The organism is Rhodococcus sp. P4_F3_2 (genome assembly GCF_056401335.1).
This window is the reverse complement of sequence record NZ_JBFUJN010000019.1, coordinates 170,925-228,463: the sequence shown is the minus strand read 5'-3', so window position 1 is coordinate 228,463 and position 57,539 is coordinate 170,925. Positions and strand designations below refer to the sequence as shown.

Annotated in this window: 60 protein-coding genes, 2 tRNA genes and 1 pseudogene (2 of these 63 cut by a window edge); 45 read left to right on the top strand and 18 right to left on the bottom strand. The window is 61.6% G+C overall.

All coding sequences use genetic code 11. The annotated features are described in order from the left end of the window. From AC1DWA_RS21050 to AC1DWA_RS20945, 22 genes are all read left to right on the top strand, one after another. On the top strand, window positions 1-189 hold the 3' portion of the coding sequence (locus AC1DWA_RS21050) for a major capsid protein (RefSeq protein WP_477846964.1). 768 nt of this gene lie to the left of the window's left edge; the window shows 189 of its 957 coding nt (coding positions 769-957); its start codon lies off the left edge, out of view; its stop codon occupies window positions 187-189. Between the two features lie 47 nt (window positions 190-236). Next, entirely contained in the window at window positions 237-527 is a 291-nt protein-coding gene (locus AC1DWA_RS21045) for a hypothetical protein (protein ID WP_477846963.1), read from the top strand. After that, entirely contained in the window at window positions 520-921 is a 402-nt protein-coding gene (locus tag AC1DWA_RS21040; protein ID WP_477846962.1) for a hypothetical protein, read from the top strand. Before AC1DWA_RS21045 ends, AC1DWA_RS21040 begins: the two co-directional genes overlap by 8 nt. Beyond that, window positions 918-1,301: a hypothetical protein gene (locus AC1DWA_RS21035; RefSeq protein WP_477846961.1), complete on the top strand. Its 384-nt coding sequence runs from the start codon at window positions 918-920 to the stop codon at window positions 1,299-1,301. The genes AC1DWA_RS21040 and AC1DWA_RS21035 overlap by 4 nt, the downstream gene beginning before the upstream one ends. After that, the gene (locus tag AC1DWA_RS21030; protein ID WP_477916978.1) at window positions 1,298-1,576 is read left to right on the top strand and encodes a hypothetical protein; all 279 of its coding nucleotides are present in this window, start codon (window positions 1,298-1,300) and stop codon (window positions 1,574-1,576) included. Before AC1DWA_RS21035 ends, AC1DWA_RS21030 begins: the two co-directional genes overlap by 4 nt. Before the next feature lie 3 nt (window positions 1,577-1,579). Beyond that, complete coding sequence (locus AC1DWA_RS21025; RefSeq protein ID WP_166813836.1) at window positions 1,580-1,882, top strand: HK97 gp10 family phage protein; 303 nt, start codon at window positions 1,580-1,582, stop codon at window positions 1,880-1,882. Then, window positions 1,879-2,352 (top strand): hypothetical protein, encoded by a 474-nt coding sequence (locus AC1DWA_RS21020; RefSeq protein WP_477846959.1) that lies wholly within the window; start codon window positions 1,879-1,881, stop codon window positions 2,350-2,352. The genes AC1DWA_RS21025 and AC1DWA_RS21020 overlap by 4 nt, the downstream gene beginning before the upstream one ends. A gap of 105 nt (window positions 2,353-2,457) precedes the next feature. Next, window positions 2,458-3,057, top strand: a complete 600-nt coding sequence (locus AC1DWA_RS21015) for a hypothetical protein (protein ID WP_166813832.1) — start codon at window positions 2,458-2,460, stop codon at window positions 3,055-3,057. 18 nt (window positions 3,058-3,075) lie between these two features. Further along, window positions 3,076-3,450 carry a hypothetical protein gene (locus AC1DWA_RS21010; protein WP_166813830.1) on the top strand — a complete coding sequence of 125 codons (375 nt, stop codon included), beginning with the start codon at window positions 3,076-3,078 and terminating at the stop codon, window positions 3,448-3,450. 77 nt (window positions 3,451-3,527) lie between these two features. Continuing rightward, a complete protein-coding gene (locus AC1DWA_RS21005; RefSeq protein WP_347870913.1) occupies window positions 3,528-3,935 on the top strand; it encodes a hypothetical protein in 408 nt (135 codons plus the stop codon). 21 nt (window positions 3,936-3,956) lie between these two features. Continuing rightward, window positions 3,957-9,011 carry a phage tail tape measure protein gene (locus tag AC1DWA_RS21000; protein ID WP_477916976.1) on the top strand — a complete coding sequence of 1,685 codons (5,055 nt, stop codon included), beginning with the start codon at window positions 3,957-3,959 and terminating at the stop codon, window positions 9,009-9,011. Window positions 9,012-9,025: 14 nt separating this feature from the next. Continuing rightward, complete coding sequence (locus tag AC1DWA_RS20995) at window positions 9,026-9,889, top strand: hypothetical protein (protein WP_166813824.1); 864 nt, start codon at window positions 9,026-9,028, stop codon at window positions 9,887-9,889. Then, window positions 9,886-11,523 carry a Gp37-like protein gene (locus AC1DWA_RS20990; RefSeq protein WP_477846957.1) on the top strand — a complete coding sequence of 546 codons (1,638 nt, stop codon included), beginning with the start codon at window positions 9,886-9,888 and terminating at the stop codon, window positions 11,521-11,523. Before AC1DWA_RS20995 ends, AC1DWA_RS20990 begins: the two co-directional genes overlap by 4 nt. A 46-nt stretch (window positions 11,524-11,569) precedes the next feature. Further along, a complete protein-coding gene (locus AC1DWA_RS20985; RefSeq protein ID WP_477846956.1) occupies window positions 11,570-12,661 on the top strand; it encodes a hypothetical protein in 1,092 nt (363 codons plus the stop codon). A gap of 3 nt (window positions 12,662-12,664) precedes the next feature. Further along, on the top strand, window positions 12,665-13,240 hold the full coding sequence (locus AC1DWA_RS20980) for a holin (protein ID WP_477846955.1): 576 nt from the start codon (window positions 12,665-12,667) through the stop codon (window positions 13,238-13,240). A gap of 1 nt (window position 13,241) precedes the next feature. Continuing rightward, window positions 13,242-13,646, top strand: a complete 405-nt coding sequence (locus tag AC1DWA_RS20975; RefSeq protein WP_477846954.1) for a hypothetical protein — start codon at window positions 13,242-13,244, stop codon at window positions 13,644-13,646. After that, window positions 13,647-13,958, top strand: a complete 312-nt coding sequence (locus AC1DWA_RS20970) for a hypothetical protein (RefSeq protein WP_477846953.1) — start codon at window positions 13,647-13,649, stop codon at window positions 13,956-13,958. Window positions 13,959-13,990: 32 nt separating this feature from the next. Beyond that, complete coding sequence (locus AC1DWA_RS20965; protein WP_477846952.1) at window positions 13,991-15,055, top strand: hypothetical protein; 1,065 nt, start codon at window positions 13,991-13,993, stop codon at window positions 15,053-15,055. After that, on the top strand, window positions 15,052-16,959 hold the full coding sequence (locus tag AC1DWA_RS20960; RefSeq protein ID WP_477846951.1) for a DUF7257 domain-containing protein: 1,908 nt from the start codon (window positions 15,052-15,054) through the stop codon (window positions 16,957-16,959). Before AC1DWA_RS20965 ends, AC1DWA_RS20960 begins: the two co-directional genes overlap by 4 nt. Further along, window positions 16,956-17,216: a hypothetical protein gene (locus AC1DWA_RS20955; protein WP_477846950.1), complete on the top strand. Its 261-nt coding sequence runs from the start codon at window positions 16,956-16,958 to the stop codon at window positions 17,214-17,216. Before AC1DWA_RS20960 ends, AC1DWA_RS20955 begins: the two co-directional genes overlap by 4 nt. 3 nt (window positions 17,217-17,219) lie before the next feature. Then, window positions 17,220-18,038: a hypothetical protein gene (locus tag AC1DWA_RS20950; protein ID WP_477846949.1), complete on the top strand. Its 819-nt coding sequence runs from the start codon at window positions 17,220-17,222 to the stop codon at window positions 18,036-18,038. Continuing rightward, entirely contained in the window at window positions 18,038-18,778 is a 741-nt protein-coding gene (locus AC1DWA_RS20945; protein ID WP_477916975.1) for a DUF7257 domain-containing protein, read from the top strand. The genes AC1DWA_RS20950 and AC1DWA_RS20945 overlap by 1 nt, the downstream gene beginning before the upstream one ends. Before the next feature lie 66 nt (window positions 18,779-18,844). On the opposite strand, the gene AC1DWA_RS20940 is transcribed toward AC1DWA_RS20945, so the two are convergent. The 5 genes from AC1DWA_RS20940 to AC1DWA_RS20920 form a co-directional block, all read right to left on the bottom strand. Then, window positions 18,845-18,991 (bottom strand): hypothetical protein, encoded by a 147-nt coding sequence (locus AC1DWA_RS20940; protein ID WP_477916974.1) that lies wholly within the window; start codon window positions 18,989-18,991, stop codon window positions 18,845-18,847. Window positions 18,992-19,060: 69 nt separating this feature from the next. Continuing rightward, entirely contained in the window at window positions 19,061-19,330 is a 270-nt protein-coding gene (locus AC1DWA_RS20935; RefSeq protein WP_477846946.1) for a hypothetical protein, read from the bottom strand. 42 nt (window positions 19,331-19,372) lie between these two features. Beyond that, window positions 19,373-20,281, bottom strand: a complete 909-nt coding sequence (locus AC1DWA_RS20930) for a tyrosine-type recombinase/integrase (protein ID WP_477846945.1) — start codon at window positions 20,279-20,281, stop codon at window positions 19,373-19,375. Window positions 20,282-20,698: 417 nt separating this feature from the next. Further along, on the bottom strand, window positions 20,699-20,935 hold the full coding sequence (locus tag AC1DWA_RS20925; RefSeq protein ID WP_477916972.1) for an HAD-IA family hydrolase: 237 nt from the start codon (window positions 20,933-20,935) through the stop codon (window positions 20,699-20,701). 181 nt (window positions 20,936-21,116) lie between these two features. Next, the gene (locus AC1DWA_RS20920; RefSeq protein ID WP_003941659.1) at window positions 21,117-21,314 is read right to left on the bottom strand and encodes a hypothetical protein; all 198 of its coding nucleotides are present in this window, start codon (window positions 21,312-21,314) and stop codon (window positions 21,117-21,119) included. Window positions 21,315-21,491: 177 nt separating this feature from the next. On the opposite strand from AC1DWA_RS20920, the gene AC1DWA_RS20915 reads away from it, so the two are divergent. Beyond that, window positions 21,492-21,565, top strand: a tRNA-Ile gene (locus AC1DWA_RS20915). A gap of 827 nt (window positions 21,566-22,392) precedes the next feature. On the opposite strand, the gene AC1DWA_RS20910 is transcribed toward AC1DWA_RS20915, so the two are convergent. Both AC1DWA_RS20910 and AC1DWA_RS20905 read right to left on the bottom strand, forming a co-directional pair. Then, on the bottom strand, window positions 22,393-23,355 hold the full coding sequence (locus tag AC1DWA_RS20910) for an HTTM domain-containing protein (RefSeq protein WP_080910074.1): 963 nt from the start codon (window positions 23,353-23,355) through the stop codon (window positions 22,393-22,395). After that, complete coding sequence (locus AC1DWA_RS20905; protein ID WP_020969946.1) at window positions 23,352-23,843, bottom strand: hypothetical protein; 492 nt, start codon at window positions 23,841-23,843, stop codon at window positions 23,352-23,354. The genes AC1DWA_RS20910 and AC1DWA_RS20905 overlap by 4 nt, the downstream gene beginning before the upstream one ends. A 366-nt stretch (window positions 23,844-24,209) precedes the next feature. On the opposite strand from AC1DWA_RS20905, the gene AC1DWA_RS20900 reads away from it, so the two are divergent. Next, entirely contained in the window at window positions 24,210-24,926 is a 717-nt protein-coding gene (locus AC1DWA_RS20900; protein ID WP_024487644.1) for an SGNH/GDSL hydrolase family protein, read from the top strand. Window positions 24,927-25,554: 628 nt separating this feature from the next. Beyond that, window positions 25,555-25,902 carry a hypothetical protein gene (locus AC1DWA_RS20895; protein ID WP_024487645.1) on the top strand — a complete coding sequence of 116 codons (348 nt, stop codon included), beginning with the start codon at window positions 25,555-25,557 and terminating at the stop codon, window positions 25,900-25,902. A gap of 194 nt (window positions 25,903-26,096) precedes the next feature. Here AC1DWA_RS20895 and AC1DWA_RS20890 read toward each other — a convergent pair whose 3' ends face one another. Next, window positions 26,097-26,438 carry a hypothetical protein gene (locus tag AC1DWA_RS20890; protein WP_020969943.1) on the bottom strand — a complete coding sequence of 114 codons (342 nt, stop codon included), beginning with the start codon at window positions 26,436-26,438 and terminating at the stop codon, window positions 26,097-26,099. Between the two features lie 243 nt (window positions 26,439-26,681). Between AC1DWA_RS20890 and AC1DWA_RS20885 the strand changes: the two genes are divergently transcribed. Beyond that, window positions 26,682-27,200: a DinB family protein gene (locus AC1DWA_RS20885; RefSeq protein WP_477846944.1), complete on the top strand. Its 519-nt coding sequence runs from the start codon at window positions 26,682-26,684 to the stop codon at window positions 27,198-27,200. Here AC1DWA_RS20885 and AC1DWA_RS20880 read toward each other — a convergent pair whose 3' ends face one another. Continuing rightward, the gene (locus AC1DWA_RS20880) at window positions 27,201-28,673 is read right to left on the bottom strand and encodes a mannitol dehydrogenase family protein (RefSeq protein ID WP_477916970.1); all 1,473 of its coding nucleotides are present in this window, start codon (window positions 28,671-28,673) and stop codon (window positions 27,201-27,203) included. A 7-nt stretch (window positions 28,674-28,680) separates the two neighbouring features. Then, complete coding sequence (locus tag AC1DWA_RS20875; protein ID WP_477916989.1) at window positions 28,681-29,691, bottom strand: NAD(P)-dependent alcohol dehydrogenase; 1,011 nt, start codon at window positions 29,689-29,691, stop codon at window positions 28,681-28,683. Window positions 29,692-29,830: 139 nt separating this feature from the next. Between AC1DWA_RS20875 and AC1DWA_RS20870 the strand changes: the two genes are divergently transcribed. The 13 genes from AC1DWA_RS20870 (at window position 29,831) to AC1DWA_RS20810 (ending at window position 44,716) form a co-directional block, all read left to right on the top strand. Continuing rightward, window positions 29,831-30,829 (top strand): sugar-binding transcriptional regulator, encoded by a 999-nt coding sequence (locus AC1DWA_RS20870; protein WP_477846943.1) that lies wholly within the window; start codon window positions 29,831-29,833, stop codon window positions 30,827-30,829. 63 nt (window positions 30,830-30,892) lie between these two features. Continuing rightward, on the top strand, window positions 30,893-32,245 hold the full coding sequence (locus tag AC1DWA_RS20865; protein WP_019748979.1) for an ABC transporter substrate-binding protein: 1,353 nt from the start codon (window positions 30,893-30,895) through the stop codon (window positions 32,243-32,245). Then, window positions 32,242-33,192, top strand: coding sequence for a carbohydrate ABC transporter permease (locus tag AC1DWA_RS20860; protein WP_019748978.1), 951 nt, complete (start codon window positions 32,242-32,244; stop codon window positions 33,190-33,192). The genes AC1DWA_RS20865 and AC1DWA_RS20860 overlap by 4 nt, the downstream gene beginning before the upstream one ends. Next, entirely contained in the window at window positions 33,192-34,058 is an 867-nt protein-coding gene (locus tag AC1DWA_RS20855) for a carbohydrate ABC transporter permease (protein ID WP_007731137.1), read from the top strand. Before AC1DWA_RS20860 ends, AC1DWA_RS20855 begins: the two co-directional genes overlap by 1 nt. A gap of 27 nt (window positions 34,059-34,085) precedes the next feature. Beyond that, window positions 34,086-35,180 carry an ABC transporter ATP-binding protein gene (locus tag AC1DWA_RS20850; RefSeq protein ID WP_477846942.1) on the top strand — a complete coding sequence of 365 codons (1,095 nt, stop codon included), beginning with the start codon at window positions 34,086-34,088 and terminating at the stop codon, window positions 35,178-35,180. A 95-nt stretch (window positions 35,181-35,275) separates the two neighbouring features. Beyond that, window positions 35,276-36,193: a carbohydrate kinase family protein gene (locus AC1DWA_RS20845; RefSeq protein WP_019748975.1), complete on the top strand. Its 918-nt coding sequence runs from the start codon at window positions 35,276-35,278 to the stop codon at window positions 36,191-36,193. 95 nt (window positions 36,194-36,288) lie between these two features. Then, window positions 36,289-38,505: an MMPL family transporter gene (locus AC1DWA_RS20840; RefSeq protein ID WP_477846941.1), complete on the top strand. Its 2,217-nt coding sequence runs from the start codon at window positions 36,289-36,291 to the stop codon at window positions 38,503-38,505. An 18-nt stretch (window positions 38,506-38,523) separates the two neighbouring features. Further along, window positions 38,524-39,726, top strand: a complete 1,203-nt coding sequence (locus AC1DWA_RS20835) for a sensor histidine kinase (RefSeq protein WP_019748973.1) — start codon at window positions 38,524-38,526, stop codon at window positions 39,724-39,726. Next, window positions 39,723-40,397, top strand: a complete 675-nt coding sequence (locus tag AC1DWA_RS20830) for a response regulator (RefSeq protein WP_019748972.1) — start codon at window positions 39,723-39,725, stop codon at window positions 40,395-40,397. The genes AC1DWA_RS20835 and AC1DWA_RS20830 overlap by 4 nt, the downstream gene beginning before the upstream one ends. A gap of 63 nt (window positions 40,398-40,460) precedes the next feature. Continuing rightward, window positions 40,461-41,765, top strand: a complete 1,305-nt coding sequence (locus AC1DWA_RS20825) for an HNH endonuclease signature motif containing protein (protein WP_477846940.1) — start codon at window positions 40,461-40,463, stop codon at window positions 41,763-41,765. Window positions 41,766-42,074: 309 nt separating this feature from the next. Further along, window positions 42,075-43,202 carry an NDMA-dependent alcohol dehydrogenase gene (locus AC1DWA_RS20820; RefSeq protein ID WP_019748970.1) on the top strand — a complete coding sequence of 376 codons (1,128 nt, stop codon included), beginning with the start codon at window positions 42,075-42,077 and terminating at the stop codon, window positions 43,200-43,202. 36 nt (window positions 43,203-43,238) lie between these two features. After that, window positions 43,239-44,078 (top strand): serine hydrolase domain-containing protein, encoded by an 840-nt coding sequence (locus AC1DWA_RS20815; protein ID WP_070386530.1) that lies wholly within the window; start codon window positions 43,239-43,241, stop codon window positions 44,076-44,078. Window positions 44,079-44,206: 128 nt separating this feature from the next. Then, a complete protein-coding gene (locus AC1DWA_RS20810) occupies window positions 44,207-44,716 on the top strand; it encodes a DUF3145 domain-containing protein (protein ID WP_003941617.1) in 510 nt (169 codons plus the stop codon). Between the two features lie 110 nt (window positions 44,717-44,826). Here the strand turns inward: AC1DWA_RS20810 and AC1DWA_RS20805 are convergent. From AC1DWA_RS20805 to aceE, 6 genes and pseudogenes are all read right to left on the bottom strand, one after another. Continuing rightward, window positions 44,827-46,158: pseudogene (locus tag AC1DWA_RS20805) on the bottom strand (acyl-CoA carboxylase subunit beta); the annotation flags it as partial. A 45-nt stretch (window positions 46,159-46,203) separates the two neighbouring features. Further along, window positions 46,204-47,454, bottom strand: coding sequence for a KasA/KasB family beta-ketoacyl-ACP synthase (locus AC1DWA_RS20800; protein ID WP_020969930.1), 1,251 nt, complete (start codon window positions 47,452-47,454; stop codon window positions 46,204-46,206). Window positions 47,455-47,461: 7 nt separating this feature from the next. Continuing rightward, window positions 47,462-47,737: a meromycolate extension acyl carrier protein AcpM gene (gene acpM / locus AC1DWA_RS20795; protein WP_003941649.1), complete on the bottom strand. Its 276-nt coding sequence runs from the start codon at window positions 47,735-47,737 to the stop codon at window positions 47,462-47,464. Between the two features lie 84 nt (window positions 47,738-47,821). Next, entirely contained in the window at window positions 47,822-48,730 is a 909-nt protein-coding gene (locus AC1DWA_RS20790; protein WP_020908154.1) for an ACP S-malonyltransferase, read from the bottom strand. Between the two features lie 127 nt (window positions 48,731-48,857). Continuing rightward, a complete protein-coding gene (locus AC1DWA_RS20785) occupies window positions 48,858-50,186 on the bottom strand; it encodes a PucR family transcriptional regulator (protein ID WP_019748966.1) in 1,329 nt (442 codons plus the stop codon). Window positions 50,187-50,285: 99 nt separating this feature from the next. After that, complete coding sequence (gene aceE, locus AC1DWA_RS20780) at window positions 50,286-53,141, bottom strand: pyruvate dehydrogenase (acetyl-transferring), homodimeric type (protein WP_007735476.1); 2,856 nt, start codon at window positions 53,139-53,141, stop codon at window positions 50,286-50,288. Window positions 53,142-53,374: 233 nt separating this feature from the next. Between aceE and AC1DWA_RS20775 the strand changes: the two genes are divergently transcribed. From AC1DWA_RS20775 to AC1DWA_RS20750, 6 genes are all read left to right on the top strand, one after another. After that, complete coding sequence (locus tag AC1DWA_RS20775) at window positions 53,375-53,935, top strand: hypothetical protein (RefSeq protein ID WP_020969928.1); 561 nt, start codon at window positions 53,375-53,377, stop codon at window positions 53,933-53,935. Between the two features lie 177 nt (window positions 53,936-54,112). Beyond that, window positions 54,113-54,538, top strand: a complete 426-nt coding sequence (locus AC1DWA_RS20770) for a DUF3052 domain-containing protein (protein WP_003941575.1) — start codon at window positions 54,113-54,115, stop codon at window positions 54,536-54,538. A 35-nt stretch (window positions 54,539-54,573) separates the two neighbouring features. Further along, a complete protein-coding gene (locus AC1DWA_RS20765) occupies window positions 54,574-55,038 on the top strand; it encodes a peroxiredoxin (protein WP_283384982.1) in 465 nt (154 codons plus the stop codon). A gap of 32 nt (window positions 55,039-55,070) precedes the next feature. After that, a tRNA-Val gene (locus tag AC1DWA_RS20760) sits at window positions 55,071-55,142 on the top strand. 93 nt (window positions 55,143-55,235) lie between these two features. Next, window positions 55,236-55,460, top strand: coding sequence for a hypothetical protein (locus tag AC1DWA_RS20755; protein WP_003941648.1), 225 nt, complete (start codon window positions 55,236-55,238; stop codon window positions 55,458-55,460). Window positions 55,461-55,525: 65 nt separating this feature from the next. Continuing rightward, window positions 55,526-56,533, top strand: a complete 1,008-nt coding sequence (locus AC1DWA_RS20750; protein ID WP_477846938.1) for a cobalamin biosynthesis protein — start codon at window positions 55,526-55,528, stop codon at window positions 56,531-56,533. On the opposite strand, the gene AC1DWA_RS20745 is transcribed toward AC1DWA_RS20750, so the two are convergent. Further along, entirely contained in the window at window positions 56,474-57,412 is a 939-nt protein-coding gene (locus AC1DWA_RS20745) for an SURF1 family cytochrome oxidase biogenesis protein (protein ID WP_477846937.1), read from the bottom strand. The two genes, AC1DWA_RS20750 and AC1DWA_RS20745, sit on opposite strands and share 60 nt — an antisense overlap. 48 nt (window positions 57,413-57,460) lie before the next feature. Then, window positions 57,461-57,539 carry the final stretch of a low molecular weight protein-tyrosine-phosphatase gene (locus tag AC1DWA_RS20740; protein WP_021334191.1) on the bottom strand. Its footprint extends 413 nt past the window's final position, so only the last 79 of its 492 coding nucleotides appear in the window; its start codon lies off the right edge, out of view — the gene reads right to left on this strand; it ends in the stop codon at window positions 57,461-57,463.

Here is a 57,539-nt window from a genome sequence, read left to right as displayed (position 1 = left end):
GCCGTCAAGTTCGGTCAGGACGAAGGCGACAAGGCCGTCACCGGCCTGACCAACGGCGGCGTAGACGTGTACGACCTGGGTGAGCTGCAGGAGAAGCCTGCCTACCGTACGCGGATCGAGTTCTACACCGGTCTCGCGACGTTCGGCGGAAAGGCAGCTGCTCGTCTGCGCGGCGTCGTCGCAGCCTGACCACGGCCCCGCACCACACGTTCGAACTATCGAGAGGAACTCACGTCATGGCAGAGAAAGCCACCACCGACACGACTCCGGCCGAGACGGTCACTGTCCCCGACACCGCTATCGTCGGCGACGAGGGCGCGGCCACGCCGCCGCCGACGCCGGAGCCCGCAGCTGCGCCAACGAAGGCGACCGCTGGCCGCACGTCCGCGAAGCGCACGCCGAAGGGCGAAAACAAAGAACGAGTCGAGGAATACATCTCCCACAAGCCCGACGGCAACGGCGGCTACATCGAGGTGACTGTGCGCCGCAACATCGACACCGGCGCCAGCGAGATCGTCGATGGCTGACGATCCCGTCACCATCGAGAGCCTGCTGACTCCCGTCGCAGTTCAGGTTCAACTGGGGGAGACCCTGGTTGAACCTGAACTGGCACAGGTTAACTGGTTCATCGAACGCACCTGTGACGAGATGCTCGACCAGATCCCGATGCTGGCCGAGCGTCTCGCGAGCGGCGAGCTGAAAGGTTCGCGGGCAAAGGGCGTCGGTATCGACGTTGTTCTCTCCGCTCTCGACGCGATGCGCACCGGACTGCGCATCAAGTCGGAGCAATACCCGGAGAGCACGGTCGAGTACTTCAAAGCGAATGCCTCTGACCTCATCGCGATCACCCCGGAGCAGATCGCCAAGCTGTCGCCGCCTTTTACTCCGGGTGGCGCGTACGTGGTGAGTCTGAGCGGATGAGGCCTCAGACTGAGAAGTGGACACTGATTCGGGAGAACGAACCACTGACCGACGAATCGACCGGGAACCGGGTCCCCGTCGCGCCCAGCGAGTTCGAGTGGACAGGATCGCTTCATCAGCGGCAACTCTCGGCATCATCGGTTGATGCTGGCAACACCGAGTTCGAGCCCGGTCACGTCGTCGGGTCGTACGTCCTTCTGCTGACCCCGGGACTGACGCCGTTTCCGGCGCGCCGGGACAAGTTCCGGCGCGAGGAAGATGGCGAAATTTTCACCATTACCGGCACCCCGAGAGAGCGGCGTCGAATGCGCGGTTCTCGACGTCCTGTGTACATCGCGGCAATTGTCCGCAACGCCAACGACTTAGAGGAGAAATCATGACTACCAGTTCTGAAAACATTGTCCGCTTGAAGACCGAAGACGGTCGAACGGTCTCGACCGCGTCCGGTTCGCCCCTGCACCTCGAGCACCTCGCCCGCGAGAATGCAGAGGCTGCCGAGGAAACCGTGTCCGTCRAAACTGACCCGGATACTGGGCTCGACTCGGCAGTGCCTGTGTCTCCGCCGGCGGTCCCGGACCCCTCCAGTTCGGCGGTCAAGCCGAGCAAGGTCGCACGGTCGTCCGGAGCCAAAGCCGACGCTGACGCTACGTCCTGACCGATGTCGGCGCGGATCACGCCGTATCCGGGTCAGTTGCGCGGGGAAGCATTCGCGGAGTCTTTCGACGATCGACTCGACATCGCAATGTCGATCGCGCAGGAAGCTCGCGCGGATGCGCCCGTACTGACCGGTGACTACCGCGACGGCATCACCGTCGACACCGACGGGGAGCGCGTGTTCGTGCTTGACGAGGACGAGGACGCGATCTTCAAGGAATACGGGACGATCGATACCCCGCCCCACGCCGTCGTGACCAACGCAGCTTCGCGACACGGTGAGTACTCGGGATGGAGGCCGCGATGAGAATCGTTCTTCCGTACCCGCCTGCCGCCGTGCGTGAGTACCTGAAAGGCGATGCCGAGTTCACCGGACTGGTGCCACCTGCGCTGATCAGTACTCGCGACACTCCGGACAGAATCACCAGGCCGTTCGTGAAGGTTCGGCCGGTGACCACTCCCGGTAGGGATCCGATGCTCCGCAACCCGATGGTGCAGATCGACGTCTACGCCCCCTCCCTCGAAGTCATCACGAGCAACACGGATCAATCGGTTCTCGATCTGTATGCCGGTGTCGACCCGGAAGAGGCAGCGTGGAATATCGCGGCTCTTGCCGGTGAGTTGCTCAGCCGAGCGCGCACCGTGTCGTTCCGGAACTGCACGTGGAATGCAGCGTGGAAAGAGGGTCCGCTCTCGTTTCCGGAAACGGTTCGTGGTGTCGATTTGCCGCTCTATCGCTCGCCCGTTCGGGTTGAGCTCAAAATGCTGGTCCGCTGACCAGCTCCCTATTCGCCTCGTCCCGGGTGCTGCCTGGCACGTCCGGGGCGAGGCATTCCAAAGATCAACGCTCACACCGTGTGAGCCCCACCAGGAGGAAACCCTGTGAGCAATTTCGCCAATCCCCAAGACGCGTACGCGTGGCTCGACGGGGACGGCTTCCGCGCCGTCGCCGGGACCGGAATCCCGTCCAATGCGTTCACCCTGGCCGGTAACACAAAGCCGCTGACCGCGGCCGTGACCGGTCCGCCCGCCATTCCCGCGGCGACGTGGGATCCCTTCGGCGGCGTCGAGGCCGGATTCCAAAAGACCCCCAGCCAGAACCTGACCAAGATTCACGCGTCGAACTACCGTGCGGCGCCGTACAAGGTGCTGCGCGATCCGCTCGAGGAAGCGCTGAAGTTCCGGGCCTACGACTACTCGAAGGCATCGGTACTCACTGCACTGCAGGGTGGCTCCATCGTCGAAGTTGGGCAACCCGGCTCCGGCATCTACGAGTGGGTGCTCGGGGAGGCCGAGGAGTTTGCGTTCCTGTGGGTCTCAAAGCAGGCAGGCGACGGGATCGCGTTCTACTGCGAGCGCGTGACGCTCGGTACACCCACGCCGTCGAACATTGCAGACGGCAAGTCGATCGACGGATTCGACTTCGAATTTATCAACCTCGCTCCGGTGCGCCGTCTGCGCACCAAAGACGATCTCGCCTGATTCAGAGGAGAAACGCACATGCCAGGCAAAAGCAAGCGCGCAGCAGAGGTCCGGGGCGACACAGAAGAGGGCGTCGCTCCGGAGCCTCAGCCGATTGAACTCACTGACGGACTCGCTATCCCCAACGGACTACCGGAACCGATTACCTTTCTGGGCAAGCACTATTCGGTCCGCCGTGGGTACAGTCCGAATGAGGTGTTGAACTTCTTCAATCTCTCGCAGCAGCACAAGTACGACGAGATCCTTCAGATGGTTATCTGTGAAGGTGACCCGGCTCAGCTGTGGGATGACATCGGCACCAGATCGGTACCGGAGATGCTCAAGGTCTATCTCCCGACGATTTACAAACTCGCAGGGTTGATGAGCCCGCAGGGGGAATTTCTCGCGCTCTGATCTGCCTCACAACCGAGGATGGTTGGAGCGCAGGCTATTCCAGAATCAGACGTATCTGTCACTTGGACCTACGCGAGATGATGGACACCTGGTATTGGCGCGATGTCGTCGCCCTCCTCGACGACGCGGAAGAGCAGGACAAGCAACGGTTTCGGGATTCGGAGAACCTCGCGATGCTCGTCGATCGCGAGGACTTCTCCCTCAACGGTGAGTACGTGGACCGCATCACCGACCCGAATGACCCCGAGGTCAAAGCCGATATTGCACGCCGGAAGGCGGCGGGAATCAAACCGCCGCCGATCCCGGTTCTGCCACCCATCGGCCTCCGCGATCCGGAGGTCATCGAAGCGCGCCGTGCCTACAACACCGCGGTGCTCGAGAAATTCAGCACGACGAATACCGACTCCGCATATCGACGCCCGGGCGTTCGAGCAAGCGCGGACGATTTCAAAGCCTGGGAAAGATCAAGGGCCACAACTACATAGAGACTTCGAGTCGCGGGAGGTATGACGATGGCCGGTGGCCGCATCGATATCGAGGTCGGACTCGACATGAAGAACCTGCCTGCCCAGTTGCAGGCAGGCGCACAGCCCGCGCTCGGAATGGCCAAGAAAATGGCCGGCGCGATCGGGCTCTCCCTGGGAGCGGCCGCAGCGGTCGGCACCGTCAAGCAGATCGTCGCCATCGGCAACGACTACACGACCAGCCTGAACACCATGCAGGCCGTTTCCAAGGCCACGGAAGCGCAGATGGCTGCCGTATCGGAGCGTTCGAAGCAACTCGGCAACGACATCGAGCTGCCGGGCACTTCCGCTGTGGATGCAGCTGCGGCGATGACCGAGCTGGCCAAGGGCGGGTTCACTGTCGAGCAGTCGATGTCGGCAGCGAAGGGCACACTTCAGCTTGCCGCCGCCGCCCAGATCGACGCCACGACCGCCGCGACAATCCAGTCGCAGGCATTGCAGGCGTTCGGCAAGGACGCGACATTCGCCGCCACGGCGGCAGACATTCTCGCCAACACCGCGAACGCATCGAGCGCGGAAATCACCGACGTCGCAGCAGGCTTGCAGCAGTCGGGCAGCGTCGCGAACCAGTTCGGACTCACGATGGAAGACACCGCCGCAACGCTCGGTGTCCTCTCCAACGCCGGTATCACCGGTTCGGACGCAGGAACACTGCTGAAGTCCACACTGCTGGCGTTGACCGACCAGGGGAAGCCTGCTCAGGCCGCGATCGAGGATCTCGGACTCACGGTCTACGACACGGGCGGCAAGTTCGTCGGCATGCAAGAGCTGTTCCGGCAGCTCGAGGTCGCCTCGAAGTCGATGACGGAGGAGCAATACCAAGCCGCAGCAGCGACACTCTTCGGTTCCGACGCGATGCGCCTCGCCGGTGTCGCCGCCGAGCAAGGTGTCGCAGGGTACGACTCGATGCGCGAGGCTGTCGGGCAGCAGGGCGCAGCAGCAGAGGTTGCCGCTGCGAAGACCCAAGGCCTACCGGGTGCGCTCGGCAGTGTGCAGAACAGTGCCGAGACTTTGGCGCTGGAACTGTACGACCTTGTTGACGGACCGATGGAGTCCCTCGCTCGTGGTGCGGCCGACAAGATCGGTGCTGCAACGCCCATCATCGTCGATGCCCTCGGTACCGCCGGGAAGGCGGTGGGCGAGGTCGGGTCGGCGTTCATGGAGCTACCTGGCGCTGTCCAGGTGGCAGCCGGTGCCTTCGCAGGTATCAAGGCGTTCGGCCTCGACGACACTGCCGGCGCCTGGGTCGACGGGCTGAAGGAGAAGTTCGCCGGATTCCGTGACGAAATGGAACTGCAGAAGTCTCTGGGATCCGAGTCGGCCGATGGATACGACGAGCTCGGCAATGCGCTCGAGGAAAATGGCGAGCAGATCAGTGATGTGGTTGCTGGTTTCGCCACCCTCGAAGCTCGGGTGCCCGCCGTCCGGGCGATGGGTGACGCTTACCGCGGAGTCACGACCCGCACGCAGGCATTCGCGGATAGGCAACGCGCACTCGGCACCGTGACAGGTGGAGTGTCGGGGCAGATGCGTATGGCCGCAGCGAGCTGCGCGCAGTTCGCGGGGGTCGCTGGTGGTGTCGCGGCTGCCGGTGCTCGCGGACTTACCAGCGCGGTCAAGGGCATCGTGTCTGTGATGGGTGGCCTGCCGATGGTCGGCATCATGGCGGCGACATACCTCGTCGGAACGATCTCCTCCGCCACGCGGAAAGTGCAAACCGCGAACGACACCTACGCGGAGTCGGCGCGCAATGTTGCTGATGCGCAACGAGATATGGCGTTGGCCTTCATCGAATCCGAAGGCGCAATCAACGACACTGTGCTCGCGACCGTGCAGGCTCAAGCTGACTCGATCTTGTCGACGGCGAACACGATCAAAGCCAGCAAGCCCGGGGTCGGGGATCAGATCGGTGGTGTCCTCAGCGACTTCATGCATGGCCGGGTGAATCAGGATCTCAGTACCGATCCCGATTCCACCACCAAGGCGCTCGGCAATCTTGCCGACGACGCCGCAAGTGCAGAGGCGTATACCTCTGCACTTGAGAAGATGAACATGACTTCGACGGATCTTGCGCGAGTACTTGCTGGGTCGGAGGAAGGGTGGCAGTCGTTCTCCGGGGCGCTTCGTGACAACGGCGGCCTGCTGACGGAGGAATACATGTCGCTCATGGGAGTGCGGCAGGAGATCTCCCGACTACAGCAGGTCGCCCAGGAAGTTGGGCCGGAGTACTACGCGCTGGGTGATGGCATCGCGATGATTGCCGAATCTGCGGGTGACTCCGAAAAGAAGGTTGCGGGGCTGAAGAAGGTTCTCGACATCCTGGCTGGCGGTGACGTCTCCTTCACGGAGTCTCTCGACAAGTACAACGAGTCGATTCGGAATATTGCTGACGCTGCCGTCAAGGCGGCTGATCCTGCCAAGGGACTGGGCGAGGCTCTCGTCGATGCGGACGGGCGACTCAAGACAGGGACTGAGAACGGCAAAGAACTCTCGGATCAGCTGCGCGAACTTGCTCAGTCGAGCGTGGAGTATGCGGAGAAGGTCTACAAGCAAGCCGTCCTCGATGGTGCCACCGTTCCGGAGGCTCAGGCCAAGGCACGTGAGGCTCTGGGGCAGACAGAGACATCGCTTCAGGAACTCGCTGACAAATACGACTTGCCAATCGCGAAGGTGAAGGAGTTCGCAGAATCTCGCGGATACCTACCAGATGAACTGATCATGCATCTGGCGCTCGAAGGTGCGGACAAAGCGACACAACAACTGGCGCAGATTCGTGATGACCTGAAGCTGGATCTGGACAAGACCATCAAAGTGGATGTCCTCGACGAGGGCGTCCGCAATGTTCTCGAGGACATCGGCGTCGACGTCAAGGACATGCCTAATGGCACGGTCGAGATCACAGCGAAGGGTGACATCGCAAAGAGCGTTCTGGACGAAGTAATCCAGAAGACCCTCGAAACCGGCGGCACGCTCGCTGACGTCCAGATCAACGCGGACACTACGGGATTCAAGATCGGAGTTGCTGAAGCGCAAACCCTGATCGGTCAACTCGACGCGTCGAAGGCAGAACCCGCTGTCGGTTTGATTCTCGACAAGCTCAAAGAGGGCAAGACGATCACCCTCAATGATCTGATTGAGCTCGACAGATCGTCGGCGTCGCCCGAAGTGAAGGCGTTAGTCGCACAGGCCCTGACCGATCTTCAAACCGTCAAAGACGGCGTGAACGGTCTACCGCCGAACAAGACGGTCGACATCACTGTCCGGTTCAACGAGATCCGTAGTGTCGCCCAGCAGTACGGCGCGTGGTCCGAAGAGGCGATCAAGGCCGCGTGGCCGGAGTACCAAGGCACTCCCGGCCGCGAGCATGGTGGCCGACTACCTGCCTTCGCGGGTGGTGGTCGGATGCCCGGTTCTGGACCGGGCACGGAAACCGTGGACGGCATCTACGCGGTCACCCCGTCAGGCGTCGGCATTGCCATGGTCAACGGCAAAGAGTGGGTGGTAAACGCCCAGTCGTCGGAGACATACGACCGCGAACTGGCGATGATCAACGCCGGTACCTTCCCGAAGCTGCCAGGCTTCGCCGCCGGCGGCCGACTTCCCCAAGATCGAATTGAGGATCTCGGGCGCCAGATGGACGGCGTGCCCTACGTGCTCGGCGGCGCATCACTTGCTGGGGCCGATTGCTCCGGCTTTGTGGCCATGCACCAACGCGCAGCGATGGGTGAAGACCCGCCGGTTGGTCGCCTGGGGACGACGTACACACTCCTCGACGGTTCGTGGCCACACCTGGTCCCGGGCACGCAGGGGCCGTTTGTGGTCGGCGTCAATGAAGAGCACATGGCGCTCACCGCGTACGGAACGAACTACGAGTCCGGCGGCGCGTACGGGACCGCGAAAATGGGTGGCAGTGTCGGAGCGTTCGACCCGCAGTTCCATTCGCATTACTACCTGCCGTGGGACAAGTTTTCACCCCCCGTCGAGTCCGCCTCTCAAACTGCGAGCGACTACACCGCACAGGCGCAGTCGTCGAAGAAGGCGACGTGGACCGAGAAGGATCAACTCAATCTCGATTCCGCCGTCATCGCTGTCACTCAGGCGAAAGAGGCAGAGGCACGTATTCGCTCCGCTGAAGGCAAGACGGACGCCGACCGCGCTCAGGCAGCGAAGAAAGTGGAGAAGGCCGAAGAACGCGTTCGGTCGTACGAGGCGAAGCGCGACGCGGCCAAGGCGGGGAAGGACGCCCCGCCGGCACCCGAAGCCCCTGATCTGGAATCGGCTCTGACCGACGATCAGATCAGCCTCCGGCAAGCCCAACGGGCGGTAGAKAAAGCACGACTCGAACGCAACGAGGTCCACGCGAATGCAGAGTCGACGCAGCAGGACAAGGACGAAGCGGACGACGCGCTGCAATCGGCGCGTAACGCCCTCGCTGAGAAGCAGAAAGGCACATCCGATTCGTCACTGCCGTCCACGTGGTCCGAGCTGCTCGGCACAGTGGCGAAGGACTTCGTCACCGAGAACGCCGCCGACGTGCTCGGGTACTACGGCGTAGACAGCACCGGGCCTCTGGTTCAGGCGGGCATGGCGGTAGCGAAGGCATCCGAGAACGGATTCAAAGAACAAGCGCCGCTACCGAATGAACCGATCACACCCGCCGAAGCGCAGACACAGTTGCCGGTCACTCCAGGAACACCGGACTGGATGGCGAACATGCTCAAGTCGATCAAGGTCTTCGACAACGGCGGCACGCTTCGGCATGGCGAACTCGGACTCAACCTGTCCGGCAAGGACGAGTTCGTGCTCAACCCGCGCGAAGCCTCCGACATGGAACTGACCAAACAGATGTTCCAAAGTCTGCGCGCCACCGGCACCGAGATCGCCCAGCCAGAGGCGGCTCGTCCACGACAAGACGCGTTCGCGTCGCAGCGGCCGATCAAGGTCGAGGTCAGTGGATACGACCGACACGAGATCGATGCGGGTCTGCGGATGGCCCGCACTCGCGAGGACTACGAAACCGCGCACATCCGAATCTGAGGGAGGCAATCGAGGTGACATTCTTTCCGGACAACACCGCGAACGTTGTTCTGGCTGGACCGGGCAGAGCGGAGAACCTTCCTGACCGGGCGTGGCATCTGTCCGAACATCATCTCGTCGGTCGCCAGGGCTGCGGTGTAGTCCTGGCGACCGGCTGGGCGGACTATCAAGAGCCGAAGGGAATTCACCAGTGGTTCAAGTCCGCTCGCGGCGACGGCGCCGTATGGCTGGGATCGGTCATCGAGCCTCGGGAGTTCTTCCTTCCCGTATACGTCCACAAAACTCAAGGCCGGCCATTCCATTCGGTCAACGACGGTTTCTGGTCGGACATCGACTACCACTTCGAATCACGGTTGTTCGTCAACACCCGTGAAGGGACTCGGTACCTCGATGTCCGGCTCGCAGATCAACCCCGAATCACTGATGTCTTCGACCCAGCGTTCGACGAATTCGTTCCCTATCTCGTTCCCGTGATCGCAGGCCGCCCGTGGTGGATGGGCTTGGAAGCGGTGTGTGAGTGGAAGAACGGGCAGTCGACGGAACGGTTGAAGCTCAAGAACAACGGTGACCGGAAGGGTCATCCCATCTGGACGGTGCAGGGGCCGGGGGTGTTTCAGATCCCGGACGGCGACAAGGTAGTCACCACTCCGAACCTCGAGGTCGGTGAGGTCGCGCGAATCCACACGGATCGATCGACCCCGCGGCCGATGCGGTCTAACAAGCGCCCGTTCCTGTACCGGGATTTCGGCGGGCAAAAGTTTCGCGGGTTCATTCCTGGTCGTGCGGAGATGTCGATGAAGAAACTCGCCGTCATCGGTGGTAACGCACAGTCGAGTGCGGTCGCCACGCTGACACCGATGTCGAGGAGGCCGCGATGAGCCAACTGCATCCTTCTCCCAACCTGTTTCCCTCACCGAACCTGTACACGGGGGAGCAGACCGCAACTGTGGATCCGGATGCGCCGGCCGCACTGGACTGGTGGTCGGCGCAGATGTGGGCCGAGCTGCTCGACGAGCCGATCCCTCGCGGAGCGGGCGCCGAGTTCGACGTCGAAGTCTTCGACTCCGCGTACGGACCACTCGGCACCATCGGTGACTACAAGTCGTGCAAGGTCAAATGGGTGCACAACGCCGTCGGTCCGGCGCAGTTGGTCATCGACGGCAGCAACGAGTTCGCCGAACTCGTCATGTCCTGCGACGAGACGGTGGTCCCGTTCCGGATCACCTACAACGGTAAGAACTACGACGGACGAGTGGACCGGGCGTTGCAGTCTGGGATCAAGGATCGCAAGACGATCACCGTCACTCTCGTGGACAACTTCATCTGGTTCCACGCGATCATGGCGTACCCGTCTCCACTGCCGGGATTCGAAGAGTTTCAACCGATCCCGCAGGACATTTACATCGGACCCTTGCGCGGCGGCATCTATCACTACTTGCAGCAGAACGTGTGGCGCCTGCAGTTCCGGACCGGGCAGTGCCCGATCACACTGCTGCCGTACGACCCGCTGCGCGACACCACTCCGTGGGTGAACTGGCTCGCCCGAATGGACCCCCTCGCGGACCTGTGGGGAGACGAACTCAAACACTCCTCATGTCAGGTGCGGATCCGGATGTGGATCAAGGGCCGCGACCCGCAGCCGATGCCGGACAAATTGACGCTGCTCGAATCGCAACTGATCGTTGACGTCATCGATCGCCCGAAGAAGGGCGGACTGGTTAACACCGGCACGATTGTGGACGGGCTGATCAACACCATCGCCGAAGCCGTCGCGGACGGTATCGACGACGTGATCGGCGGATACCTGCCTGGCCTGGCGGAGAAGATCGGGAAAATCCTTCGACAGCAAGAGATTCCGTCGTGCGTGTGGTCGGAGGATTCTGACGGCATCATCGACGCTCAGGTCGAGGTCATCGCTCCGAAGGGATACCGCGCGGTCATCGGCGGCAAATCTCCCACGTGGGTGAACAAACTCGTCCAGATGGGCGTCGAAGCGGGGATCAACGCGTTGCTTTCGTTCGCGAGCCTGGTCATCCCAGGGCTGGCGAACGCGATGTCCGGGATCCTCGACAACGTGTTCCTCGCGTTCATGGCCGCGACGGACTACCGACTCAAAGGCAAGCTCGGAAAGTTCGGACTGCCGGAGGTTCTCGGCGATGCCGGCGCCGGCGCTCACACGTGGTCCGGAAAGCAGGTCGCCAAGCAAACCCTGTTCGACAACGCCGGTAAACGCCGCGCGAGGGTCGAGGTTCTGGACTGGGCACCGTGGGGAGCGTTCGAGGACTACGACGTCGGACACCTCGTCGGCTGGGAAGACAGCTGGGGCAGCACTCTCAAGACGTTCTACGACCGCGTGTACTCGATCGAGGTCAACGACGACCGCGATGAACGAGTCGTCGTGCGGGCTGCGATCGGTGACGACGAGCCGGACAAGTCACCTGGACAGCGCACCGCGGAGCGCATCAAGAAGCTGCTCGCGACTGTCACTGCTGCGAGCATGGCCATGAACTAGTTCAAAGACATTGAAATGCAACACAATTCAACAGAGGAGTTTTGCCGTGCCACGCATCGTTACTCGTGCGCAGGTCGATGCGACCCGCGCCTACATCTGGTCGAAGGACTGGCTCCCGTACGCGTACGGCGGTTCCGGAAACCCTGGCGGCGACTGCAGCTGGTTCACCTTCGCCGTCGCAGCCCACGTTCAGGGACTGCCAGCCAACCGCCGGTACGGCTCAACCGAGAACTGCAATCGCCCAGGCGTGTTCGGAGCCAGCGCGACCGGGGACGCGAAGGTTCTCGGACTCATTCACGCCAAGAGCAAGGCGGACGTTCCCGCCAACGCGCTGCTCAAACTGGGGTTCATGCACGGTGGTGGCGGGTACGACTCGCACGTCGCCGGAACATTCGACGGACTGAATTTCGAATCCCGCGGAATGTACATGGGCCGCTCCGGACACGTCGTCGCCGCCAGCGCTCGCGCATGGAATGACCCACTCTTCCACGACTTCTGGTACCTCGATGCCGTCGTCGGTGCCGGCAATCCCGATGACTTTCCACTCCCCGGCGGATGGTTCTACGGCCCACTCGACGGACCGGAGGAGTCCGTGTCCGGAGAAGCGGGTGAACCTGCCTATCAGATCGAGGGCATCAAGCACCTGCAAGCCAAGCTGGGAATCCCAAGCACCGGCAAGTGGCGGGACGCTCAAGCTGCGATCGCCGCCGTCCAACGCACCGATCCGAGCCTGACCGCCGACGGCACAGTCGGACCCAAAACCTGGGCGCTGATCATGCGCCTGGGCTCCACACCCGCACCGAATCCAGGAGGCCCCGTGGCACTCTCGTACGAACAGCATGCCGCCCTGCAATGGGGCCAGTCCGAACCGGTCCGCAAGATCCTTCGCCCCGACAACGTCAAGGTGAAAAAGGGGGAGATGTGGCCCCGCGCCGGCCTCGCGGACATCTGGAACGAAACCGTGTGGGACGGATACAAGTCCCACGTCGAAGGCGACGACCGCACCGGATCTTTCGTCTTCTGGCTCCTTGAAACTCACAGCGAGGTGGTTGAGATCAAGGCACTGCTCGCGTCACTCCAAGCTCGATTCGCATCGGGCGACACCCGTCAGCAGCCCACCGCTGCACAGGAAGGCTGAATCATGACTGATTCGAACAACACGGTCACCGTCGCTACTGAACTGATCGGCACGTACTCGATCGACACCAGGGCGTTCTGGCTGGATCTCCTCGACCGGACCGGAAAGACTTTCGTTCAGACGCTGCTCGTCTTCCTTGCAGGCGGTGCGACTATCGCCTCTGTTTCGTGGGCGACGGCACTGTCGTCGGCTGCACTCGCAGCCTTGGTGTCGTTCCTCGTCGCATTGTCGACGTCGACGGCGCTCTCCTCTGGGAACTTCCTCGTCGACTTGGCCGACCGCGTCGGGCGCACATTCGTGAGCGCGTTGGTCGGAGCTATCCCGGCGACCGGCACACTCTCGGATATCCACTGGCGTGATGCCCTCACCCTCGCTGCAACGGCAGCGCTCGTCTCCGTACTGACATCGCTGGCCTCGCGCAACCTCGGGCCGTCGAAGGGATTGCCGTCCCTCGCGCCCGTCAGTTCGGAGCTGATTGCTATCGACGGCGTAGCCGAGGAAGTCACCGACACCGAGATGTCCACCGGCAATGCCGCGTACGACGGTGACGGCAAGCATCGCGCACCATCGGAGAACTGACGTGCCGCGCCCTGTTTTCGCAGCGATCGTCGAACGGTCGATGCGCACAGGCGCGTACGCGGGCGTCACAGTTGCCGGATTCGCGTCGATCCTGTGGACCCCGCGCACAATCGCCGATGTGCTCGGAGGCGGCACGTCGACGGCCTGGGGCATCTTCCTGCTCATCGGCGGCGCCGTGTGCACCTTCGCCTCAATCACCGAGCGGTACCTGATCGAGCACCCCGCGATCCTGGCCATCATCGCGGGCCTGGTGCTCTATCTCGTCGCACTGTGGGAGATCACCCTCGACGGCGAACTATCCCGCCTCACACAGACGGCGGTCATCACGGCGTACGCGCTGCATCTTCTCGCCAGGCATGTGCAGTTGCGCAGACTAGCTGGGGCTCTGACACCGAAGGACGGGTAGATGTTTGGGTTCACCGCCACGGAAATCGCGTTGCTAGTAACAGCATTCGGTGGAGGCAGCACCCTGCAGGCTGCTCTTGCAGCACTCAAAGCTCGCCGCCAGGGCGCGTACTCACGTGAGCAGTCTCAGAACACGGCAGTGGTGGCCGAACTGGCACAGGCGCGTGACCGGGCCGACGCGATGGAAGCCCGCTACGACCGAATGACTTCCAGCCGCAACGCGTGGCGCGAGCGTTCACACAAGCAGGACATCTACCACACCCGCCACTGCCGCACGGAGACCGACGAGTATCCGCCGGCACCGGCCGACTGACACAGACAGCGAACGCAGAGGAGCGCCCAGCAATGGAGCCTGGATTCAACTTCGAACTTCCCGCCACTTTGCGGGTCCGTCTCGCAGATCAGTGGGACATCCGCACGACCGGGCGAGGTGTCGTCGAGATCGAAGGCGGCGACATGGAGGTCGACGTCCTCGCCTACAAGGGAGACAAGGGCGACGCCGGCCGCGACGGCATGCCGCCCCGCTACATGGGAACCGTCGCCTCCGAGATCGGGCTACCCTCACCGGGGTCTCTGACGGCGGCTGACATCGGGCAGTGGTGGGGCGTAGCCGGGACACCGCACGCGTGGTTCTACAACGGCACCGCCGCACTGGCCAAGCACGAGAACTATGTGCAGGTCGGTCCCGTCGGCCCCGCCATCACGATCAGCAAAGGCACGATCACCGAAGGCGAGGACTGGGGTTTCTCTCTCGAACAAACCGACACAACCGCGTTCAAACTGAACATCGTCGCCAAGCCCGGTCCGAAGGGCGACGATTCGGTGGTGCCCGGACCGGTGGCCACCATCGGGACCGCCTCCGATTTCGACGGCTCGACCGCGCCGGAGGCCGGTGACGCCCTCGTCTATATCGGCGGCGGCGATTGGGCACCGCGCAAGCTCGCAATGTCGCCGGGTGTCTTCAAGAAAGACGGCTCGGCAGCGGATTGGCTCGCGGTCAACACCGGCAACAACTGGGGCGGCGACTACGCGACCATCACTACCCTGACCATTCCGGCACAGCCCTGGGCGTACGAGCCGGACGTCCACGCGCTGGTCGAGTTCATGGTCGCAGGCAACAACGTGCGCATGGATCTGGAAGCACGCCTGAACTCCGTCTCCGGACCGTTGCTCGGACGCGGCACTGGATCATCGGTCGGAATCTTCGAGAACGAATGGACACCACGGACTCTCGTGCCAGGTGGAAACGAAACCTCCGCACCCGGTGCATCGTCCACGATCGTCGCGGCAGGCGCACCCGCCACCATCCACCTCGTCGGCCGCCGCGTTGACTCCACCTCGAAGCTGCGATTCGAAACGCGCAAGGAACGCGCCATGCTGCGCGTGCGACCGATGCCGGTCATCGCATGAGCACCGCCGCGCCGACACCGGAGTACTTCGATCCACTGGAACCACACATCGGATTCTCCGGCTCCGACTTCGACCCGCCGTCGACGAGCGCCGGAGCCAGTCCAACGATCCGGGCGGCCGGCCAAGCATTGGCCGAGGGTCAGGAGCAGACGTCGCTCGGCGTCCTCGAGTCCATGGTCGTCCAGGTCGTGAAGGATCTGACCGGGGTCGATCTGACCGACCTCTTCGAAACGGTCGGCGGATTGATCGACAGCGGAATCGCCACCGTCACAAGGATCGTCGATGACATCGTAGGAATCTTCAACGGTCTCGTCGTCACTCCGATCAACAATCTCGTGCAAGGGGTCAAGGACTGGTGGGCAGGACTCTGGGCGCCAGGCAAGGGCGGTGCGCTCGAGCAAACCAAGAACGAGGCGATCACTGCGCGCGCTGAAGCAGAGGCAGCAGCGCAGAAGTCGGCGGCGAACGAGGCAGAGAACATCCGCAACAGCGATGCGATCGCAGCCGCGAACCTCGAACTCGGCACGAAGGCGGCGATCTCGGACATCCCCACCGATGTTCCGATGCACTTCACCCTGAACCCGATTGAAGATCCGGTGTTTCCGCGCGCGGACCTCGAACCCATCCCGATCGGCGTCACCGGCTCCACGGAGATCGGCTCGGGAGACTCTGGCCACTATCACAACCTGATCCCCACCGAGGCGCGGATCGTATGGGCGCAGCCGGTCTACACGATGGCATTGCGGCGCATCGACATCGCGTATATCAATGCCACCCGCAACCGCATCTACAACACTGTCGGGTTCCATATCGCGGAGCAATCCGTCGCCTCGCCGGCCACCTTCCGGGTGGCGGTGTTCAAGATGGGTGTCGACAGTGCAGGGTTCCTGAACGGCACCATCTCGTTCGTCTGGGCGAGTCCCGCAGGCGGCGAGCAGGGCAAGTTCGGTTTGAAAGCGCAGGACATCGTGGTCAACATTCCGGCCGCGAACCAGATCACCGCGAAGGCCGGCGACTGCTACGCAGTTCTGATGCTGCAAACCGGCTCCGGCACCGTGCGCAACCTCGTCGGTAAGCGAACCGCAGACGGCGCGGCCGCGTCCGGAGTGCACCCCTCACGGTTGGGAATGAGCTACAACGGGCCAGGCGGCGCGGGAGTGTCCGACTTCCCGGCGTCGCTGACCGCCGCGCAACTCGACAACGCATCGACGTGGGTTCCGTTCGCATTCATGGGCCAGACACGTGGGCTGCAGAAGATCCCACTGGTAGATCTGTTCGACCGAGCCAACGCCTCGCACCCGGGAACGAACTGGGCTGTCTACGGCGTGGGTATCGACATCGCGAACGGTATCGCGCAGTGCAAGAGAATCAATCACGGCAACCTCACCGCGCAGCGAGACGACCTCTCGCGCGGTGTATACGTGCTGCAAACCTCGACGGACTCGCAGTACGTGGCGGGCAAGATCACCGCGTTCGACCGCTCACAAGCGGAGCTGCAGGACAACCCCCGTGCACAGCTCGCGTTGCGGTCGAATGCCGATATGACTCGCGCGGTGACGGTCGGCATTCGGTTCGGGCTCATCGAGATCCGCGCGTACTCGTTCGTCAGCCCCGGTGGTTTGACTCAGAACTCGACGACCTACGCCTGGTCCGCTGGTGACTGGGTCGAACTGCATGTGACCATCTCCTCGATCCCAGGCCCCACGCTCGGCAAGTCCGTGTACACCGCGCACGTGAACGGCGCACCGATCCTGGAGTGGACGGACATGTCCAGCGAATCCGACAGCGGCGCTGGCTTCCGCCGTCAAGGGTTCGAGGTCGGGTCCACCCACCGCGGTGCGGTGTTCGGTTACTACTCGATCCCGTCGGTGGGATTCAACGAATGGAAAGCAGGAGACCTATGACAGCACAGACTTTCCACGTCGACGGACTCGACGGGATCACCTTCACCCCCACCTACGACGCTGCGAAGGCGTGGCTGGTGATCGAAGGTCACGACCGCGACGGAGACCTCGTCTCCCGGTCCGCATTCTCAGTGACACCTGATCCGATCGCGGACATTGCGATCACACCCGAACCCGAGGGCAGCTCTCTCGTTCCGGCGGATGTGCTGTCCGCTGCCGCGGCCCATGCGGAATCGGGTTCGAGCGAGGAGGGCTGAGCAATGGCGTACAACAAGCGTTACCCGAAGTGGAAAGACCTGCCGGACAAGACAACACCACTAGACGCGGCCTCCCTCGATCATCTGGAAGCGGGCATCGCAGCAGCCGCGGCGACCGCGGACTCCGCGACGACCTCCGCAGCCGGCAAGTACACCCTCCCCGCCGGCGGCGTCCCGAAGGTCGACCTGACTGTCTCCGTACAGGCTGCGATCGAGAAGGCCGTCACCGCCGTACAGCCCTCGGCACTGGCGGACGCTATCGCCGGGGTGGTTGCCAATGCCCCCGGCACGATGGACACCCTCGCTGAACTCTCCGCAGCACTCGGTGGTGATCCGGATTTCCGCAACACCGTTCTCGGGTTGATCGCGGCCAAGGCAGCGGCCGATGCGGTCGTCACCCTCGTCGGGGCGCAGACGATCGCCGGGATGAAGAACTTCGCCGCCGGTTTGCAGTCCGGCGGCAAGGTCGTCGTCGTCACCGACGATGCGCGTCTGAGTGATGAGCGGACACCGAAGGGCACGACACGCGCGGTGTGGAATGCCGGCACCGCCGACGCCGCCAGGCTGGGCCTGACTCCCGCAGAGCTGCGTGAAGCGATCGTGACCGCCATCGGTGTCACCGCGCCGAAACACCACACCCACGACCCTGACGACATTGACGGCCTGGTTACCGAGTTCTCGAACATTGCTGGTCAACTGATGGGCAAGGTGAACTCGTACCCCGGTCAGACGATCTTCAACTGGGCCGGAACGCAAGCCGCATACGATGCATTGCCGACGAGCGAGAAGTACGCGGCCGGCTTCATCGCGGCGATCTTCTGATGCCGTACCTCATCGGTGACGGGGCCGCTGCGAAACCGTTGGTCAAGATGCTCATCGGTAACGGCGCCGGAGCTGCGGTTCCCATCCAGAAAATCATGAAAGGGACAGGAGCAGGAGCGGCCGAAGTGTGGCCCGGCAAGCGAGTGTTCCGGGACGATTTCGTCCTAACCAACGCCTATCTCGAGGCGACGAAATGGACGACCATCGGCACGTCACCGTGGCTGCTATGTCAGGACGGTGGCAACGGGTTCTGTTTCGGCAACACCACCGACGGCAACCGCCCCTCGCAAGCGGTGTGGAAAGAGGACACCGCCACGTGGGAGCAGTACGTCAAGGCGGAGCTTGGGGACGTCGGCAGCACTGGACTCGGAATGTGGCTACAAGTCCACTCCGCAGAGAACTCCGACTCGTATGTAGGTATCCAGTGGAATGACTCCACTCTGACCTTGTTCAACGCACCAGGTGGTGGAGCGAGCACCGTGAACCGGGGCACCGCCACGGAAACCCGTGTCGTCGGCAAAGTGGTGGAGCTGCGAGCGGAGAAGAACCCGACGACAGGGATCTTCACCTACCGGGTGTTGATCAACGGTGTCCCGAAGATCACCTGGACGGACACGTCGAACATCATCCCGAAGCCTGCCGGGAACAAGAAGGTCGGGTGGGGAGCGCGCACCAACCGCTCCTTCGGTTCCACGAAGTACTCACCTCGCCTTGCCTGGTGGGAAGGTGGAGACATCTGACACTGTCAGAGACAACGATCGCCCCACCCTTCCCCGGGTGGGGCGATCGTGTCAGTTGCTGGTGCGCTAGCTGGAGACGGAGAACATCACGCCGCCGAGAAGGATCGCGAGGACAACCATGAGTTCGATACCGATGACGATGCCGGCCCCCAACAAGACCCAGAGCCACAGCGTCGGCTTCTCGACCATCTGTTCGCCGTGTTTCAGACCCAAGTCGTATCCGTCTTGCCAAACCCTGCCCTCACTATCGGCAGAGTTGTTTGAGGCAGTGTGTGTCATCAGTCAGTTTTCCTGATTCGCATGGCGAGCATTGAGGCGTCGTATCGACTTCTCGATCGACATCTGCGCGGCCATGACGGACAGCAAAATAATCAGACCGATGCCCGTCAACAAGATGCCGCGACTATCCAAACTTTGGTTGCACTCTCGGCTTCCCACACATTGCTCAGACGATTGTGAAAGGTCGAACGCCAGAAGGATGAGGCCGAAGGCGAGAAGCAATCCACCGCCCGTGACCAGTCCGCGAATAACGGCTGTCTGATTTGTTGTCATCCGCAATTGATACCAGAACGGTTGGACTCTTCCTGCGTGGCCCTATGCTGCGGTGTTGCCTGACTGGGCTGCGAGGACGGCTGCCCGCACTTCGTTCCCCGACACTGCGGTGTATCGCTCGGTGGTAGCAACGCTCGCGTGGCCGAGTGCCTCTTGCACTGCTCGAAGGTTGCGGGATCCGGCGTAAGCGCGAGTGGCGAAGCGGTGGCGGAGCTTGTGCATGCTCCACCCGTCGGGCATCAGGTCTCCGATGAGGGTTCCTACCCAGGCGGGGGACAGATGCCCGTTGTCGTTGCCGGGGAACAGGTACCCGTCTCTGCCACGACCGATCGTGTGGCCCCCCGGACCGCGCTGAATCTCGACTGCAAGGTCGTCGGGTATCGGGATGACCCGCTGCTTCGAGCCTTTGCCGTTGACGATGAGCGACCAGCCGTCGAAGTCCTCGATGAGATCTCGGGTGTGGACGCGGGCGACTTCAGCTCGTCGCAACCCCACCTCGCATGCCAGCCTGGCCATGATCCGTTCGCGCGCATTAGCGGCCAGGAGTAACTGCTTCCAGATTCGATCCGGGGCAGGCCGGGGATGCGGCTTCGACTCGGGAACGCCAGGCAGTCCGTTGGCTGGATTGAATGCGGCGAGGTTATTCGCGATTGCCCATGTGTAGAACGCAACCAACGAAGTTCGAAGTCCGCGGCGATGCTCATTCGACCACTGCTGCCGGCCGAACAGGTAGACCAACTGAGTCGTCGTGACGTCGTCGGGAGCGAGGGAGTGCAGGCGTCGAGCGGTCGCGCGGACATGACCTCGTCGAGTCCGGATCGTGGTGCGGGGTGCGCCGCCGGTGGTGAGCCAATCGACCCATCCTGCGACCGCGGCTTCCCACTCAGCCGGCAGAAGGAACATTTGTTTGTGCGGTGTTGGGTTCCGGATCACGTGAAGTTTGGTTTCCATGACGCTGAAGCCTTCCTGGTCCCGAGGCGTACTCGCTAGTAGATAAACGCTGGTCAGAGCCTTTATCGGTTTAGGTTCGGCGTGTCGCGAAAACGCGGTAACGACCGCCCGGATTGTCGCGATTTCAACTAGGGCTGTGAGTCCTCCAGCTCTGTCGCATAAAGGATGATGGTCCTCACTTTGTGCAGACCCACTGAAAGTGCTAATCGATCAATCGAAAGATCCACCAAAAGTACTACCAGAGATCTCTGAGCCGAAATCGCTTCTGTCAGGCGGGAATCCGTTCGCCCCATATCGGCGCTGGTCGCAAGGGTATGACCGGGCAATCGGACGGTTGCTGGTTCGAGTCCAGCCGGGGGAGCAGCAAAGCCCCTCACCTGAGAAATCGGGTGGGGGGCTTTCTTGTATTCGTCGCCGCTAGTGCGTTTGCAGCAGACCCACCGATCGAAGTGCCGRTCCGACGTCTGCCGCTTTGTTTGCTTGTTCTGCGAGAATTCCCAGCCGTCGAGCGCTGAGGACGTTCACCGGGTTGTCGTCGACGAAGAAGGTCTGCTGTGGACGCGCATCGAGAAACTCCAGCGCAGCCAGGAAGGCCGCAGGGTCGGGTTTGGTAGCTCCGAGCATGCAGGAGAAAACATGCTCGTCGATTGCCACTGGAGTTACAACACTTTCGATGGCGGCCAACAGGACAGGCCCATTGTCGTTTTCAGTGACGCCGATGGCCGCTGCACCCGTGAACGCGACGCGTAGATATTGGCGACAGATACACCAAAGCCCGACGCAAGTGTCTGCGTCGGGCTTTCGGTGGAACCGTCGAACTGTTTGACGGGTGCGCTTACTTCGCTGCGCGATCCGACGGCTCGAACAGCCGGATGATGTGGCTGGGGTTGATGTAATAGACACCATTCGGAGAATTGAGGACGAGAGTGTCTTCGGTGAAATCGGTGACGGTGCCGTTCAGCTTCGCGCCGTCGGACATGATGATCCGGATCGTGGCCTTCGAGTTCTTGAATTCGGTCAGTGCAAGCTTCATGTGGTGATCCTGTTCCGTGGGGTGTGCACTCCCACGGTATCGGCTCATCGCTCCTGTGCCGACCAACCTTGGAAGACTCGACTCGAAAGAGTGCAACGCGTCACCGCCTGCCCGATTGTGATCCGCGTCGGATGTGCCGGTAACATTCGGATTCGCCGCGATGCATCGCATCCGGATGGGGCGGTAGCTCAGTCGGTTAGAGCCGTGGACTCATAATCCATTGGTCGCGGGTTCGAGCCCCGCCCGCCCCACGTTCAGGTGCCGTGAGCCCGCGGGTCAGCCCCAATGACTTTTGTCGAAGATCATGCTGCAGACGATCGCCAAGGCGACTAGTGCGCAAAGTGCAATCACCAGGACAGTTGCCCACACGTTGTTGGGATTGAATCGCCTGGCAATGCGCCTGCGGTTGCGTCTGAGTCGAGCGTTCGTGGTCACACAACGAATCGTCGCATCATGATCGTCGATCGCAGATGAGGTGAAAGTCTCGGATCCAGATGACCAATTTCCCGACAGTGTCGGATGTGCAACGCTTCTGGACGTGACCGAGATGGCGACCACTCGGAAGACGAAGGAAAAGTAGGTACCTATCCAGGTATTTCAGCGTATGTGCTCAACCAGCCGAAGTGTCACGCTCTAGATGTACCTACGCACGGCGATCGAAGGTGATTTCGACGATCGAACTCAGGGGTCACTGAACAATTGTCTGTACCTGCCGACGCGAGCCCGGCCCACAGGTGACGACGATGCGTTCCAGTGACCCCCTGAGCGTCGACGCACGCTGGTTAAGCAGATAGCTGGCACGAAACCTTCTTCGCCTGGTGTAGGTGCAGGCAGTCGAGCCGACCCCCCGCGGCTCGGCTGCCCTCAACACGCGATGTGGGGTCCGAATGGCGGCGCCGAATTGGCGATTAGGGCGCCCGTCTGCGAACCGAATGTCAGTGAATGTAGAAGTTCTCGGAATTTCATTGGGAGACAGTAGGTTTGTTTGATCCCCAGGTTGAGGGAGTCTGGGGATCGCCTACCTGTGATTGGGGCACTCACGAACTGTGACGGAAAGGTCCGCTCCCGGATATTAGATTTACGGTGCGTCCGAACTGGCCGGAGATACTTGACGTGGAGTTTCCGGCGCCGACGTTCTACCGATATCGGGCCTTCTGCCCAGGACTCGCTTGGTGACCCATACGGCAGGTGCCGACAGGAACGGCAGATACACGAAGATATAGCTGTCGAACTCGATGCCCAACGCGAGATAAACCCCAAGGTGAAACCCGAGTAAGACGACGATCCCGATTCTGAACAAGACAGGGAAGAGCACGGCAACGATCAACCAGCCTTCAGCGAAGACAGTGGCGTAGTCGAGTGCTTTCCATAGCCACTCCGAATGGATGTCGAATAGTTCGTGGGTCAGCGGACCGAGCTTGGTGGGGTCAGCGACGTCTCGCGCAACGTAGCCCCGGGTTGCCTGCAATTCGGGGTTCAGCCAGCCCGACGCAGCTTTGGGTAGTGCCGCTGTAAACAGGGCGTAGGCGACCGTCACTGCCCAGATGAGCATGGGCAGTCCGCGGGTTTGAAGTGCTTTGCGTTGTGTGCGTGAACGTCGTGCGTCGAGGGACCATGCGGCGCCCCATCCAGCGGCTGCCATGGCCACCGGCAAGATTTCGAAAAGAATGAAGTGGTCGACCTTGCCGAAGGAATTGACCAACCCGCTGCCGGTCATGAGCGTGAGGGTCATTGCGATGGACGCGGCCGTCGTTCGATATCCGACCAAGATGGCGATCGCCAGGATGAATCGGGCGACTTCGAGTCCGACGAGGAAGTTCTCGGAGGGTGGTGACGACAGCAGGGAGAACGGACCGGATTGCGGATGAAACAGAATCGAGGGAACCTCGCCCGCCCACGTGTAGTCGATGGGAAACGCGATCACATATAGCGCGAAGAGGATTCGAATGACAGCGAGGAACCTCGCATCCCCGCGGTACGCCTCGCACAACTGATCGATGTGGTCGCGCAGGAACAACAGAGTTCCCGCACGGGCACTCATAGATCAACCCTTGTCGTTTCGCACGGGTCAGTTGACGCATCGGTTCCGTCGGTGATGTCGATAATTGTTTTGCGCCAGCAGAACTCGATACTGTCCGGGATGGCACCACTTCCGACTTCGACGCTGCGGTTTCGGAGCCATTCGACCAATTCAGGGTCCGCGGTTCGGGTGTTGCGGTCGCCTGCCCCGCTGGGGCGGAACGCATAATCGAGTGATGCTCTCGCGGATGAGTAGCGAATATCGCCGGCGAGATCCACTGGGTTGGGACTGATCGTGGATCCGTCGGTGTAATGGAGAGTGATATCCAAGCCACTTCCACTGAACTCGCCGTCTGCATTGGGCACGCCACCGAAGCTGGGCATGCGAATTGTCGGGTACGGCTCAGGGCGGACACCGAACGAGTAGGCGCCTTGCACGAGGAGTACGACTGCGAGTGCTGCGATCGCGATCAGTCGCCGATTGCTGCGCTTTGCTTCTGTTTCCGGCATGTCGACGTTCTTCCTGGCACCTGGTGCCGGTTTCTTCGAATGAGAAAAATAGAGGGGATTGCCGAGCGAGGGGACTGGGTGTTGTCGCGCGTCCGTGCAGATGTGCCGAAAGTAGTTGAAGTGTCGACGAAATATAGCTGCGCGATTGCCGCTTGTCGCAGTGTTGATTTGAAAATGGACTTTGGTCCGTCGAATGGGGGACGGTGTGCCCTGAATGCTTTGCCGCGCCTTAACTTCCAGCAAGCTTGGCCCCAGTCTGCTGTGAGAGCGGGATTTCACTCCTTCGTTGATGGCCGATTCAAGCGGAACGACAGATGCTTGACACTCGCTCAGAGGCAACATGATTCGACCCCGTATGTTTACGGGGTGACCAAACCCAACAAGCGAACTGTCGCCGTCATCGGTGCCATGGTTTTCACCGTCGTAGCGGTGATCGTAGGATTTGCGTACGAGCAATCCCGAGACAGTCGGGCAACTGCCTCTGTATCGCAGCCTGACAGTTCGGCGCCGGCGCTGAATGCCCCTACCGACGACTTCGACACGGTCGCAATTTTGGGGGACTCGTACTCGATTCCGAACACGACGGGAGATCATTGGCCGGCGCTGCTCGCCTTCGATCGTCGCTGGTACCTGGCAGATTTTGCGAGCGGTGGCACCGGCTACGTCCAGGGAAACGAGGAAAAAGGCAAGCTACCGTTCGGTGCGAAAATTGATCAGGTCGTTGCGGTGAATCCCGAGGTCGTCATCATCGCCGGCGGTCGGAACGATGTTTCGTACCCGCTCGAGGTGCGAGATGCGACTCGGGAGTTGTATGCGCAGCTACGAGATCGGCTTCCTCACGCCAAGGTTGTCGTCATCGGCCCCATCATGGACAACCGGCCTCCATCCGAGACCGCTGTCAATGTCAACGATCGAATCCGTTCCGCCGCTGAGCAGTACAAGCTGCCTTTCATTGATGCGCTCGCCGAGAACTGGCTGTCGGACCCGACGTTACTCAAGGAAGACGGCATGCATCCCACGCCGGCAGGTCAAAGGCTCATGTTCGAGAAGATCAGCGAGCACCTTCACTCGCTCGGTCTCTAGCTCTGAAGGAAAGCGAAGAGGACCCCGCAGGCGCGGGGTCCTCTTTTTCGTGAAAAGTATTGTCGGACTTAGGTCATCAGTAGCGAGGACTTTGGGCGCAGTCTTGGCTGGCCGGCTGCCTCGCACGGTGATGGAAAAGTTCGGGTAAGAAGGCTCTCGCGGGCTGTGTCGCCGCCCCTATCTGCGTTGCGGCTTTTGTGAATCGCAGTTCACCGCAGGTGATGCACGCGCGGCGATACCTACGCTGGGAGGTCGTCGGCGGAATGTCGTTTCTTGTGCCTTGCCGGTGGCTCGACCATCACTGCAGCCTGAACGGAGATGGAAGGGGCGGCGTAGATCATGTCGACAAGTTGGCCACCCTTGATGTTCTGCGCCACCCGTGATCAAACCGGGCAATCGGAACAAAGTGCTTGTCGAAGAGTTACAGTTGATGTTAATATGTAACGATAAGTCGCAAAATGAACATCGGCTTCGAGGTCGCGCTACCGGAAGCCGATGGGCGCCGGGGGAGATTGGTCTGCTGTCGATGGACGCGACGCCCGTTGGGTGGCACAGATCAAGGCTCTGCGAGTTGCTCCCGGTCGCACCTCTGATCAACCTGACAGACCAACGTAACGGAGAACATACTGTGGCAATCAAGAACTCGATCGCGCCTGGTGTCATAGCGGATCATGGAAACAGGCTGTTCGGCAACACTATTCGATCAGCTGAAGGTGAGGAACTCGTCCAGCGGCTGAATGCCATGTTCGAGCGAGCGAACAGCACAGGTCAGGTGGTGAATCAACGAGAACTCGCGACCGTGCTTTCTGCGCGGAGATCCGAGGATTCCCCGGGCGACCGGTCGATTCCGGCGCCTGACAGGCTGATGCATGCAACCGAGGGACTCTCGTACGAATCCCTCTCCTTGTTGATTTGTGCGGCCGAGCATTTGCTGCGTTCGGAAGGCGTACATGTCGACTCGGCGCCCTTCACCTGAGGGACGACGAGACTCGTCGAAGCCTCGGCCACGAACGCGTCACAGAATCTTCGAAAAACGAATCGAAAACCCTGGAAAATCGAAGTGGCCGGTCCTTCGCTGACGAACGAATATTTGTCACGAACGGAATGACGTTCATACGTCGTTGTTTGTAATTCCGTTGTGCGATAGGCGAATCGGACGCCCCGCGTTGCTCAACCGCAAGATCCCGATTCCGCAGCTTCGAAGGCTTCCTGGATGCGCTGACGCCCCTCAGCGTCGAATCCCCTCCAGTCGCGGTATGGTCCGCTCATGTATTCGCGGACTCGATCGATCGGTGACGCGGAATCGCTAGGAGTACGTCCCAATTCTTCGGCCAATCCGAGTATCGACTGGCAGATCTTTTCGACGGAGTCTGGTACTTCGAGCCTTCGGACCCACGTTCCGCCCGTTTCGGTTGTTGTCGTTGCGGTGTCGGGTTGCTGCACTGTCTGCGACCCGCAGCCCGCAATCAACAAGCCGGCAGCGAGAGTGGACAAGGCGAGCGAAGAGCGCATGTTTCGAATCAAACCAGATGCCGCAAACGATGATGGAAATACGGATCAACATTCGCCCCGGGCACTCGAATGAAGTGAATTGACGACCACCGCCTGCTCTTGCTGTTGCGCGGCTAGGGTGCGCCCACTTCCGCGCCACACGCGGAGAGCGTCAGCACGAAGGTAACCGCAATACCGAGCATGATTCGCTTCATCGGCCGATCGAAGCAGACTGACCCCGCCCTGGCGGACTATTCTCGATCCATGCCGATCACCCCGGATACAAAGAACTGGACCTGGGTCCTCGAACGCCCATGCGGCGAGTGCGGGTTTGATTCGTCCGCTGTTGCGTTCGCGGATGTTCCAGATCTTGTGCGTAGCAATGCCGTCTCGTGGGCCGAGGTACTGGAGCGCGAGAATGTGACGGAGCGACCGGACACCGAAACATGGTCAGCGCTGGAGTATTCCGCCCACGTACGCGACGTGTTCAGGATCTTCAAGGTGCGGTTGGAACAGATGCTCGAATTCGACGATCCGCGATTCGAGAACTGGGATCAAGACGCAACAGCTGAGGCCGAGCGGTACAACGACCAAGATCCGGCAACGGTGGCATCGGAATTGTCCGACGCCGCCGCGGAGGTCGCGAATGCCTTCGAAACCGTGCCAGAGGGTAGCCGCCAACGACGGGGTCTCCGCAGTGACGGATCGGCGTTCACCGTCGAATCGTTGGCGGCCTACTTCATTCACGATCCGATCCATCACCTGCACGACGTCTGGGCGTAGTCAGAGCCCGCGCACCTCCTCGAGGGTTCTTCTGGCTCCGACGGAGTGCAACGAGTCGAGGGTCTTTCGGAAGCTTGCGACAAATCGGCGATCGTCCACGAGATCGCCGAACACTTGGCGGTACCCGATGAAGGCCAACGGGTCGCTCGACTGTTTCTGGGCGAGCGGCACCAGAGCGTCCGACAGCTGATCGACGACGGTGATGGGATCTCCGTTCTCGTCTGTGCCCTCGGCGTAGCGGGCCCAGCTGGCGACAATTGCGGTGGACAGGTTGATCGACCCACCGGTGTCGAGTTGGGTCCGGATGACGGGCAACAGCCACTTGGGAATTCGATCGGACGACTCGGCGCACAGACGCGCAATCGTGTCGCGGACCTGGGGGTTCGAGAATCGTTCGATGAGGGTCTTCTTGTACTGATCGAGGTCGACGCCGGGTACCGGATCAAGGGTCGGCGTCGCTTCCAGATTCATGTAGTCGAGCAGGAACCCTGACAAGAGTTCGTCCTGGCATGCCTCGTGGACCAGGCGGTATCCGGCAAGGTAGCCGAAGTACGCGATGCCTTGATGGCTGGCATTAAGAAGGCGCAGTTTCATCAGTTCGTACGGGCGAACATCCGGCACGAGATTGACGCCGGCATTCTCCAGAGGTGGCCTGCCTGAGGTGAACTCGTCCTCGAGGAACCACGCGGTGAACGGCTCAGCTGCGACCGGCCACTGATCGTCCACGCCAAACGTCTCGGCGATCTCGGTGGTCACCTCGGCTGTCGTGACGGGTGTGATCCGGTCGACCATGGAGTTGGGGAAGGCGCCGTTCTCGTCGATCCACTCCGCAAGTTCGGGATCCTTCAGGGCGGYGAACGCTCCGACTGCCGTCCTGGCGACCGATCCGTTGCCTTCGATGTTGTCGCAACTCATGATCGTGAAGGGAGCGAGGCCCCGGTCGCGACGGAGTGCGAGGGCCGCACAAATCAGACCGAAGGTGGTGCGKGGGAGTGTTCCCGGCTCGAGATCGTGCATCACATCGGGATGGGACGCGTCGAACTCGCCCGTAGTGTGCGAGATGTTGTATCCGCCCTCGGTGATGGTGAGAGATACGATTTTCGTCGATTCGGATGCCATCTTTTCGATCACCGCCTCCGGATCGTCGGGCGCGAACAAGTACTCGACGATCGACCCGATGACCCGGCCCTGGAGGGTTCCGTCAGCATGCTTGAGCGCCAGCGTGTAGAGGCCGTCCTGCGCGCGGAGTGCGTCTTTCATTCGCTTGTCCGACGGCATCACTCCCACTCCGCAGATTCCCCAGTCGAAGGCTTCACCTCGTCGCAGGAGGGTATCGATGTACATGGCCTGGTGTGCACGGTGAAAGCCTCCGACACCGAAATGCACTATGCCGGTAGTGACTTTGCTCCGGTCGTAGGTCGGCACTTCGAGTGCAGCATCGAAGTCGAGCAAGGTCTTCGTATTGAGTTCCATGAAAGTTCTAGTCTCCTTCGGCGACGATGACTACGGCTTTGATGCTGCCGGGAATGCGATCGGCCACCAGGGCCTCTTGCGATTGTTCGAGTGAAAAGCGTGCTGTGACCATCGAATCCAGGTCGACGCGCCCGGCAGCGACCAGTGCGGCGGCGATCGGCCACGTGTTGGCGTATCGGAACACTCCGGTGAGCATCAGTTCGCGATTCTGAATGATCGGGACCGGCAACGGTATCTCGTCGGYACCCATTCCGACCAGAACGACGGTCCCAGCGGGCCGAACTGCGTGAATCCCGTCGATCACTGCGGCCGTGGCACCCGAGGCGTCGATGAACGCATCGACGGCCAGCGAGCGTACGTCGCTTTCACGAGGATCAACGACGGTTGTTGCGCCGAATTTCAGTGCCACATCACGCCGGGCCGCATCGATGTCCGAGACGATGACTTCCGTCGCGCCGAATGCCTTGGCCACCTGCGTCGTCACGATTCCTACCGGGCCGGCGCCGGCGATCAACACACGAGAGCCGGCAGTGATTCCCGCTTTCTGGGCGGAGGCGATCCCTACGGAGAGTGGCTCGAACAGCGCAGCTGCCTCGTAGGACACGGAATCTGCGATGGGATGGGCGAAGTCGGCACCGATCGTGACGTAGTCGGTCAGCGCACCGTCGATCGGCGGCGTCGCGAAGAACTCCATCTGAGGGCAGAGGTTGTATCTGCCTGCCTTGGATTCGGAACTGGTCGGATCGGGCTTCTGAGGCTCGATGGAGACGCGCTGCCCGATGCGTCTTGGGTCGACGCCGTCACCGACTGCGGCGATGCGTCCAGATGCTTCGTGTCCGAGAACGAGCGGTGAGTTGACTACGTAAGGGCCGATGCGACCTTCGTGAAAGTAGTGCGCGTCCGACCCGCACACGCCCACTGCATGGATGCGAACGAGGACTTCACCCGTCTTCGGGGACGGTCGTGGTCTCTCGACCATCTGCATCTTTCCGGTCTCAACGAGGACATTTGCCCGAATTGTCGCAGGTAGATCGACGGATTCTCCGGAAACTGTTGTGTGGGTCACAGCGTAGATGTTAGCTTAATGAGCATAAGAACATCTAGTGAGCATTTGCTCACGATCGAGAAACTTTGAACCTGATGCACAAGGAGACCGTGTGAACCAGTCGGCTCAGCCCACAGGACTCAAGTCGTCGAAGTTGCCGGCTTCCGAGGATGTGCGGCTCGCCTTGCGGGCAGCGACCATGTATCACCTCGAAGGCGCTACTCAGGCGGAGATTGCAGCGAAGTTGGGCGTCTCGCGGCCTACGGCCGGGCGGCTGTTGGCCAGGGCGCGGACGCAAGGTTTGGTCAGGGTCGAGATTATGGTGCCGCCGGAGCTCGAAGGTTCGGTGAACACGGAGTTGGAATCGAAACTGGAGAAGCACTTCGGGTTGGCCGAAGTTTTGATTGTGCCCGAAGCAAATTCGGACTCGGACGATCCGGACTTCGACGCGCTCGGCCGACGAGCAGCGGAAGTTCTGGTTCGTCGTCTGCAGCCGTCGAGCGTTCTCGGGTTTACCTGGGGTCCGGAAACCGTTGCGGTAGCAGGATCTTTGCCAGACAAGGCGGCGAAGTGCTCGGCTGTGGTACAACTTGACGGCTCCATGACGGTGACCGACTACCAAACCGGTGTCGACTTCACCATCGGCCGATGTGCACAACAGTTGCAGGCCAATCCTATTCGCCTCAATGCTCCGCTATATGCCGACCCGGCGACTGTGGAGTCGATGCGAAACGACTCGGTCATCTCGAAGGCGCTGCAAGCCGGAACTGATTCCGACATCATGGTTTTCGGAGTCGGTGCCGTCTCGACTGCCACGACCTTGTTTGCCGGTAGCTTCGTCGACTCGACCATGCTGGACGAGTTGGAAAGTCGAGGCGCTGTCGGTGAAATCGGCGGCCGTTTCTACACAATCGACGGCAATCCAGTGGAGGGGCCACTGCCTGAGCGAACGGTCTCCGTATCGCTCGATGCAGTGAAATCCTGCGATCAGACGATTCTGATTTCGGGGGGAACACACAAACGCCAGGCCGTTCTGGGCGCATTGCACGGAGGTTTGGCAAACGTACTCGTCACCGACGTCGAGTGCGCCCAGTGGCTGCTCGAAGGCTAGCGATCTCACGAGTTTCGCTGTCCGAGCGCGCGACTGACACGCAAGTGTGAAGGAAGGTAATCCGTGAAAACAGGAAGACGAGTGTGGGGCGCTGCCGCGGCGGCGCTCTGCCTCCTGGTGTCGGGATGTGCGGGCGCTGGCGCGCTCGGTGGTTCCGGCGAACGAACAGTCACCATCGCGATGGTGTCGAACTCGCAGATGCAGGACGCCATCAAACTGGCGCCGGCTTTCGAAGCCGAGAACCCTGGCATCGACCTCAAATTCGTCAGCCTTTCCGAGAATCAGGCGCGCGCCAAGATCACAGCGTCGACGGCAACCGGCGGCGGTGAGTTCGACGTCGTGATGATCAGCAACTACGAGACACCTCAGTGGGCCGCCAACGGTTGGCTCACGAACCTGTCCGAGTATGCAGACAAGACGCCCGGTTATGACGAGGACGACTTCATACCGTCGATCAAGACTTCTCTGTCATACGAGGACAGTATGTACGCGGTCCCGTTCTATGGGGAGTCGTCGTTCCTGATGTACCGCAAGGATCTGTTCGATCAGGCTGGGATAACAGTTCCCGAAGACCCGACGTGGCAAGAAGTTGCAGGTTGGGCAGCGCAGTTCGACAACCCGGATGCCAAGATGGCGGGAATCTGCTTGCGCGGAAAGCCTGGCTGGGGTGAGGTACTCGCACCGCTGAACACCGTGATCAACACCTTCGGTGGACGCTGGTACGACGAGAATTGGAATGCGCAGTTGACCAGTCCGCAGGTCGAGGATGCGGTTCAGTTCTACGTGGACACGGTCAAGGAGCACGGTCAGCCGGGTCCTGCCACAAGCGGATTCGGTGAATGTGCAACACAATTCGCGCAAGGCAACACGGCGATGTGGTACGACGCGACGTCGGCTGTGTCAGTTCTCGAGGACCCTGCGTCGTCGAAGGTAGTCGGCAACATCGGATATGCGAAGGCCCCGAAGGTCGAGAAGTCCGATCCTGGTTGGCTCTACACCTGGGCGCTCGGAATCCCGGAGTCGGCAAAGAACAAAGATGACGCCTGGAAGTTCATTTCCTGGATGACGAACAAGGACTACATCCAGAAGGTCGGAACCGAACTCGGCTGGTCGAGAGTTCCTCCGGGAAGTCGCCTTTCGACCTACGAGATTCCGGAGTATCAAGAGGCCGCACAGGCATTCGGGCCGATCACCCTCGAATCGATCAACAATGCAGATCCGAAAAACCCGACAGTGCAACCGGTTCCGTACACCGGCGTCCAGTTCCTCACAATCCCTGAGTTTCAGGACCTGGGCACTCGCGTCAGCCAGCAGATCAGTGCTGCCATCGCGGGTCAGAAGAGCGTGAAAGAAGCGCTCGAACAATCCCAGCAGTATGCCGAGGTGGTCGGCAAGACCTATCAGGAGAACCGATGACTACGGTTGCCGAGCCCAGAACTACGGTGGACGACGCGCCACCGGTCCGTGTCGAAAAGAAGATCTCCCGCGCCGAGGGTTGGCGTCGTAGAGGTCCCCTGTTGCCGGCGTTGATCTTCTCGATCGTCGTCACCCAGATTCCGTTTCTGTTCACCCTCTACTACTCGACGCAGTCGTGGAACCTTGTCCGGCCGGGATCGCGGCACTTCAACGGGTTCGACAACTACATCGAGGTTTTCAAGGACAGTCAGTTTCGGGAAGTCGCGGTCAACACGGTCATCATGATCGTGGGTACGGTCATCGTTTCGGTGATCCTCGGACTCGCGTTGGCACTCCTACTCGACAGAGCCTTCCTCGGTCGCGGGATCGTGCGGACACTGCTGATCACGCCATTTCTCATCACCCCCGTCGCTGGCGCATTGCTCTGGAAGACAACAATGTTCGACCCGGTGTTCGGTATCGTGAACTTTGTCCTCCAGCCTTTCGGTGTCGGCCAGGTCGACTGGGTCAGCAAGTTTCCGCTCGCCGCCGTCATGATCAATCTGATCTGGCAGTGGACGCCTTTCATGATGCTGCTCATTCTGGCCGGCTTGCAGTCCATGCCCCGAGACATCCTCGAAGCCGCACGGGTGGACGGAGCCAAGCCGTTTGCGATGTTCCGCGAACTGACACTGCCGCACCTGCGCCGCTTCATCGAACTCGGTGCAGTTCTGGGTGCGATCTACCTCGTGAACACCTTTGACGCGGTGTACATGATGACGTCGGGCGGGCCAGGCGTGGCCAGTTCGAACCTGCCGTTCTACATCTACCAGCGCGCGTTCCTCGGCTTCGACGTAGGTCAAGCTGCGGCGATGGGTGTCGTGACAGTGATCGCGACCATCATCGTCTCGACACTTGCGCTCCGATTGATCTTCAAGAGCTTCACCGGCAACGAGGAGGCGGCGTGATGACTGCCGTAGAGACGACAAGCGTGACGACCGACAAACCCGTCGTCAAGAAAAAGAAGAGCAGTAAGTTCAGTCCGTGGTCGGTCGTGGCGTGGATCGCCGCTCTCGGGTTCTTCTTCCCGGTCTTCTGGATGGTCCTGACCGCGTTCAAGACCGAGGCAGACGCCTACACGGATCCGCCGAAGCTGTTCTTCACTCCCACCCTCGAACAGTTCCGTGCCGTCCTCGATTCCGGTCTGGGTACAACGCTGGCGAACTCGGCATTTGCCACAGGAATGTCGACGATTCTTGTTCTGCTACTGGGTGTTCCGGCTGCGTTTGCATTGTCTCTTCGCCCGGTGAAGAAGACGCAGGATGTGCTGTTCTTCTTCATCAGTACCAAGATGCTCCCAGTCGTCGCTGCAATCGTGCCGCTGTACGTGATCGTCAACGACATCGGATTGCTCGACAACATCTGGGCGCTGGTCATCTTGTACACATCGATGAATCTGCCGATCGCAGTGTGGATGATGCGTTCGTTCTTTCTCGAAGTCCCCGGCGAGCTTCTCGAAGCCGCCAGCATGGACGGCGCGAGTTTGTGGACCTCGGTTCGAGAGGTGATCCTCCCGCTGATCTCGCCCGGAATTGCTGCGACTGCGCTGATCTGCGTGATCTTCTCGTGGAACGAATTCTTCTTCGCAGTCAACCTGACAGCTGTTCAAGCGCAGACGATTCCGGTCTTCCTGGTCGGGTTCATCACCGGCGAGGGCCTGTACTGGGCTCGGCTCTCCGCGGCAGCGACCATGGCGGCATTGCCCGTCATCCTGGCCGGTTGGTTCGCCCAGAACAAACTGGTGCGCGGCCTGTCCTTCGGTGCAATCAAATAATTCTCCTCACCCTCTCAGGAGTTCGTCATGGCTGAAATCTCGTACCAGAAAGCGTCTTGCATCTACGAAGGTGCCGGGACTCTCGCTGTAGATTCACTCGATCTTGACATCAAGGACGGGGAGTTCATCGTGCTCGTCGGTCCGTCAGGTTCCGGAAAGTCCACGGCCCTGCGCATGTTGGCGGGGCTCGAGGACATCGATTCCGGTGCGATCACCATCAACGGCAAGGACATGACCGATGTCCCGTCGAAGGATCGCGACATCGCAATGGTCTTCCAGAATTACGCGCTGTACCCCAATAAAACCGTCGGCGAAAACATGGGGTTCGCGTTGAAGATGCGCGGTGTGCCCGTCGAGGAGCGCAAGAAGAAAGTTGCCGAAGCGGCCAAACTGCTTGACCTGACGGAATACCTCGACCGCAAGCCGGCCAAGCTTTCCGGCGGCCAACGGCAGCGAGTTGCCATGGGCCGAGCAATCGTTCGTGAACCGCAAGTGTTCTGCATGGACGAGCCGCTCTCCAACCTCGACGCAAAGCTACGCGTCCAGACCCGCACGCAGATCGCGGCGTTGCAGCGTCGTCTCGGAACCACCACCGTCTACGTCACGCACGATCAGGTGGAAGCGATGACGATGGGTGATCGCGTGGCAGTGCTCAGGGGCGGCAAGTTGCAACAATTCGCCTCTCCGACCGAACTTTACGATCGGCCGGCCAATGCGTTTGTTGCAGGCTTCATCGGATCTCCCGGTATGAACTTGGTAACGGCGCCGGTCAGTTCGGGTGGGGTGCGTTTCGGCGACGTCGAGGTTCCGCTGGACCGCGAGCAGATGGCGGCAATCGCCGCGGCCGGTCTGGCTTCGGTCACAGTGGGAATTCGGCCCGAGCAATTCCAGGTGGTTGCTGCCGGAGACGGAATCGCAGCTCAGATCGACCTGGTGGAGGAACTGGGCAACGAGTCGTACATCTACGCACACGTGCCTGGTACCGAAGCCGACCCGATCTCGCTCGTTGCACGCACCGGCGGGCGATCGAAGCTGCAGTACGGCCAGACGCTGGGCTTCGAGCGGGTGGACGGTCCTGTTCACCTCTTCGACCCGACTACGGGTGAGCGCGTGGGTAGCTGAATCCCACCACAATCGTGACCTGCTCGGCACCCGAACTCGTTCGTGCCGAGCAGGTCACATCCATCTTCGACTGGTGAGAAGGTTAGGGTCTACCGATGAGTGATACACGCGAACGATCCGTCGTGGTGTGTGGTGAGGGACTGGTTGATCTGGTTCCGGTGGGGGAGAACTTCTCACCCAAGTTGGGCGGTGGACCGTTCAACGTTGCGATCGCAGTGGGTCGACTCGGATCCGACGTGGGATTCGTCTCTCGCTTGTCCACCGACGCGTTCGGAGATCGGATGATCGACTCGCTGGCCGCGTCGAATGTCGACACAACCGGAGTCGAACGTGGGCCCGAGCCGACAACTCTGGCCGTCGTGAACCTTGCAGCGGACGGAGGTGCGCGGTATTCCTTCTACCTCGAGGGAACGGCGGATCGACAGTTCGCGCTGCCGAAACTTCCCTCTGCCCGGGCATTCTCGTTCGGAACGCTGTCGCTGGTGCTCGAGCCCGGGGCCTCCGCTTACGAAGCCATGCTGCACGAAGCGCACGCCCGCGGTCGACTCACCATGGTGGACCCCAACATTCGTCCGGCGGTGATCTCGGACCCGGAAGCATATCGACGACGATTTCGTTCGTGGTTGCCCGCCATCGATATTCTCAAAGTGAGCGACGACGACGCCAAGTGGTTGGGTTCGGTCGACGGCGCCGAGTGGCTCGACGAAGGCGTCGGCGCCGTACTGCTCACCCGTGGCGGTGACGGGTTGCGGTTGATCACCAAGGAACTCGATGTTTCGGTGCCGGCGCCCGCAGTCGACGTCGCGGACACGATCGGTGCCGGAGATACCGTACACGGAGCCCTGCTGGCCTACCTTGATCGTCACGACGCACTCGATGTCGCCGTTGTGCGCGGGTTCTCCGAGGCAGACTGGTCGGCCGCGTTGACCTTTGCCGCACGCGCGGCAGCCGTCACCGTGTCACGACCAGGGGCGGATCCGCCGTGGTCAAGGGAGTTGGGCCTGCCCGTCTAGCACTGGGGACCACCGCCCTACTGCGAGCGCAGTACGTCGAACTGCCTACCTGTGCACGATGTGCGACGGGGTCGTGTATCGGCACAGTGATACGCATGTCGATATTCCTGTACAAACTCTCACGACTCGCGTTTCGCCGCCGCTGGGCAATGGTGGGCTTCTGGGTCGTCCTGCTGGTGGCGGGCGGAGTAGGCGCAGCAACGCTGTCCGGTCCGACCGTCAATACATTGTCGATCCCGGGCACAGAATCGCAAGCGGCACAGGACCTTCTGGCTGAACGGTTCCCGGAATCGTCCACCGGCGGAGCCAGTGCTCGCATAGTCTTCGAATCTCCGGCGGGCACGACGCTCGCCGATCCGGCCATTCGACAATCCGTCAGTGAATTGGTCTCTGCGCTCGGGAAGGACCCCGAGGTTGCAGCGGTATCGGATCCGTATGCATCCGACGGAGTGTCGCCGACTGGGACGATCGGATACATGCAGGTCTCCTATACCGCCGACTCGATGGACTTGCCGGACAGTTCGAAAGAACTGCTCGAGTCCGCCGTCCACGACGCCTCGGATTCAGGGCTGGCAGTCGATGTTGCCGGCAACGTGCTGATGGAAAGCAGCGCCGAATCCATGGGAGAGGTGATCGGAGTCGCGATCGCCGCGGTGGTGCTGACCGTCACCTTCGGTTCCTTGGTTGCGGCGGGGCTTCCTTTGATCAGCGCGCTCATCGGCATCGGCATCGCGATCTGCACGATCACCATCGCAACTGGTTTCATCGAATTGGGTTCGAGCACAACCGTCCTGGCAATGATGCTGGGGCTCGCCGTGGCGATCGACTATTCGCTGTTCATCGTCTCGCGCTACCGCTCCGAACTACGTGACGGACATGATCCGGAAATTGCTGCGGGCCGCGCAGCGGGGACTGCGGGTTCGGCTGTAGTGTTCGCGGGGTTGACCGTCCTTATCGCACTAGCCGGACTGTTCGTCGTGAACATCCCGTTCCTGACAAGCATGGGTCTGGCTGCAGCATTCGCAGTTGCTGTTGCAGTGGTGATTTCACTGACGCTGCTGCCCGCCACACTCGGATTTGCAGGGTCGCGCGTCCTGAGTCGGTCTGATCGTCGACTGCTGGCGTCCGGCGGTGAACTGACACACCGGAAACAGTCGGAGGGGGCGGGCTCGCGATGGGCCAAGTTCGTGATCCGGCGTCGAGTTCCGGTTTTGCTCGCGTCAGTCCTCGGGCTGGGATTGCTGGCGATCCCCACCTTCGGAATCAACCTGAGTTTGGCGAGCCCACCAGTGCCCGACACAACTGCCGCCAGGGCTACCGACCGACTCTCCGAGGGGTTCGGTGCCGGCTTCAGCGGTCCGCTCATGGTGGTTGTCGACGTTGCCGACGCCGCAGATCCGGCAGTGGCATTGAGCGGCGCCCAGGAAAAGCTCGGTGCTCTGCCCGACGTAGCGGCAGTGACGCCGCCAGCACTCAATCAGGCCGGCGATACAGCAGTCATCACGGTGGTTCCCTCGAGTGGCCCGGAAACCGAGGCAACAAAGGCGCTCGTCGCAGATATACGTGAGGTCGCCGGATCACTGACCGACGAGACCGGGGCCACGATGTCGGTCACCGGTCAGACAGCGTTGACGATCGACGTCTCGGACCGCCTGGCTGATGCCCTCGTTCCCTACCTCGCATTGGTCGTCGGCCTCGCCTTCATTCTTTTGATGCTGGTGTTCCGCTCGATCTTGGTACCGCTCAAGGCAACTCTCGGATTTCTGCTCTCGATCGGTGCGACGTTCGGTGTGTTGGTCGCGATCTTCCAGTGGGGTTGGTTCGCCGGCATTCTCGGAATCGAAGGCCAAACCGGATCAGTTGTGGCGATGTTGCCCATCTTCATGATCGGCATCGTCTTCGGGTTGGCGATGGACTACCAGGTGTTCCTCGTGACCAGAATGCGTGAAGCGTTCGTCCACGGTGACGGACCGGACGAAGCAGTCGTGAAGGGCTTCGACCAGGGCGCCCGAGTCGTCACGGCCGCGGCGCTGATCATGATCGCCGTTTTCGCGGGCTTCATCTTCGGCGGCGACGCCTTCATCATGCAGATCGGACTCGGACTCTCGTTCGCGGTTCTGTTCGACGCCTTCGTGATTCGTATGACCGTCGTACCGGCCGTCATGTCCCTGTTGGGCTCGAAGGCATGGTGGTTCCCCTCATGGCTGGACCGGTTGGTCCCGAACGTCGATGTCGAGGGGGAGCAGTTAACTGCGCTGCTCGCAGATTCGAAGGAATCCAGTGAACCCACGAGCGACAAGTTGTCGGTATGACCCGGATACGGTAGATCGATGACTTCGACATCGACGTGGGGTCGATGGTGTGCGGAACACCCGCGCACCATCGATCTGGCACTGACGATCCTCGTGCTCCTTGCCACGTGGACGGCGCACCGCATCGCGCTCGATGGCAATGACACCCGCGAAGTAACAGTTGTGGGAGTCCTTGTAACAGCGATCGCAGCGGCAACCATCGTATTCCGGAGGCGCTACCCGTTCTCGGCGCTGGCGGTGGCAGTACTTCTCGGCGTATTGATGATTGCACTGTCAGCGCCGCCGAATGCCGGCACAGGTTCCGCGGCGATGGTGTGCCTCTACTACGTTGCCAGCACGAGTGACCGCCGGAGGACCTTCTTCGCAGCGGCGAGCACAGTCAGCTCGCTGATGCTCGTCACAATCTTCCTGGGAGTGGGGAACAATCTCCTGCAGGAGGCACTGGGGTTGTTGGCCTGGTTGCTGATGGCAAGTTTCGCCGGCGCCGAGGTCCGTTCTCGCCGAGCCTATCTGGAGTCCGTCGAGGCGCGCGCGGTGCAAGCGGAAAGAATGCGCGAGGACGAGGCCCGACACCGCGTCGTCGAAGAAAGGATGCGGATTGCGCGAGACCTGCACGACGTTGTCGCGCACCACATTGCCTTGGTCAACCTGCAAGTCGGGGTCGCGTCGCACTTGATCGGGAAAGACCCCGAGAAGGCGACGACTGCACTACGCGGAGTGGAGGAAACGTCCAAGGCGGCACTCGATGAAATTCGGGCCACGGTCGGAGTTCTCCGTGACGCTCAGGACGGTGATCGCTCGATGAAACCGGCACCGGGGCTTTCGGATCTACCGGCACTGGTGGATCAATTCGTCAGTGCGGGAATGGAAATCGAAGTGCGCGCAGTGGGTTCGCTGCGCCCTCTGGGGCCAGCAGTAGACCTCACGGCGTACCGAATTATCCAGGAAGCACTCGTGAATGCGAGCAAGCATGCGTTGCCAGGGGCCGTCACCGTGTCGTTGTCGTACGAAGCCGAGGTTCTGGTGCTGTCGGTCGAAAACTCCGGAACGGCAGTGCCTTCGACGTCACCGCCCGGGTACGGACTGCTGGGAATGAAGGAGAGGGCACAGGCAATGGGAGGCGAGGTCTCAGCAGGATTCCGCGCGGACGGGGGATTTCGTGTGGACGCCCAACTGCCGCTGGTCTCGGTCTCCAGCGGTTCGGAGCGTGAGGAGTCGTGAGTATTCGGGTGGTAGTGGCGGACGATCAGGCGCTCTTCCGTCAAACGCTTGCGCTGCTGATCGGTTCGGAAGACGACATGGAGGTGGTCGCCGAGGCGGCAGACGGAGAGCAGGCATTCCAGGCGGCGCTCGAGCACCGACCCGACGTTGTACTGATGGACATTCGCATGCCGGGCACCAGCGGAGTCGAAGCGACCGCCATGATCGCCGATCATCCGGATTTGTCCGACGTACACGTACTGATCCTGACGACCTTCGAAGTGGATGAACATGTGGCACAGGCGATCCGGGCGGGAGCGAGCGGCTTCATCGGCAAAGGAATCCGAGCGGAGGATCTACTCGATGCTGTTCGGACGGTCGCAGGTGGGAACTCTTTGTTGTCGCCGATTGCGACCAGCGCGTTGATTTCTCGATTCCTTTCCACTCCGTCGCGGGCCGACTCGACTTCCGGGATTTTCGGTCAATTGACACCACGCGAACTCGAAGTGGTCACCCTCGTTGCCCTCGGGATGTCCAACGACGAAATCGCCGCGGAATTGGTGATCAGCGCGGTCACGGCAAAAACCCATGTGAACCGGGCGATGACGAAACTGGATGTCCGTGACCGCGCGCAACTGGTGGTTCTCGCCTATCAATGCGGTGTGGTGATTCCGGGACGCTCGGTGGATTGACTCGAGAAACTCTTGACTCGAACGGGTGTTCGAGTATTGTTGGGGAGGGGATCGGGGGATTCAATGAGTGTTCTGTTGTCGGATGTGGTGTCTGGTTCTGCGGTGGGGTTGCGCGGACGACTGTGGCGGTTGTCCGCTGCGGAGTTACGTACCGCTGCTATCGAGGCGAGTGCGGAGATTTTTCGTCTCGAGGCTGTTCGTGTGGCGGTGGTGGACGAGTTGTCGTTGCGGCCGGATGATCAGGTGATTGCGAGCCGCGGGGTGGGTTGCTGGTTGGCGGCGAACACGATGCTGCAGGTTCGGGATGGGAAGAAGATCGCCGCGTTGGGTGCGGCGCTTCGGCCGTTTCCGGCGGTGGCTGCTCGGTTCGATGTCGGGGATTGCTCGTTCGATCATGCGGTGTTGATCGTGGCGTTCTGTGAATCCCCGCCGAAGGGCATGCCGGACGCCGCGTTGCCTCGCTGTATCGATTTGTTGTTGGCTGCTGCTTCCGGTGTGGAGGCCACGACGACGAAGGTCCGGAACGTGATCGCGACCTTGGAGCGAGTGTTCGAGTCCGATGACATTCCACCCGCCGAGGATGTGGATCGTAACGAGCTCCGGATCGCGTCGACATTGAACGGTCGGGTGGTGGTGCGCGGGGATTTCGACGCTCTCACCGGAGAAATGTTGCTGTCGGCGTTGTCGAGTCTGACGATGCCCACCCCCACTCCGGATGGAACCCCGGATGCTCGGTCGGCGGCGAAGCGGACCGCGGATGGGTTCACGGAACTGATCCGGCGGTATCTGGACTGCGCCAAGACCGGTACCGATGGTGGTCAGCGTCCGCACGTGAACGTGCACATCAACGCCCGTGATCTGGCGGAGCACCGTGACTGCGCCGCCGCACCCTCGCCCGATGGTGGTGGAGTGGCTGTGTCGGATATCGATGTCGGGCACATGCCGTGGCTCGGTCCGCTGTCGGTATCGCAGACCAGACTCCTCGGGTGCGATTGTTTCCTCTCGACTGTTCTGCTCGATGATCACGGCGCACCGCTCGATGCGAAACCCGGGAAACGGTTGGTGTCCGCGGAGCAGCGAGTGGCGTTGATCGCCCGCGACAGAGGTTGCGCGTTCCCGGGCTGCACATGTGTACCGGCGTGGACGGATGCGCACCATATCCGGCACTGGGCGAGCGGGGGCCCGACTGTGATGAGCAACCTTGTCCTGCTGTGTCGTTCGCATCACCGGCTGATGCACCGTAAAACGGGTTTCGTCGGAAAATGGGTGATCCGCATCGGCGTCGACAACAAACCGTGGTTCATCCCACCACCCTCGATCGATCCGCAGCAGCACCCGCGGCCGGCGAACACCACCTTCAAAACCTGAGGGGTTAAACCTCACACGCACCAGAACATGGCCAGGCCTGTCTCGGACCCTGCTCTGTGTCCGACCGATTGGTGGGAGGTGGAGTCGAATGGGTGCGTGCTTTCGGGGGCGGCTCTACTTTCGGGTGCCCGTGTGGCCTGTCCCACTCAGTGGGTGATTCTTTCGTCGTCGCCAAGCCGGTTGTGCCAGGTCATTTGGACGTCTGACCTGCAGTGCAAAATCTTTCGTTAGAACACGTTCCAATTTCGCGGATTTGTGGCTATGGTCACAGAGATAGATGCGGGTGTGCGAATGAAAGGGTGAAGTGACGTGAAGACCAAGGGTGCAATCCTGTGGGGCCTCAATGAGAAGTGGTCCGTCGAGGAGATCGAGATCGGCGAGCCGGTAGCCGGCGAAGTTCAAATTCGCATGGAAGCGGCCGGAATGTGCCACTCCGATCACCACATCGTCACCGGCGCGACCCCGATGCCGTCGTTCCCGGTCATGGGCGGGCACGAGGGTTCGGGCGTCATCACCAAGCTCGGCCCGGAGGTCAAGGGCCTGGAGGTCGGCGACCACGTCGTTCTGTCCTTCATTCCGGCTTGTGGAACCTGTCCGGCGTGTTCGGCCGGACATCAGAATCTTTGTGACCTCGGGATGGGTCTCCTCAGCGGCCAAGCCATCAGCGACGGCACGTACCGGATCCAGGCTCGCGGCGAAAACGTGATCCCGATGTGCCTGCTAGGGACGTTCTCGCCCTACATGGTCGTGAACCAGTCGTCAGTGGTGAAGATCGACAAGGACATTCCGTTCGAGGTTGCCGCACTCGTCGGTTGCGGCGTCCCGACCGGTTGGGGATCGGCAACCCACATCGCCGATGTGAAGCCCGGCGAAGACGTTGTGATCATGGGCGTCGGCGGCGTCGGTATCAGTGCGCTACAGGGTGCGGTTGCATCGGGCGCCCGGTACATCTTTGCCATCGACCCCGTGCCGTGGAAGCGTGAGCAGGCTCTGAAGTTCGGCGCAACGCACGCTTTCGAAAGCGCTGCCGCTGCCATTCAGCCGATCATCGACGCTACGTACGGACGTATGGCGCAGAAGACGATCATCACCGTCGGCGAAATGAAGGGTGAGTACGTCGAAGAAGCCATGATTCTGACGGCAAAGGCTGGTCGTTGTGTTGTCACTGCAATGGGGCACCTGACGGACATGGATGTGAAGCTGAACCTGTTCCTGATGTCGATGCTTCAGAAGGACCTTCAGGGCAACATTTTCGGCGGTGGCAACGCTCGCCAGGACGTGCCTAACCTCCTCGCGATGTACAAGGCAGGCAAGCTGAACCTTGACGACATGGTCACTCGGACCTACACGCTCGAAGGCGTGAACGACGGGTACCAGGACATGTTGGATGGCAAGAACATCCGCGGCGTCATCCGCTACACCGAAGCTGACTGGTGATCGAAAGCGCAACTCTTGTGCCAGTAGTCTGATCGGGTGCCCAGTACTCACAGTCTCGACGTAATTCAGCAGTGGCCGGTCGACAATGCGGCAGCGGTCGTCCTCTCCGGGAAGAATCCGGGTGAGGGCGACCGCATTCGTGGTTTCAGCGGCGACCAGTCGCATGTTTTCCCCCTGGCTTCGGTGACAAAACTGTTGTGCGCCTACGCGATTCTCGTGGCGGTGGAGGAAGGGGCGGTCGAGTTGGATGGGCCGGCCGGGCCTGAGGGGTCGACCGTTCGTCATCTCCTCGCACATGCTTCCGGGTTGGCATTCGCCGAACGTGTTGTTCAGGCGCCGGTGGCGTCGAAGCGGATCTACTCGAGTGCGGGATTCGAGGTGCTTGCCGAGTTGGTTTCCCGGGAGACCGAGATCGAATTTGCCGACTATCTTGCCGAGGCGGTGTTCGCGCCGTTGGGGATGACCAGCGCGGCTCTTGTCGGTCCTGCCGGTCACGGTGCGCAGGCATCGGCAGACGACTTGGCCAAGTTCGCGGCTGAACTGCTCTCGCCGACCCTGATCTCGACGCAGACGTTCGCAGAGGCGACAACCGTGCAGTTCCCGGGGCTCAACGGAATTCTTCCGGGATACGGCTCTCAGCGCCCCAACGACTGGGGACTCGGATTCGAAATTCGCGGCGAGAAGCGTCCGCATTGGACAGGTCTCGAGAACTCGGCCGCAACTTTCGGTCATTTCGGCCAGTCCGGGACGTTCCTGTGGGTCGATCCCACGATCGATACTGCGTGCGTCGTGCTTACCGATCGCGACTTCGGTGATTGGGCCAAGCCTTTGTGGACTGAATTGTCAGATGGCGTAGTCGGTGAAGTTTCGCGATAGAGCACAAATTTCTCTCCTTCCACTGGCGCAACACGGGTAACACAAGGCACACTGTTCAATCGAGCGTGCTGCACGAACTCGACAGAGGTCGTTGGGGAAGACGTCCCTCGTCGAAGCAGGAGGCTCGAGTGCGCGAAATGAATCAATTCGCGGACGTGACGACTGGTGTGGTTTACATCCACTCGTCGCCCGCGGCGCTGTGCCCGCACGTGGATTGGGCTTTGTCCGCCACGTTGGACAGCCCTGCCAAGCTCAGATGGACCTCACAGCCTGCCTACGACGGACTTCTGCGTGCGACGACGGACTGGACAGGTCCCGTCGGAACCTGTGCCCGCCTGGTCGATTCGCTACGGGCGTGGCCGATGTTGCGCTTCGAGGTCACCGAGGACCCGAGCCACGGCGTCGACGGCGAACGGTACAGCCATGTGCCCGGTCTGGGCTTGTGGCGCGGATCCACCAGTGCGAACGGTGATGTCGTTGTTGGGGAGATGAAACTGCGGTCCATCATGAATTCCGGTGGAGACATCGCCGCGGAGATCGATCGGGCGATAGGCGCACCGTGGGACGAGGAACTCGAGCCCTTCCGGAGTTCGGGCGAAGGCGCCGAAGTGACATGGCTGCGTAGGCGTGTCAGTTGACCGAGGTCCATCCTGAACCCTGAGTGCTCTCGCGGATTGAACGACAAAGACTTGAATGACAAAGGTGGGCCCCGCCGTATCGGCGAGGCCCACCTTGCTGTCCAGGGTTGTCAGAGCGGAATGTTCTTGTGGCGCGCACGGACAGATGGTGCAGACGCGAGCGCAGCGGTGACGATGCTGCGAGTCTTCGCCGGGTCGATTTCCTCGTCGACGACGCCGATTTCGACAGCGCGGTCGACGCCGCCTGCGATCGCCTCGTGTTCGGCAGCGAGACGGTCGTGCAATGCTTCACGCTCGTCGTCCGGTGCCGCAGCGAGAGCCCGCTTGTGCAGGATGCCGACAGCAGCCTTCGCGCCCATCACGGCCACTTCGGAGTTGGGCCAAGCGAAAACGGCCGTGGCTCCCAGTGCTCGCGAGTTCATTGCGATGTAGGCGCCGCCGTAGATCTTTCGAGTGACAACGGTGACGCGGGGGACAGTCGCCTCGGCGAAGGCGTGAAGTAACTTCGCGCCGCGCCGAACCACGCCTTCCCACTCCATCGACACGCCAGGCAGATACCCGGGAACATCGACGACGACTACGAGCGGCACGCCGAATGCGTTGCACAGTCGCACGAATCGAGCGGCCTTCTCTGCACTTTCGGAGTTCAGGCACCCCCCGAGTCGCAGTGGGTTGTTCGCGATGACGCCAACCGTGCGTCCGGCCATCCGGCCGAAACCGGTGACGATGCTCCGCGCGTAATTGCCTTGCAGTTCTTCGAAGCTCGACTCGCCTTCGACGTTGTCGAGCATTTCGTGAACGATGGGACGAACGTCGTATGCACGTTTTGCGGACGCAGGCATCATGGCGCGCAGATCGCTGTCGCCGAGTTCCGCTGCCCGCTGATCGAATTCGCCCTGCTCGCACATCATCGAGACCAGGCGTCGTGCGCGGTGCAATGCGTCGGCCTCGTCGTGTGCGGCGATGTGCGCGACACCCGACTTCTTGGTGTGTGTGTCCGGACCGCCGAGTGACACCATGTCGACCTGTTCACCGGTGACACTGCGAACTACGTCTGGGCCGGTGACGAACACTCGGCCTTCCGGCGCCATGATCACGACATCGGTGAGGGCTGGACCGTACGCGGCTCCACCAGCGGCAAAGCCGAGCACGACGGAAATTTGAGGTATGAGACCGGAGGCACGGACCATGGCCTCGAAGACCAGTCCGACTGCGTGGAGTGCTTCGACGCCTTCAGCCAGACGCGCGCCACCGGAGTGCCAGAGACCCACGATGGGGGACTCTTCCTCGATGGCGGTATCGATGGCTTTGACGAGGTGTTTGCAACCGTCGACGCCCATTGCGCCGCCCATGACGGTGGCATCGGAGCAGTATGCGATGGTGCGGACGCCGTCGATGTTTCCGGACGCAGCGAGCACGCCGGACTTGTCACGGGCGTGGAGCGGCACTGTTGTGCACCCGCGGACAGGTGCAAACCGCGGTTCGGGCTAGGCCCGACCGAAGGCGAGCGCGACATTGTGCCCACCGAAACCGAACGAGTTGTTCAGTGCGAAATCGAAAGAGCCGGTTCGGGGTTCACCCTTGACGACATCGAGATCGATTTCTGGATCCTGGCTGTCAACATTGAGCGTGGGCGGGATGATCCCGTCACGCACCGCCAGAACCGTGAGGACTGATTCGAGGGCGCCGACAGCGCCGATCGAGTGTCCCAGCGCGGATTTCGGGCCGTACACCGCAGCGTGATTGCCGACCGCTGCGTTGATTGCCTTTGCCTCTGCGATGTCACCGATCGGCGTCGCAGTGGCGTGGGCGTTGATGTGCTTGATGTCGGACTTCGTCAGTCCGGCCATCTCGATTGCTCGGGTCATGGCTCGCGCCGCGCCCAGGCCTTCCGGATGCGGTGCCACGATGTGGTACCCGTCCGAAGTGATTCCGGAACCGAGCAGGCGGGCATGAATGGTGGCCCCGCGTGCCTTTGCGTGTTCCTCGGTTTCGAGGATCATCAGTGCGCCGGCTTCGCCGAAGACAAATCCGTCACGGTCCTTGTCGAAAGGACGTGAAGCTGCGGTCGGATTGTCGTTGTTGGTGCTCATTGCACGCATCATGGCGAAGCTCGCGATCGGAACCGCGTCGATGAAGCTCTCGACTCCACCAGCCACAACCATGTCCGCGTCACCCATGACAAGCATGCGGTGAGCGTGAGCAATTGCCTCGGATCCCGACGAACATGCCGAGACCGGGGTGATGACTCCACCGCGGGCCCCGAGTTCGAGCCCGACCGTTGCGGCCGGTCCGTTGGGCATGACCATCTGCACCGAGAACGGGGACACCTTGCGGTATCCGCCGCCACGGAGTTTGTCGACGGCGTCGATGAGCGTGTCGCCGCCGCCGAGTCCGGTGCCGATGACAACCGCGAGGCGGTCCTGATCGACTTCGGGGCTGCCGGCGTTGCTCCAGACCGTGCGACTCAACGTGAGGGCAAGGCGTTCCACCCAGCTCATCCGTCGAATTTCGACGCGGGACAAGCCCTCGTCTGGTGAAACCTTCAGGTGCCCGCCGATGCGAATGGGAAGGTCGAACTCGTCGATGAACGGGTCATCGAGGATTCCGATGCCGCTTTCGCCGGCGAGTAGCGCCTTCCACGTGCCATCCACATCACCAGCCACCGAGGTCGACGTCGCGAGGCTCGTGACGACGATGTCGGGGAATTTCCCTTTGCGGGTAGAAGCGGAAGTCACGGTCGGCTCACTCTGCGTTCTTGGCTTCGGCGCCTTCGGCTTCGAGCTTCTGGATGTACGCGACGATGTCGCCGACGGTGCGCAGGCCTGCGAGATCCTCGTCGGGGACCTTCACGCCGTACTTGTCTTCGGTCTGAACAGCGATCTCGACCATGGACAGGGAGTCGATATCGAGGTCGTCCACGAAGGACTTGTCAACGGTGACCTCGGAAGGCTCGATACCGGTGACCTCCTCCACGATCTGGCCGAGTTCCGCGATGATTTCTTCCTGAGTGTGGGCCACTGGTGTGGCTCCCTTCTTGATCGATTGAGGTGGGGTGAAACGTCCGGCCGCCGTTCGGGCTGATCGGCCGGGTGGGCGTCCGAGCTAGGTCAGCTCGGACAGTGCGGAGATATCCTCCGGGTTCTTGAGGGCCACCGTCGGCGTGCCACGCATTTCGCGCTTGGCAATTCCGACGAGGGTTCCGGCCGGCGGGAGTTCCACGATCGCGCTGACTTCTGCTGTCCGCAACGACGCGGAGCAGAGGTCCCAACGGACGGGGCGGGTTACCTGCGCGGCAAGTTTGGTGAGGGCGTCGGCGCCCGAGGAGACGGGTGCGCCATCCGAGTTGGAAAGCAGCGTGCGCGTCGGATCGGACGGGGTGATCTTGGCGGCAGCAGCTGCGACGGCATCCTGTGCAGGTGCCATGAAGCGGGTGTGGAAAGCGCCGGCGACGGGCAGTGCGCGGACTCGGGCCTTTTCGGGTGCGTTTGCTGCGAGTTCTTCGAGCGCGGTTAGCAGTCCGGCAGCCACGATCTGGCCGGCCGCATTGCGGTTGGCCGCTTCCAACCCGAGTTCTTCGAGTCGTGCGAGCACTTCGGCTTCGTCGCCACCGAGAACGGCTGACATGCCGGTGGGCTCGAGCGCGCAAGCCTTTGCCATCTCGGCGCCGCGGAGGGCGGCAAGTGCGACCGCGTCGTCAGCGGAAATAACACCGGCGACCGCAGCAGCGGCAAGTTCACCCACTGAATGGCCGGCAGCGATGACGTCGGCGCCGAGGAGCCCACGTGATTCGATTTCCTCGTACGCCAGCAGAGCAGCGGCAACGACGAGGGGCTGGGTTACCGAGGTGTCGGTGATTTCTTCGGCAGTCGCGGTCGTGCCGAGTCGGACGAGGTCCAGGCCGGCTGCCTTCGACCACACTTCGAGGCGGTCTTGCGCTCCGGGCAGTGCCAGCCATGGGCTGAGCATGCCGGGTGTCTGAGAGCCCTGTCCCGGGGCGAGCAACGAAATCACTTATTAAGAGAACACCGCCGCGAGTGACCTGCGAGATGTCGGTCGCGATGAACTCTGGCGAAGTGTTTTGTAGGGTTCCCACAAAATCCCATGTCGCGCTCGGCCATCGAAATTGGACGCTCCGGGGTTACAGGTTTGTTTGTCCGGATGTTAAAGATGTGACTGAAGTAACCGAATTGTTCGATTTGAGATCGATTTGTGTCAATCGGCCCACGGTAGCGGCGATCCGTAGTACGTATGCGTCGCGTGGATTCGTAGGATCCCGGCCGGTAACTTCCGCGATTCGCTTCAAGCGGTACCGAACGGTATTTGGATGAACAAACAGAAGACGTGCACAAGTCTCAACCGCACCTCCACAGTCGAGATAACTGTCTAAAGTATCGGTCAAGACTGTGCCGGATTCCGCTAAAGGTGCGACCAGGAAATCGCGAAGAGCCTTTACGGCAGCGTCGTCTCCGAGTAGTGCCCGTTCCGGGAGCAGTTCAGTCGCGAAAACGGGACGAGGTGCGCCGCGCCACCCGGCGACGGCCTTGATTCCCGCGAGAGCTTCGGACGCACTGAAGTGTGCTGCGCTCAACGAGGGCGTTGTCGGGCCGATCACCACCGGCTCGTCGGCGAAACTCATGAGCAGGTCTTGAAGGAATTGGCTGCCTTCCGTCTTACTGCTCAGCTCGCCGCTGACGATCATCACCAGTCGCGGACCCTGCACCACGGCGAGAACAGCGCGCCCGTGCGCGGCGGCAGTCGCGTGGACGGTGCCGGCAACCGAGACCCGCTCGTCCGGCGGGGGAGACCCGACGATGACGGTGGCCGGAGCGGTGGCGTCCCAGTTCAAGGTGGCTGCGCGGGAGAGCATGTCCGAGCCGGTGTCTCCCTGCACGACGGCGTCGACGACGAGCGCTTCCAGTCGCGTGTCCAGCGCACCCCGCGACTCGGCGGCGCTTGCGTACACCGTCGCTGCTGCGAAACCGAGTTCACGCCCGTAGCGCAGGACGGCTTCTGTCAGCGCGATCAGCTGCTGATCGTTGCGGGCGAGAGCGGGCAGCCATTTCTCGAAGAACTCCATCGCCACCCGGACCATGTCGACGGTCTGGCGCAGCGTGAGCTGTCGAGCAAGATCCTGAGGGATGACCGGAAACGACTCGTATCCGAAGCTGATCTCCGAGTCGAGTTGCCGCAGCCATTCCAGGAAATTCACCACCGACGTCTGCACCAAGAGTTGAACGTCGGCACGTTGCGACGCGTCGAGACTGTCGAAGAACGGAAGCTGCTCCTCCATCACGGTCACGGCCTCGGTGGAGAGCCGACCGGAGAACTGTTTGACGCGGCGGAGCAAGGCTTCTGGAAGTGGATCGCGAACCTGACGACGGCGGGCGAGTACAGCCTGCAACCCGGACGACTGTGGTCGAGTGCGGCGTACGCCCTCTTCGGGTTTCTCGGGATCAGGTTCGGGCATGAGAAAAACCTACGCCCATCGCCGCAGCGGATGTCGAGATGACACCCGCGGCGATGGGCGTAGGTCTGTTTTCGATCGCTGGGACTGTTGCCCTACGACTTAGGCGCTACCGGTGTCCCCGGTCTGCTCGGGAGCAGCATTCACGTCGTCGATGCGGTATCGGCTCGCGGCTTCGACGGCCTTCGACCGCTCGATCGATCCTTCCTTCGCCAAACCGATCAGCACGGCAACAACGATGGACTCGGCATCGACGTTGAAGTAGCGACGTGCTGCAGTGCGTGTGTCGGAGAACCCGAACCCGTCCGTGCCGAGCGTGGTGTAGTCGCCGGGAACCCACTGACGGATCTGATCCGAGACCGCCCGCATCCAGTCCGAAGCCGCGACGACAGGGCCTTGGGCCGAGGACAACGCCGTGGTGACGAAAGGAACCGGAGCATCCTCGGACGGATTGAGCAGCGCTTGACGTTCGCATTCGACGCCTTCGCGGCGCAGCTCACCCCAGGACGTGACCGACCAGACGTCGGCCGAGACGCCCCATTCGTCGGCGAGCAGCTTCTGCGCACGCAGACCCTCGGGCATCGCGACACCGGAGACGAGGATCTGTGCCTTCGGGCCGGCTGCTTCGGACGTCTTGTAGAGGTAGATGCCCTTGAGCAAGCCCTCGACGTCGAGACCTTCTGGCTCGGCCGGCTGAACGTAAGGCTCGTTGTAGATGGTCAGGTAGTAGAAGATGTTCTCGCCACCGAAACCGTCGACGCCCTCGGTGCCGCCGTACATGCGGCGCAATCCGTCCTTGACGATGTGCGCCAACTCGTACGAGAACGCGGCGTCGTACGTGACAGCGGCCGGGTTGGTCGATGCCAGGAGCAGCGAGTGTCCGTCGGCGTGCTGGAGACCTTCACCGGTCAGAGTGGTACGACCGGCGGTCGCGCCGAGAACGAATCCGCGAGCCATCTGGTCGGCGGCCGCCCACAGGCCGTCGCCGGTGCGCTGGAAACCGAACATCGAGTAGAAGATGTACAGCGGAATCATCGGTTCACCATGGGTGGCGTAGGACGTGCCGACTGCGGTGAACGATGCCGTCGAACCGGCCTCGTTGATGCCCTCGTGCAGGATCTGGCCGATCGGGCTCTCCTTGTAGGCGAGCATGAGTTCGGCGTCGACGGAGGTGTAGAGCTGTCCGTTGCGGTTGTAGATCTTCAGCGACGGGAACCACGAGTCCATACCGAACGTACGGGCCTCGTCCGGAATGATCGGCACGATCCGCTTGCCGATCTCCTTGTCGCGCAACAGTTCCTTGAGGATGCGCACGATCGCCATGGTGGTGGCGACTTCCTGCTTGCCCGAGCCCTTGCGGATGACGTCGTACGTCTTGTCCTCCGGGAGCTTGAGCGGCGCCGCATCTGTGTTGCGTGAAGGCAGGAACCCTCCGAGTGCTTTACGACGGTCGAGCATGTACTTGATCTCGGGAGCGTCCGCACCCGGGTGGTAGTACGGAGGCAGGTACGGATCCTTCTCGAGCTCGGCATCCGAGATCGGGATGTGCTGCATGTCGCGGAACGCCTTGAGATCGTCCAGCGTCAGCTTCTTCATCTGGTGTGTGGCGTTGCGGCCCTCGAAGTGCTTGCCGAGGGTGTAGCCCTTGATGGTGTGCGCGAGGATGACCGTCGGCTGGCCCTTGTGTGCCATGGCTGCTGCGTATGCGGCGTGGACCTTGCGGTAGTCGTGGCCACCGCGCTTGAGGTTCCAGATTTCCTGGTCGGTGAGGTCCTTGACCAGTTCCTTGGTGCGGGGGTCACGTCCGAAGAAGTGATCGCGCACGAACGCGCCGTCGTTGGCCTTGTACGTCTGGTAGTCACCGTCCGGCGTCACGTTCATCAGGTTGACCAGTGCGCCGTCGCGATCGGCGTGCAGCAGCGCATCCCACTCGCGGCCCCAGACCACCTTGATGACGTTCCAGCCGGCACCGCGGAAGAACGATTCCAGTTCCTGGATGATCTTTCCGTTGCCGCGGACCGGGCCGTCGAGGCGTTGGAGGTTGCAGTTCACGACGAACGTGAGGTTGTCGAGGCCTTCGGTTGCCGCGACGTGAGCGAGGCCGCGTGATTCGGGCTCGTCCATTTCGCCGTCGCCGAGGAACGCCCACACGTGCTGATCGGTGGTGTCCTTGATGCCGCGGTCGTTGAGGTAGTGGTTGAACCGGGCCTGGTAGATGGCGTTCATCGGGCCGAGGCCCATCGAGACCGTCGGGAACTCCCAGAAGTCGGGAAGCAGCCGTGGGTGCGGGTAGGACGGCAGTGCGCCGCCGAAGTCGGCGTGGGACTTCTCCTGGCGGAATCCGTCGAGCTGTTCCGCGGGGATGCGGCCCTCGAGGAAGGCGCGGGCGTAGATGCCGGGGGAGGCGTGACCCTGGATGAAGATGTGGTCGCCACCGCCCGGGTGGTCCTTGCCGCGGAAGAAGTGGTTGAAACCGACCTCGTACAACGCTGCCGAGGATGCGTAGGTGGAGATGTGACCGCCGACGCCGACGCCCGGTCGCTGCGCGCGGTGGACCATGATCGCGGCGTTCCAACGGATCCAGGCGCGATAGCGGCGCTCGACCTCTTCGTCGCCGGGGAACCACGGCTCGTTTTCGGTCGGAATCGTGTTGACGTAGTCGGTCGAGGTGAGCGCGGGGAGTGCGACGTGCTTCTCACCGGCGCGTTCGAGCATGCGGAGCATGAGGTAGCGGGCACGCGTGGGTCCGGATCGATCCAGAAGTCCGTCGAATGATTCGAGCCATTCGGTGGTCTCGTCCGGATCGATGTCCGGCAGGTACGACGCAACACCTTCGCGAATGACGCGAACGCGACCGTCGGTTCCCCCCGGCGTGTTCGACGCGGGCGAACCCGACTCGCCGGCGGCGCCGGAATCGGCGTTCTGCCCGGACGCGGGACCCTGGATCAGGTCAGACAACGTGTGCTCCTCATTGGTTTGGGGACGCGTGGTGGGGCGTCCTTACATAGGTGATCGAGGCCTTGTTAGGTCCGACGCACTTCCATCGTGAATATGGCGCGTACCTCATCTTTCACCATCCCGGTCGGTCCGGCACACCTCGCCTCTGGTTACTCTCGGGTAGCGTTTTTCGGCGTGACGCAGGGGTGTGATGGTTCCCCGTAGTCACAGGCTTGGGGGATCGATCGGAACGTATGAAGGGGTGGGAAAAAATAAACAAAGAAATCAATTACGGCAGGGTCGGGGCGTGGGTCTCGGTCGGATCGATCGCAGTGGGACTGTCGGTGATCGTGGGATGTTCGGCGGCGGTGACCGGATCGGCAGTACCCAATGAAGCGCACGTGGCTGCATACCAATCCGAGGTGAGTATTTCGATGGCCGCCGCGTCCTCGTCGAAAGCGGCGGCAGATGCGGCAGAGGCAGCTTTCGCGATCTGTGAGGAAGCGGTCTCTCGATCGAAAAACGACGTGGTCGCGTTCAATGCCTACGTCGACGCCGGAAATCATGGTGAGACCGACCTGAGAGCCGAAGCAAGCGCTGCTGCTTCGTCGGCCAGGGACACCGCCTCGTGGTTCGACTCGGTCGCGAGTGAACTTCCGGCGCAACTTTCCGGACTGTTCGACGAATTGGCCGCGAACCTACGTTCATCTGCAGTCGTGATCGAGAGTGATCATTCGGCGGATGAAATCAATTCGATCAGCGATACGAGCAATTCGATTCGCAAGTCGATCTTCGATGAATGTGGATCCCTGTGACCTGCGGTAATCCGCAGGCGTAAGGTTCGCCGTGTGTCAGAAGACGATCTTTGGTGAAAGTTTTCGGCGTGGTCGGCTTGCGCTAACGCCTCAGACCATGTTCGCTTTCCCTAATTGATCGTCAAACGGTAGGTGTGCGGGGTCGCCACACACCATCAACAAAAGGAGGACCCCACCGTGGTCGCCGCGGCGGATGCCCAGAACTACGCTCAGAAACTCGGGATTACCACTGACATGGTGGTGCAGGAACTGGGCTGGGATGAGGATACCGACGACGGCATTCGTGCCGCGGTTGAGGAAACCATCGGCGGGGAAATGCTCGACGAGGATTCCGACGAGGTCATCGACGTTGTGCTGCTGTGGTGGCGCGACGAGGACGGTGACCTGGTGGATGCCTTGATGGATGCCATCGGGCCCCTCGCCGACGAAGGCTTCGTGTGGGTTCTCACTCCCAAGACCGGTCTCGACGGACATGTCGAGCCCAGCGAGATCGCCGAATCGGCGCCGACTGCCGGCTTGACGCAGACATCGGCAGCCAACCTCGGTGACTGGTCGGGAAGTCGACTGGTTCAGCCGAAGGCTCGTCCGGCCAACAAGCGCTGACCCGGCCCTTTCCGCACTTTCCCAAGGAATTGCACATGCCTCTCGAAGTTGGTGCCCAGGCACCGGATTTCACCTTGAAGGACCAGAACAACCAGGAAGTCTCGCTCGCAGATTTCCGCGGTAAGAAGAACGTTCTGCTGGTCTTCTATCCGTTGGCCTTCACCGGGACTTGTCAGGGGGAACTCTGCAAGGTCCGTGACGAGCTTCCGAAGTTCGAGAACGACGACACTGCCATTCTCGCGATTTCTGTCGGGGCTTCGCCGACTCACAAGATCTGGTCGGCTGAGCAGGGATACACATTTCCCTTGCTGTCGGACTTCTGGCCGCACGGTGAAGTCGCTCAGAAGTACGAGGTGTTCAACGACAAGTTGGGCTTCGCGAATCGTGGCACCTTTGTCATCGACAAAGGCGGAGTCATTCGTTTTGCCGAGATGAACGGCCCCGGAGAAGCCCGTGACCACGGACTTTGGGCAAACGCGCTTGCCGCGCTAGAGTCTTAGAGCACTCCCGGTGAGGGTCTCACCGGGAGTTCGGGCGTGTAGCTCAGTGGTAGAGCTCTGGTTTTACACACCAGCGGTCGGGGGTTCGAAACCCTCCGCGCCCACCGAAGAATTGAAACCCCGATCTGCTTGTCGACGCAGATCGGGGTTTTTTCATTTTCGGCAACGAATTGTCCGCAATACGCCATTCTGGACGCATGTCCAGTTCTGTGATCGAAGTAGCCGTCGACCCGACGCGCGTGCATCCCACCCGTCCGCACATACACATCGCCGAGATGCCCAGTCTCAGTGTTGCGTTGTTCCCGGGGCAGACGATCCGGGTTCGTTCCCAAAGCGACGCACTGGCGACCGGGATTGCCCGTGTTTGGGAAATCAACCGAATGCACCGCTTGATCTATCTGACGATCGACTGGGACGGGTAGAGATCGGCTCGGGCAGACACGTGACGGTTGGCCAGAGAACGAGCGTCGCTGCTACAACTACGCTCGTGCAGATTTCGGTTCGTTCGTCCCAATCTCGATTCAATGCGCGAGCTGCCGGGCTTCTCCTCGGCTTCGTTGCGGATCGGGCATTCGCCGATCCGGGGCGGTTCCATCCGGTCGCCGGCTTCGGAACCGCAGCTATCGCGCTGCAGAAGATGTCCTACCGGGACTCGCGCGCGGCCGGAACACTTCATGTTGCCGTCCTCTTCGCCGGCACCGCAGGACTTGGGCTCGCAGCCGAAGCAGCGTCGCGCCGGGCCGGTTGGGCGGCCGTGACGGGTACGACGGCGATAGCTACCTGGGCCGTGCTCGGCGGGACGTCGCTTGCACGCACCGGCATCGACATGGCCGCTCGATTGGAGGCGTCACAGGTCGACGGCGACCTGACGAAAGCGCGTGAGCTACTTCCTTCACTCTGTGGACGCGATCCCTCAGTGCTGGGCGAGGAGGGCCTCACGCGTGCAGCGCTGGAGTCGGTGGCCGAGAACACCTCGGATGCAACCGTCGGCGCAGTGTTCTGGGGTGCGATTGGGGGCGTGCCAGGCCTCTTCGTCTACCGCGCTGCCAACACACTCGACGCGATGATCGGCTACCGCTCCGAGAAGTACCTCAGATTCGGGTGGGCTGCGGCGAGGTTCGACGACCTGGTCAACATCGTCCCGGCTCGGCTGACCGGCGCGCTGACGGCTGCGTGTGCACCGGTGGTGGGCGGCTCGGTTCAGGAATCACTGGCAGCGTGGAAACGCGACGCAGCGGCTCATCCAAGCCCCAATGCGGGCGTCGCGGAAGCGTCGGCGGCGGGGGCGTTGGGCATTTCGTTGGGTGGTCGGACCGAGTACGCGCACGGGGTGGAGATGCGTCCCGTCCTCGGCCGCGGGCCTGTCCCGACGCCGAACGATCTGCGCCGCGCAGCGAGGCTTTCGTCGGCGGTGCAGATCAGTGCAGCTGTGGTGTCAGCGGGTATTGCCGTATCGATCGGCAAGTTTGGCTTCCTGCGCCGTGAGCGGCACTGATTCCGGCTCCGGCTTCTTGCGACGGCTGAAGGTACGAGCCGGTTCGGCGGGGGGTGCGGCAGGCGCGGACACTGCCGCTTCCGGGGTCGTCTCGGCAGCGGCGTCGTCGGCTGCGAAACCGTCCACAGCTGCTTGAGCTGCCTTTTCCTTGCGACGTTCGCGCCACTCGGCGCGAACGAAGTAAGCCAGTCCGAGCGGCGCCATGATGCCGAACGCCAGCCATTGGAACCCGTACGAGAGGTAGGGGCCCGCGTCGAGCTGGGGGAGCGGGATCGTGCCGAGACCGCCGGGCTGGTCGGGTTCGAGTTGGATGTACGCGTCGATCAGGTCCGTTCCGATGAACTCGCCGATCGGACGTGCGTCGATGGAGTAGACCTGCTTCGCACCGTCCTCGAACATCGGTACTCGGCCGGGTGCAGTGCCTTCCGACAGGCGCACACGGCCGTTGAGAGTGACCGGATCGGTCGGCGGCGCAGCGATGGGCGGTGCCTCGGCGCCGTTGATCGGCCGAACGTATCCGCGATTGACGAGGATCGTGCGGCCGTCGTCCAGGCGGAAAGGCGTCAGGATCTCATACGACGGCGCGCCCTCGATGGACTGCAGGCGGACGAGGATATCGGCGTCGGGCAGATAGGTACCTGCCGCGGTGATGTTTCGCCATTCGTCGTCCGGTGCGATCGTCGAATCGGCGATGACATCACCGATCGGCACGGTCTCCGCGTTGATCGAGTTCGAGATCAGATCATTGCGGTGCTCGGTCTTCGTGTTCTTGCCGAGCTGCCACGGAGCGAGCACGGTGAAGCACAGGTAGGCGAAGAGCCCGACCACAGCTGCCAGTACCAACCAACCGGGCCGCAACAGGAATTTCAGTCTTCGCACACGTCCACGGTATCCGTTGCCCGAACGGGAGTGAATTTTGCTCCGGGTTCAGGCTCGCTCGCGGATCCAGTCGAGTATGTCGGGAATRGCCGCTTCGATCTGGTCTCGAACCAGTTCGAAGTCCTCC

Bases quoted from the DNA above. Each gene is read 5' to 3' on its own strand.
- AC1DWA_RS21045 (WP_477846963.1), top strand. From the start codon at position 237: ATGGCAGAGAAAGCCACCACCGACACGACTCCGGCCGAGACGGTCACT.
- AC1DWA_RS21040 (WP_477846962.1), top strand. From the start codon at position 520: ATGGCTGACGATCCCGTCACCATCGAGAGCCTGCTGACTCCCGTCGCA.
- AC1DWA_RS21035 (WP_477846961.1), top strand. From the start codon at position 918: ATGAGGCCTCAGACTGAGAAGTGGACACTGATTCGGGAGAACGAACCA.
- AC1DWA_RS21025 (WP_166813836.1), top strand. From the start codon at position 1,580: ATGTCGGCGCGGATCACGCCGTATCCGGGTCAGTTGCGCGGGGAAGCA.
- AC1DWA_RS21020 (WP_477846959.1), top strand. From the start codon at position 1,879: ATGAGAATCGTTCTTCCGTACCCGCCTGCCGCCGTGCGTGAGTACCTG.
- AC1DWA_RS21010 (WP_166813830.1), top strand. From the start codon at position 3,076: ATGCCAGGCAAAAGCAAGCGCGCAGCAGAGGTCCGGGGCGACACAGAA.
- AC1DWA_RS21005 (WP_347870913.1), top strand. From the start codon at position 3,528: ATGATGGACACCTGGTATTGGCGCGATGTCGTCGCCCTCCTCGACGAC.
- AC1DWA_RS20990 (WP_477846957.1), top strand. From the start codon at position 9,886: ATGAGCCAACTGCATCCTTCTCCCAACCTGTTTCCCTCACCGAACCTG.
- AC1DWA_RS20980 (WP_477846955.1), top strand. From the start codon at position 12,665: ATGACTGATTCGAACAACACGGTCACCGTCGCTACTGAACTGATCGGC.
- AC1DWA_RS20970 (WP_477846953.1), top strand. From the start codon at position 13,647: ATGTTTGGGTTCACCGCCACGGAAATCGCGTTGCTAGTAACAGCATTC.
- AC1DWA_RS20965 (WP_477846952.1), top strand. From the start codon at position 13,991: ATGGAGCCTGGATTCAACTTCGAACTTCCCGCCACTTTGCGGGTCCGT.
- AC1DWA_RS20960 (WP_477846951.1), top strand. From the start codon at position 15,052: ATGAGCACCGCCGCGCCGACACCGGAGTACTTCGATCCACTGGAACCA.
- AC1DWA_RS20955 (WP_477846950.1), top strand. From the start codon at position 16,956: ATGACAGCACAGACTTTCCACGTCGACGGACTCGACGGGATCACCTTC.
- AC1DWA_RS20950 (WP_477846949.1), top strand. From the start codon at position 17,220: ATGGCGTACAACAAGCGTTACCCGAAGTGGAAAGACCTGCCGGACAAG.
- AC1DWA_RS20945 (WP_477916975.1), top strand. From the start codon at position 18,038: ATGCCGTACCTCATCGGTGACGGGGCCGCTGCGAAACCGTTGGTCAAG.
- AC1DWA_RS20935 (WP_477846946.1), bottom strand. From the start codon at position 19,330: ATGACAACAAATCAGACAGCCGTTATTCGCGGACTGGTCACGGGCGGT.
- AC1DWA_RS20930 (WP_477846945.1), bottom strand. From the start codon at position 20,281: ATGGAAACCAAACTTCACGTGATCCGGAACCCAACACCGCACAAACAA.
- AC1DWA_RS20920 (WP_003941659.1), bottom strand. From the start codon at position 21,314: ATGAAGCTTGCACTGACCGAATTCAAGAACTCGAAGGCCACGATCCGG.
- AC1DWA_RS20910 (WP_080910074.1), bottom strand. From the start codon at position 23,355: ATGAGTGCCCGTGCGGGAACTCTGTTGTTCCTGCGCGACCACATCGAT.
- AC1DWA_RS20905 (WP_020969946.1), bottom strand. From the start codon at position 23,843: ATGCCGGAAACAGAAGCAAAGCGCAGCAATCGGCGACTGATCGCGATC.
- AC1DWA_RS20890 (WP_020969943.1), bottom strand. From the start codon at position 26,438: ATGCGCTCTTCGCTCGCCTTGTCCACTCTCGCTGCCGGCTTGTTGATT.
- AC1DWA_RS20885 (WP_477846944.1), top strand. From the start codon at position 26,682: ATGCCGATCACCCCGGATACAAAGAACTGGACCTGGGTCCTCGAACGC.
- AC1DWA_RS20860 (WP_019748978.1), top strand. From the start codon at position 32,242: ATGACTACGGTTGCCGAGCCCAGAACTACGGTGGACGACGCGCCACCG.
- AC1DWA_RS20855 (WP_007731137.1), top strand. From the start codon at position 33,192: ATGACTGCCGTAGAGACGACAAGCGTGACGACCGACAAACCCGTCGTC.
- AC1DWA_RS20850 (WP_477846942.1), top strand. From the start codon at position 34,086: ATGGCTGAAATCTCGTACCAGAAAGCGTCTTGCATCTACGAAGGTGCC.
- AC1DWA_RS20845 (WP_019748975.1), top strand. From the start codon at position 35,276: ATGAGTGATACACGCGAACGATCCGTCGTGGTGTGTGGTGAGGGACTG.
- AC1DWA_RS20840 (WP_477846941.1), top strand. From the start codon at position 36,289: ATGTCGATATTCCTGTACAAACTCTCACGACTCGCGTTTCGCCGCCGC.
- AC1DWA_RS20835 (WP_019748973.1), top strand. From the start codon at position 38,524: ATGACTTCGACATCGACGTGGGGTCGATGGTGTGCGGAACACCCGCGC.
- AC1DWA_RS20825 (WP_477846940.1), top strand. From the start codon at position 40,461: ATGAGTGTTCTGTTGTCGGATGTGGTGTCTGGTTCTGCGGTGGGGTTG.
- AC1DWA_RS20785 (WP_019748966.1), bottom strand. From the start codon at position 50,186: ATGCCCGAACCTGATCCCGAGAAACCCGAAGAGGGCGTACGCCGCACT.
- AC1DWA_RS20775 (WP_020969928.1), top strand. From the start codon at position 53,375: ATGAAGGGGTGGGAAAAAATAAACAAAGAAATCAATTACGGCAGGGTC.
- AC1DWA_RS20765 (WP_283384982.1), top strand. From the start codon at position 54,574: ATGCCTCTCGAAGTTGGTGCCCAGGCACCGGATTTCACCTTGAAGGAC.
- AC1DWA_RS20755 (WP_003941648.1), top strand. From the start codon at position 55,236: ATGTCCAGTTCTGTGATCGAAGTAGCCGTCGACCCGACGCGCGTGCAT.